The following is a 56,148-nucleotide window of genomic DNA, read 5'->3' as shown; positions in this document are numbered from 1 at the left end:
CAGGCCGTCACACGTGACAGGTGAATCCACCCCGGATGCGGCCTTCGGCCTTGTCCGGGCGACGCTCCTGCTCCCCTCTCCCACCGGGAGAGGGGCAGGGGGTGAGGGTCGGGAGCCTCGTGGCGTCGGCATACCTGCCCTCTCCCCAACCCCTCTCCCGGGGGGAGAGGGGCTGAACAGCGCTGGCCCACGCCGGAGGGAGGAGCGAATGAACCGCGCTCAGTGCACCACGGCGCGGGTGCCGGCGGCCTCGACCAGGCGCTCGCGGATCTGCTCGGCGTCGGGCGCTTCCGGGGCGAGGCCGAGGTAGCGCGAGAGGTCCTGGCGGGCGCCGGGCAGGTAGTCCAGCTGCAGGTAGGCCAGGCCGCGGTCGCGGATGGCTTCGGGCTGGTCCGGGATGAGCCTGAGGATGCGGTCGACGCTGCGCGCGGCGCGGTCCCACTGGCCCTGCTCGGCATAGACACCGTGCAGGTTGCGCAGGATCCGCACGAGGATGGCGCGGTTCGGCGCGGGGCTGAGGATCTGCAGCAGGACGGTGTCGTCCGGCGGCTCGCCCAGGTGCGGACGGGCGCGTTCGCGCAGTTCCTCCACCGCCAGCGGACGGCCGCCGTTGAACGGGTCCATCACCAGCAGGCCGCCGTCGACCGGCAGGCGCACGAGGAAGTGGCCGGGGAAGGAGACGCCGTCCAGGGCGATGCCCAGGCGGCGCGCGACTTCCATCTGCACCATCGCCAGCGAGATCGGGTTGCCGAGGCGGCGGTCCAGCACCTGGTTGAGGTAGCTGTTGCGCGGGTCGTAGTACTCGTCGTGGTTGCCGCTGTAGCCGACTTCCTCGAACAGGTGGTGGTTGATCACCGCCATCTTCAGCGGCGCCGGTTCGATCGCGGCGACCTGGCCGCGCAGGTGGTCGGCATGGGCCTGGACCACGGCGTCGTAGGGGCGCGGGTCCAGGTCCGGGTACTCGTCGCGGGCGATCAGCAGCGCGGCCGGCAGCAGCGGCAGCGCGTCGTCGTCCAGCGTGGCGAGCGTGTTCCAGTCCGGCAGTGGCGTGCGATCGTTCCCCATGCCGCAGAGACTGGGGCCGCCCGCGGCGACAATCAAGCCCGTCGGGCATGCCCCGGCAGCCGGATACGCGGGGTTTTCAGTGGGTTGGCGCGGGGATGCCGGGGCCGAATACCAGCTCGGCACCGTCCTCCAGGCCCAGCTTCGCGGCCTGGCCGGCATTGAGCTCGAGCACGTAGCGCGCCGGGCGGCGGCTCGGGTAGGGCGGGCAGCGGTCGCCGGCCGAGCACGGCGGCACGTTGCGCTGCTGCGAGACCAGGCGGCGCTGTTCGTCGAAGTAGAGGATGTCCAGCGGGATGCGGGTGTTCTTCATCCAGTACGCCTGCGGTTCCTGGCGGTCGTGGATGAAGAGCATGCCCTGGCCGTCCGGCAGCACGTCGCGGAACATCAGCCCGCGCGCGCGCTCGGCGTCGTCGTCGGCGATCTCCACCTGGAAGCGCTGGCCGGCCAGCTCCACCCAGGGCGTGCTCGCGGCGGCGCAGCTGCTGAGCAGGAGCATCAGGGGCAGGACGATCAGGCGGAAGCGCATGGCGGTACCGGGTGGCTGGGACGACGGACGTGCACGTTCGGGCAAGGGCGGGCGGCGGTCAAGCCGCCAGCGCCTCAGAGCACCTTCGGCGGTTCGCCGCCGACGATGACTATGTCGGCCGGGCGGCGCGCGAACAGGCCGACGCTGACCACGCCGGGGATCTGGTTGAGCTCGGTCTCCATCGCCACCGGGTCGGTGATCGACAGGTTGTGCACGTCCAGGATCCAGTTGCCGTTGTCGGTGACCGTGCCGTCGCGCCACACCGGCTGGCCGCCGGTCAGGGCGAGGATGCGGCGGGCGACCAGGCTGCGCGCCATCGGGATCACTTCCACCGGCAGCGGGAATTTCCCGAGCACCGGCACCTGCTTGGCCGGGTCGATGATGCAGACGAAGGTCTCGCTGGCCTCGGCGATGATCTTCTCGCGGGTCAGCGCGGCGCCGCCGCCCTTGATCAGGCGCTTGTGCGGGTCGCATTCGTCGGCGCCGTCGACGTACAGCTTCAGCGGGCCGGCGGCGTTGGCGTCCAGCACCTCGATGCCCAGCGCCTTCAACCGCGCGGTGCTCTGCTCGGAGCTGGACACCGCCCCGGCGATGCGGTCCCTGATCCGGCCCAGCGCCTCGATGAAGTAGGCCACGGTGGAACCGGTGCCGACGCCGACGACCATGCCGTCCTCGACGTAATCGATGGCCTTTTCGCCGGCCAGGCGTTTGGCTTCTGACATGGGATTCGGAATTCGGGATTGGGGATTAGTGGCTGGTCATTCGTGACTGTGACTCTGGGGGGCAGCTTGTTGCTCTTGCCAATCCCGAATCACGAATCCCGAATCACGGCTTTTCCAGCGAAAGCAACAGCTTCCACTGCGCCGCCGTGACCGGGAATACCGACAGGCGGCTGCCGCGGGCCACCAGCGGGAAGGCTTCGCCCAGTTCGTCGGCGTGGCGCTTGATTTCCTCCAGCGGGATCGTGCGGTCGAGCTTGCGCTCGAACTTCACGTCGACCAGGAACCAGCGCGGCTGCTCGCGGGTGGCCTTGGGGTCGTAGTAGTCCGACTTCGGGTCGAACTGGGTCTCGTCCGGGTAGGCGGGGCTGGCCACGCTGGCGATGCCGACGATGCCCGGGACCTGGGTGTTGGAGTGGTAGAACAGCACGCCGTCGCCGACCTTCATCCCGTCGCGCATGAAGTTGCGCGCCTGGTAGTTGCGCACCCCGTTCCAGGGTTCCACGCCCACTCGTTGCAGGTCGTCGATGGAAAAGGCGTCCGGTTCGGACTTCATCAGCCAGTAGCGTTTGCGTGCGGTCATGCGGGGTCGGTGGTGCGGGCGGGGGCGCGGAGCAGGGTGGCCTGTTCGGTGCAGATCGCGTCGGGGACGACGTCCCAGTCGGCCGCCGCCAGCGCGGGGACCTGCTGGGCGGCGAAGCCGACGCCGACCAGCCACGGCGGCGCGGCGCGGTCGCGGCGGAACGCGAAGCTGCGATCGTACCAGCCGCCTCCCATGCCCAGCCGCTGGCCGGCCGCGTCGAAGCCCACCAGGGGCATCACCGCCAGCGCCAGTTCCTGCGGCGGCAGGGCGGAAGACGGCTCGACGTCGGGCTCGGGAATGCCGAAGCGGTTGGTCACCAGCGGGTCGCCGGAGCGCCACGGCGCGAAGCGCAGCAGGTCGCCGTCCAGCACCGGCAGGCACCAGACCAGCCCCGGCGGCAGGCGCAGCTGCAGGACGTGGAGGCCGATCTCGCCGTCCATCGCCCAGTAGCCGGACACGTAGCCTTCGCGCGGCAGGAACGGCAGGGCGAGGATGCGCTGGGCCAGGGCCTCGGCCGCGGCGATGCGCACGGCAGCGGGCAGGGCGCGGCGGCGTTCGCGCAGTTCGCGGCGCAGCGGGGCGCGGTCCTGGGTCATCGGGTCGCGGCGTGCTCGGGGGGAAGGGGCGGCGCGAAGTGTCGCATACCCGCCACCTGCCGCGCCCCGGAAAAGACAACGCCTCCCGTCATGGAGGCGTTGGAAGAATGGTTCTCCACCATGCCGATGCGGCGAAACGACCTTGAACCCGAGGTTCAAGTGGGAACGGTCGGAAACCTTCGGGCTTCCCGCTCATGGCGGACATGCACACCCGGCGTCGTCGCATCCCCGGTGTCGTTTTTAAGGGACAAGGCGAATGTTTTGCCAGCTGTCGAACACGGCAGAGAACGCAGGTGGATTATAGCCGCCATCCATCCGCTGCCTAGTCTTCGCGGCGTGCACGGCGAAGGAATCGGCAATGTCCGGTTCAGCGGCGCAAGACGCCGCCTATGGGGTGGCGCATTCAGGCGGAGGTGGCGCCGAGCAGGCCGTCGAGGCGGCGGTTCAGCGTTTCCAGCGTGACGGCCAGTTCACGCTGCTGCGCGTCGCGCTCCTGGCGCAGCTGCTGCAGCTCGTGGGCCAGGTTCAGCGCCGCCAGCACGGCGACGCGGTCCAGCGCGACCATGCGATTGTTGCCGCGCACCTCGCGCATGCGCGCGTCGAGCAGGCGCGCCGCGCCGAGCAGGCTGTCGCGTTCGTCGGCGTGGACGCCGACCGTGTACTCGCGGTCGAGGATGCGGACGCTGACCGGCTCGCTGGGGTTGCTCACGTGTGCTGCTCCAGCGATTTCAGTCGCGCGATCATCGCCTCCACCCGCGAACGCGCCTGCTCGTTCTTGTTGAGCAGCTGCGCGCGCTCGGCGAACAGCTGTTCCTGCTGCTGGCGCAGGCTGCGGTTCTCGTCGGCCAGCCGCTGGCAACGCTCGGCCAGCGCCTCGACCCGCGCGGCGAGGGCGCGGAGCTGGGCGATGGCGTCAGGAGAGGCATCCATGGCGGCCACGATAGGCAGCGCCCGCCGCACCGGTCAAGCGGGCGCGCCGGCGTCCAGCGCCGGCACCGGCGTGGCTCCGGAGAGGAAGGCCTGGCACTGGTCGCGGTCCATCGCCATGGCGATGTAGTGGCCCTGGACCTCGTCACAGCCGTGCTCGCGCAGGAACTGCAGCTGGCCGGCGGTTTCGACGCCCTCGGCGACCACGGTCAGGTCCAGCGAGTGGCCCATGGCGATCACCGTGCTGGTGATGGCCTCGTCGTCCGGGTCGTGGGTCAGGTCGCCGACGAATTCCTGGTCGATCTTCAGCGTGGTCAGCGGCAGGCGCTTGAGGTAGGCCAGCGAGGAGTAGCCGGTGCCGAAGTCGTCCACCGCCACGCCGACGCCGAGGTTGCGGCAGGCGTGCAGGACGCTGGCGCTGCGGCCGACGTTGGCCATGATCGCGCTCTCGGTCAGCTCCAGTTCCAGCTGGCCGGAGGCGACCCCGGTCTCGGCCAGGATCCGCGCCAGGGTGCCGGGCAGGTCGCCGCGCAGCAGCTGGATCGCCGAGACATTGACCGACATGGTCAGCGCCGGGAGCCCGGACTCGCGCCAGTGGCGCAGGGTGGTGCAGGCCTCGCGCAGCACCCATTCGCCGATCTCCAGGATCAGCCCGGTGTCCTCGGCCAGCGGGATGAACTGCTCCGGCGGGATCACCCCGAACTCCGGGTTGTGCCAGCGCAGCAGGGCCTCGGCGCCGACCGCGCGTTCCCCGTGCAGCGACCAGCGCGGCTGGTAGACCAGGCGCAGCTCGCCGCGCTCGACCACCCGGCGCAGCAGGCCGGCGAGGGTGGCGCGCCGGCGGGTGGTCTCGTCCATCCGCGCCGAGTACAGCTGCCAGGTGCGGCGGCCGGCGGCCTTGGCCTGGTACATGGCGGTGTCGGCGTGCTTGAGCAGCTCGGTCGGCACCTGGGCGTGGTCGGGGAACAGGCTGATGCCGATCGAGGGCGAGACGGTGATCTCGTGCTGCTCGTCCAGGGCCAGCGGCAGGGCGAAGGATTCGATCACCCGCTGCGCGACCTCGCCGGCCGCGTCGGGCGAGGCCAGGCCCTCCAGCACCACGGTGAACTCGTCGCCGCCGAGCCGGGCCACGGTGTGCTGCGGGCCGACCACGTGCTGCACCCGCTCGGCCGCCGCGCGCAGGACGCGGTCGCCGACGGCGTGGCCGAGCGAGTCGTTGACGTCCTTGAAGCGGTCCAGGTCCAGGAACAGCACCGCCACGTGCCCGCCCTCGCGGCGCGCCCGCACGATCGCCCGGGCCAGGCGCTCGGACAGCAGCGAACGGTTGGGCAGGCTGGTCAGCGCGTCGTAGTTGGCCAGGTAGCGCAGCTCCTGCTCGGCGCGCTTCTGCTCGGTGATGTCGCTGAGCACGACCACGTGGAAGCCGACCTCGCCGCCGGCGTCGGCGATCACGTTGTGCTTGACGTGGCAGAGGATCTCCTCGCCGTCGCGGCGGGTCATCCACACGTTGCCCTGCCAGTGGCGGCGCTCCAGGTCCTGCTGCAGGCTGCCGTAGCGGCCCTGGCCGTGGTCGCTGTCGAGCATCGAGAACGGGCGGCCGAGCGCCTCGACGTCGCTGTAGCCGGTGATCTGGCTGAAGGCCGGGTTCACCGCGACGAAGTGCTGCTCGCGGTCGAGCACCGCCACCGCCTCGCTCATGCTGCGCAGCACCTCGCTGGCGATGCGCCGCTCGGCCTCGGCGTGGCGGCTGGAGGTGATGTCCAGGGCGGTGCCGGCGAGGCGGCGCGGGCGCCCGCGCGCGTCGCGCTCGACCGTGCGGCCGTGGACCCGCATCCACACCCAGTTGCCGTTGCCTTCCGGATCGACCCGGTGCTCGGAGGTGAACAGCGGTTCGCGGCCGCGCAGGTGCGCGCGCAGGCGCCGGCGCAGGAACAGGCGGTCGTGGGCGTGGATCCGCGGCAGCGGGACCATGCGGCTGGCCAGCACCAGGTCCTCGCCGGGCGCGTCGCCGCCTTCCTCGGCTTGCAGCAGGTGCAGTTCGCGGCGCTCCAGGTCGAAGTCCCAGAACTGTTCGCCGGACCCCCACAGCGCCACGGTCAGGTGGCCGGCGCGCGCGTGCAGCGCTTCGTAACGGGCCAGGTGGTCGCTACGCCAGCGGAAAAGGAGGAGCAGCACGGCAATCATGAGCGCCGCGGCCAGCGACATCAGCGCGGCGGTCACGGATGGCCACTCCGGCGGGGTCCTGCCTTGCGGGTGCGCGCAACGACGTCGGACGGCATGGGCAGCGGCTGGATGGGCTGTCCGGTCGAGTGTACATGCACCGGGAACGCCTACAAGCGACGGGGCGGTACACTTGGGGGCCCGCCCCCCGCCCGCGACCCCGCCCATGCCCGATCTGCCCGCACCCGCCGAGGTCGCCCGAGCCAGCCAGGCCCTGGGCCTGGCCGCCACCGCCCCGGAACTGCACGGCGCCCTGTGCGGCTGGCTGGCCGGTGGCGGCGAGGACAGTCCCGCATGGGTGGGCAAGGTGATGGCCGACGCGGCGGTTCCGCCGCCGGCCGCAGGCAGCGCCCTCGAGCAGCTGCGTCAGGCCACCGTGGCCCAGATCGACGACGGCGAGTTCTCCTTCCAGCTGCTGCTGGGCGAGGACGAGCTGCCGCTGCGCGAGCGCGCGCAGGCCCTGTTCGACTGGTGCCGCAGCTTCCTCGGCGGCTTCGGCCTGGCCGCCGGCGCGCAGCCGCCGCTGTCGGAGGAGGGCAACGAGGCGCTGAACGACCTCGGCCGCCTGGCCGCCGCCAGCGTGCTGGAGATCGACGAGGACGAGGAAGAGGACGAGTCGGCCCTGTCCGAGCTGGAGGAGTTCGTCCGCGTCGCCGTACTGCTGCTGCATGGCGACTGCGTGCTGGGACCCCGCCACCGCCGTACCCTCAACTGACCGCATGCTCCGCTCGATCACCGGCATCACCAGCGCCGAGTTCGCCCGCCGCCGCCGCCAGCTGATGCGCATGGCAGGCGAGGACGCCATCCTGGTCCTGCCCGCCGCGCCGGTGCGCGTGCGCAGCCACGACACCCATTACCCGTACCGCCAGGACTCCGACTTCTGGTACCTGTGCGGCTTCCCGGAGCCGGAAGCGGTGCTGGTGCTGGTGCCCGGGCGCAAGCACGGCGAGGCGCTGCTGTTCTGCCGCGAGCGCGACCCGGAACGCGAGGGCTGGGATGGCCCGCGCTTCGGCCAGGAGGGCGCGGTGTCGGTGTTCGGCATGGACGACGCCTATCCGATCGACGACCTCGACGAGATCCTGCCGGGCCTGCTCGAGGGCCGCAGCCGCGTCTACTACCACTTCGGCCGCGACGCCGAGTTCGACCTCAAGCTGATCGGCTGGGTCAACCGCGTGCGCGCGCAGGTGCGGCACGGCGCGCAGCCGCCGCACGAGTTCCTCGAGCTGGGCCACCTGCTGCACGAGCAGCGCCTGTTCAAGTCGCGCGACGAGGTGCGGCTGATGGAGAAGGCCGCGGCGATCAGCGTGCGCGCCCACCAGGCGGCGATGCGCGCGGTCCGGCCGGGGATCCACGAATACGAACTGCAGGCCGAGCTGGAGCGCGTGTTCCGCGCCGCCGACGGCTGGCCGGCCTACGGCAGCATCGTCGGCGCCGGCGCCAACGGCTGCGTGCTCCACTACGTGGCCAACACGGGCAAGGTCCGCGACGGCGACCTGGTGCTGATCGACGCCGGCGCCGAGTACCGCAACTACGCCGCCGACATCACCCGCACCTTCCCGGCCAACGGCCGCTTCACGAAGGAGCAGCGCGCGCTGCACGACCTGGTCGGCGCGGCGCAGGCCGCGGCGCTGGAGCAGACCCGCCCGGGCGTGCCCTACGAGGCGATCCACGAGGCCGCGGTGCGGACGCTGACCGAAGGCCTGCTGCACCTGGGCCTGCTCAAGGGCGGCCTGGAGAAGAACATCGCCGAGGGCCACTACCGGCGCTACTACCGGCACAAGAGCGGCCACTGGCTGGGCCTGGACGTGCACGACGTCGGCGACTACCGCATCGACGGCCAGTCGCGCCTGCTCGAGCCGGGCATGGTCCTGACCATCGAGCCGGGCCTGTACATCCCGCCGGACGACACCACCGTGGCGGCGAAATGGCGCGGCATCGGCATCCGCACCGAGGACGACGTGCTGGTCACCGGCGACGGCCATCGCGTGCTGACCGAGGGCCTGGCCCGCTCGGCCGACGAGATCGAAGCGTTCATGGCCGAGGCCTGAGCCGCGCGCTGCGCGGCGGCCGGGAGCCAGGGCACCGGATTGCCGGGTGGGCGCTGCGGCTGGTGTCGCCGTGCCCCGCGGGGCGGGGCGGACCGGCCATGGACGGGCGGGATCGCCGGCGGCCCGCCTCCGGCGCCAACGGCGGCCGTGGCCGAAGTGGCGCATATCTTTCGCTGCAGTGCAATACGCCGAAGATCGAAGGTCCAGGCGCGCGCGCGCTCACGGCCGCGGTCCCCCGGACCGCTAAAATGCGCTGTTTCCCCCGACTGCAGTAGCAATGAACGACAGGATCGCCCACGCGGGGCTCGCCGCGAAGCTCATGCCCGCCGAACAGGCCGCCACGCTGATCGAACCGGGCATGTCGGTGGGGATGAGCGGGTTCACCGGCGCCGGCTACCCGAAGGCGGTCCCGCTGGCCCTGGCCCACCGCATCGCCGCCGCCCAGGACCGTGGCGAGTCCTTCGCCCTGCGCATCCTCACCGGCGCCTCCACCGCGCCGGAGCTCGACGGCGCCCTGGCCCGCGCCGGCGGCATCGACTTCCGCCTGCCGTACCAGTCCGACCCGGAACTGCGCGCGCGCATCAACGGCGGCCAGATCGAATACATGGACATCCACCTCGGCCACGTCGCCCAGTACACCTGGTTCGGCTTCCTCGGGAAGATCGACGTGGCGGTGATCGAGGTCACCGCGATCCTGCCCGACGGCCGCCTGGTCCCGTCAACCTCGGTCGGCAACAACAAGACCTGGCTGGACCTGGCCGACAAGGTGATCATCGAGGTCAACCACCGCCAGCCGATGGGCCTGGACGGGATGCACGACATCTACTACGGCACCGCACTGCCGCCGGAACGCAAGCCGATCCCGCTGACCCGGCCGGGCGACCGCATCGGCGAACCCTACCTGAAGGTCGACCTGGACAAGGTCGTGGCCGTGGTCGAGAGCGACGCGCCGGACCGCATCGGCCGCTTCACCGCGCCGGACGAGACCTCCAGGCGCATCGCCGGCCACCTGGTCGAGTTCTTCCGCCACGAGATCAGGGCCGGGCGCCTGGGCGAGCACCTGCTGCCGCTGCAGTCGGGCGTGGGCAACATCGCCAACGCGGTGCTGGCCGGCCTGCACGAGGGCGGCTTCCGCGGCCTGACCGCGTTCACCGAGGTGATCCAGGACGGCATGCTGGAGCTGATCGGCAACGGCACGATCGACATGGCCTCGGCGACCTCGTTCTCGCTCAGCCCCGAGGGCGTGGAAGAGTTCGTCCGCAACATCGACCTGTACCGCGAGAAGATCGTGCTGCGCCCGCAGGAGATCTCCAACCACGCCGAACTGGTGCGCCGCCTCGGCTGCATCGCCATGAACGGCATGGTCGAGGCCGACCTCTACGGCAACGTCAATTCCACCCACGTGGCCGGCACCAGCATCATCAACGGCATCGGCGGTTCCGGCGACTTCGCCCGCAACGGCTTCATGTCCTGCTTCGTCACCCCGAGCACCGCCAAGAACGGCGCGATCTCGGCCTTCGTGCCGATGGTCAGCCACGTCGACCACACCGAGCACGACGTGGCGGTACTGGTCAGCGAGCAGGGCCTGGCCGACCTGCGCGGCCTGTCGCCGAAGCAGCGCGCGCAGCAGATCATCGACAACTGCGCGCACCCGGACTACAGGCCGCTGCTGCAGGACTATTTCGACCGCGCCATGCGCGACAGCAGGGGCCGCCACACCCCGCACCTGCTGGGCGAGGCGCTGTCCTGGCACCAGCGCTACCTCGAGACCGGCTCGATGAAGCCCTGAGCAGGCTTCGCCGGGGGCATGACGGAGAAGGGCGGCCATTGGCCGCCCTTCCGCTTTTCGGCCTGGCGCGTCGCGCTCAGCCCAGCGAATCCAGCCACTCGTCGTCCGAACCCTCGTTGACGCCTTCGAACAGCGGGGTCGAGAAGTAGCGCTCGCCGGTATCCGGCAGCACTGCCAGCAGCACCGAGCCTTCCGGCGCATCGGCGGCGACCTTCAGCGCCGCGGCCACGGTGGCGCCGGAGGAGATGCCGACGAAGATGCCTTCCTCGGCGGCCAGGCGGCGCGCGGTGGCGATGGCCTCGTCGTCGGTGACGCCGAGGATCCGGTCGGCGACCTCGCGGTTGAGCACGGCCGGGACGAAGTCCGGGGTCCAGCCCTGGACCTTGTGCGGCTTCCACTCGCCGCCGGCCAGCAGCGAGGCGTTGGCCGGCTCGGCCGCGGTGATCTTCACTTCCGGACGGGCCACGCGCAGCACCTCGCCGACGCCGGTCAGGGTGCCGCCGGTGCCCCAGCCGCTGACGAAATGGTCGAGGCGGCGGCCGGCGAAGTCGCGCAGGATCTCGGCGGCGGTGGTCTGGCGGTGGTAGGCCGGGTTGGCCGGGTTCTCGAACTGGCGGGCGAGGAACCAGCCGTGCTTCTTCGCCAGTTCCTCGGCCTTGCGCACCATGCCGGTGCCGCGCTCGGCCGCCGGGGTCAGGATCACCTTGCCGCCGTAGGCGCGGATCAGCTTGCGGCGCTCGATCGAGAAGGTCTCGACCATGGTCGCCACGAACTTGTAGCCGCGCGCGGCCGCCACCGCGGCCAGGGCTACGCCGGTGTTGCCGGAGGTGGCCTCGACGATGGTGTCGCCGGGCTTGAGCAGGCCCTTGGCCTCGGCATCGAGCACGATCGCCAGGGCCAGGCGGTCCTTGACCGAACCGGCGGGGTTGAAGGCCTCGACCTTGGCGTAGAGCTCCACGTGCGAAGGCGCGACGCGGTGCAGCTTGACGACCGGGGTGCGGCCGATGGTGTCGAGGATGCTGTCGTAGATAGCCATGGGTGGGTTCCGTGTTTCGTGGAAGTCGGGGACGTGGAAGGCAGTACGGGAGATTCAGGCGGCCCGGGCCAACGCCGGTTCAGCATGCAGCGGGCCCAGTGGAAGCGCGCCGAACCAGTGCAGCTGCGCCGCCAGCGCCGCCACTTCGCCGAGGATCAGCAGCGCCGGCGAGGCGACCGCGTGGGCGCGGGCGGTATCGGGCAGGTCGACGAGGGTGCCGGTGACCACGCGCTGCTCCGGGCGCGAGCCGTTCTCGACCAGCGCGAACGGCGTGGCCGGGTCGCGGCCGGCGCCGAGCAGGCGCTCGCGCAGGCGCTCCAGCCCGGCGACGCCCATGTAGATGGCCAGGGTCTGGCGTTCGCGGGCCAGCTCCTCCCAGTCGAGGGTGTCGACCGAGTCGCGGCAGTGCGCCGTGAGCAGCCGCACCGACTGGGCATGGTCGCGGTGGGTCAGCGGGATCCCGGCGTAGGCGGCGCAGGCCAGCGCGGCGGTGATGCCGGGGACCACGCGGAAGGGGATGCCATGGGCGCGCAGGAACTCCAGTTCCTCGCCGCCGCGCCCGAACACGAACGGGTCGCCGCCCTTGAGCCGGACCACGCGGCGGCCGGCGCGGGCGTGCTCCAGCATCAGCGCATGGATGCCGTCCTGGGCCATGCCGTGGGCGCCGGCGGACTTGCCGGTCTCGATCCGCAGCGTCCGTGCCGGGACCAGGGCCAGCACGCCGGCGCCGACCAGGCGGTCATGCAGGACGACGTCGGCCTGTTCCAGGGCGCGGACCGCGTGCAGGGTCAGCAGGCCCGGGTCGCCCGGCCCGGCGCCGACCAGGGCGACGCCGCCCGGGGGCAGGTCGAAACCGGAGGGGGAGGCGGCAGGCAGGCTCACGGGAGGCGACCGGCAAGGGGATGCAGGGACCGTACGACGGCCTCATAACCGGCGGAAATAACTTGCCGCACATAGTTCATGCCTTCCGGTTATAAGATCGTGAGGGCATTCCCTCTTACAGTCCGCTTCTGTCGCCCGCGCGTTGCACCGGACCCCACCCGATGACGCTGACCCAGCTGCGCTACCTCGTCGCGATCGCCGATGCCGGGCTCAACATCACCCTGGCCGCGGCGCGCGTGCACGCGACCCAGCCCGGCCTGTCCAAGCAGCTCAAGCAGCTGGAGGACGAGCTGGGCTTCCTGCTGTTCGTGCGCAAGGGCCGCAGCCTGGAGGCGATCACCCCGGCCGGCGCCGAAGTGCTGGAGCGGGCGCGGATCATCCTCGCCGAAACCGCCAACATCCGCGCCTACGCCGCCAACCAGCGCCGCGAGAGCCACGGCCAGCTGACCATCACCACCACCCATACCCAGGCGCGCTTCGTGCTGCCGCCGGCGATCGCGCGGATCAAGCGCGACTTCCCGCAGGTCAGCGTGCACCTGCAGCAGTCGGCCGAAGGCGCGGCGCTGGACCTGCTCAGCAGCGGCGAGGCCGACATGGCCGTGGTCAGTACCGCCGGCGGCGAACCGCAGGGCGGGGTGGCGGTACCGCTGTACCGCTGGCGACGGCTGGCGCTGGTGCCTCGCGGCCACGCGCTCGACCGCGCCGGACGCGCGCCGGACATCCAGGAGCTCTCGCAGTACCCGCTGATCAGCTACGAATCCTCGGTGCGCCCGGAGTCCTCGCTGCAGCGCGCCTTCACCGGGGTCGGCCTGGTGCCGAACCTGGCCCTGACTGCGCTGGACGCGGACCTGATCAAGACCTACGTCCGCGCCGGGCTGGGCGTGGGCGTGCTGGCGGAGATGGCGGTCAGCACCGGCGACACCGACCTGCGCGGCTGGCCGGCGCCGAAGGAGATCAGCGAGTGCATCTGCTGGGCGGTGCTGCCGCGCGAGCGCGTGCTGCGCGACTACGCGCTGGAACTGGTCAACGTGCTCGCCCCGCAGATCGACAAGCGCGACCTGCGCCGCGTGATCGACGGCAACCAGGAGCCCGACTGGCCCGAACCACCGAGCTGGGAATCGCTGACCCAGACCATCACCAGCTGAGCGGCACGCGCGCGGCGCGGCGGCCGCTCAGGTTCCGTCCTGGTCCTCGCCGGTTCCGCCGGAAGCCTCGTCGCCGTCCTTGCCCGGCGACAGCGCGATCCCCGGGCCGATGCCGAGGGCCAGGTTGTCCAGGGCAATGCCGAACACCGCGCCCAGCGCGACGCCTGCGGCGATGCCGGGCGCCAGCGCGCTGCCCCTGCCTGCTGCCCGGTGCTGCTTCATCGCGCACCTCCGGTACCCGCCGCGTGCGGTGCGCGTGTGCCGGCGCGACGGGTGGAGAAGGCGTCGCACTGGCGTGACGGAAGCGTGCGCCGGCGCGCGCGGTTGCACTCTCCGCGTCCTATCGCGCCTTCGGACAGGTCAGCGGCGCGCGCGCATCGCCATTGAACACCAGGTCGATCTGCGGCTTGCCGCCGGACTTGATCGAGAACCGGCCGGTGGCGTTGGCCATCGGCCCGGTGAAGCGCATCCGTCCCTGCGCGTCGAAGCTGTAGGTGCCTGCGCTCCTGCCCACCGTGTAGCGGTTGCCCGGTTGCACCACCACGTCGGTGTAGGTGTAGTCGAGCTGGCCGCTGTCGAAGGTGTAGCAGGTGTACTTGCCGGCCGGGACGGTCGCCGGAGTCTTCGCGGCGCTGCCCGCGGCGGCCGGCGTGGCGCTTGCCGGCGACGGTTTGCCGGTGGTGGCGACAGGCTTCGACGAGGTGGCCGGCGCGGCATTCGTGGCCGGTGCCTGCGCGGTGGCGGCGGCGTTCGCCGCCGGGCGCATGCGCTGCGCGCCGACCCATTCGTCCCAGTTGGAGCCATAGCCGTCGTACGACACCAGGCAGGTGCCCATCCGGTCGGGACCGTCGAGGACCTTCGCCGGATACCAGGTGCCGGCGTAGAGCACGCTCACCGCCTTGCCCTTGCTGCACAGGCCGGCGCCGGCCTGGTCGTTGCCGGCGGCGCTGGCGTGGAAGGCGGACAGCAGCAGGCACGCCGCTGCCGGAAGCAGGAACTGACGCATCGTGTTTTCCCCCTGTAGGCGCCGCCGCCCGTCGATGGCGGGCGCGGCCGTCGCCGATTATGCCGGTCGGCCGGGCCGGCGGCAGGGGGGAAGCCCCGATGGGGCGGGCGGCATCGACGCGCCGCAGGTTGCGGCGCCGCCGCGACCTCAGATGTCCTCGTGGATCCCGCACTCGCGCTTGAGGCCGAAGAAGCGCGTGTCCTCGTCCTTCATCCCCGGCTCCCAGCGCGTGGTGGTGTGGAAGTCGCCGATGGAGACGTAACCCTCGTGCCACAGCGGGTGGTAGGGCAGGTCGTGCTTCTTCAGGTACTGCCACACGTCGCGGTCGTTCCAGTCGGCGATCGGGCTGACCTTCAGGCGGTTGCCGCGCCACTGCAGGATCGGCGTGTCGGCGCGGCTGGCCGACTGGCTGCGGCGCAGGCCGGTGAACCAGGTGCCGGCGCCCAGTTCCTCCAGGGCGCGGCGCATCGGTTCGACCTTGCGCAGCTGGTTGTAGTTGTCCAGGCCGACCACGCCCTGTTCCCACAGCCGGCCGTGGCGCGCTTCCATCCAGGCGCGGCTCACCAGTGGCCGGTAGACCTTGAGGTTGAGCCTGAGGCGGTCGGTGAGTTCGTCGGCGAAACGGTAGGTCTCCGGGAACAGGTAGCCGGTGTCGATCAGCACCACCGGGATGTCCGGCTTCTGCGCGGTGAGCATGTGCAGCGCCACCGCCGCCTGCGCGCCGAAGCTGGAGGACAGCACGTGGGTGGCAGGCCCGTGCTGCAGCGCCCAGGCCACGCGGGCCTCGGCGTCCATCGCTTCGAGCTGCCTGTTGAGGACTTCCAGGTCGAGGCCCGGCGTGGATGCGGCCTCGCTGTTGGCGGCTTCCTGGGGGGCGGCGGCGGTCAGGCTCATGGAAGGCTCCGGACGCAATGCGACGGCGGTCAGGCGGCGACGGGCGCGGCGGCTTCGGCCGGCCCGACCTGGACGTGGGTGGGGTACGGGGGCAGGGCGACGAGCCCGGCGCGGTGCAGGAAGTCGCCGAAGCGCTCGTCCGCGCCGCGCTCGGCGGCGTAGCGCGCGAACAGCGGTTCCAGCGCCTCGAGGATCCCGGCCTCGGTGATGTTCTCGCGGTACAGCGTGTTGAGCCGCTGGCCGCGGTGGTCGGCGCCGAGCATCAGGTTGTAGCGGCCCGGGGCCTTGCCGACCAGGGCGATCTCGCCCAGGTAGGGGCGGGAGCAGCCGTTGGGGCAGCCGGAGATGCGCAGCAGGATCGGCGCCTCGGCCAGGCCGTGCTTCTCCAGCAGCGGCTGCAGCTTCGCGCCGAAGTCCGGCAGGTAGCGCTCGGCCTCGGCCATCGCCAGCGCGCAGGTGGGCAGGGCGACGCAGGCCATCGCCGTGCGCTGCAGCGCAGTGGGCGCGCGGTTCTCCAGGTCCAGGCCGTGGTCGCGGACCAGCGCGTCGATGCGCTTGCGCTCGCCGGCCGGCACGTCGGCGATGACCAGGTTCTGGTTGGCGGTCACCCGGAAGTGGCCGCGGTGCACGTTGGCGATCTCGCGCAGGCCGGTGAGGTGCGGCGCGCCGGGGCGGTCGGCGATGCGGCCGGAGGGAACCGACAGGGTCAGGTGCCAGCGCCCGTCCTCGCCCTCGACCCAGCCGAAGCGGTCGCCGTTGTGTTCGAAGTGGAACGGACGCGCCGGTTCCAGCTGGACGCCGGCCAGTTCCTCCATGCGCGCGACGATGGCGTCCACGCCGTGGTCGTCGATGGTGTACTTGAAGCGCGCGTGCTTGCGCTCGACCCGGTCGCCGAGGTCGCGCTGCACCAGCAGCGCGGCGCGGGCGATGTCGATCGCGTGGTCCGGGGTGACGAAGCCGACCACGTTGCCCAGCCGCGGGTAGGTCTTCGGGTCGCCGTGGCTGGCGCCCATGCCGCCGCCGATGCTGACGTTGAAGCCGGCCAGGCCGCCGGCACCGTCGTCGATCGCGATCAGGCCGAAGTCGTTGGCGAACACGTCGACGTCGTTCAGCGGCGGCACCGCCACCGCCATCTTGAACTTGCGCGGCAGGTAGGCGGTGCCGTAGACCGGATCCTCCTCGGCGCCGCTGTCGGCCAGCTTCTCCTCGTCCAGCCAGATCTCGAAGTAGGCGCGGGTCTTCGGCAGGAATTCCAGCGACAGCCGGCGCGCCCAGTCGTGCACCTGCGCGTGCAGGATGGACAGCAGCGGGTTGCTGCAGCCGAGCACGTTGCGATTGACGTCGCCGCAGGCGGAGATGGTGTCCAGCGCGGCGGCGTGGATGGCCTGCATGGTCGCCTTCAGTTCGCGCTTGATCACGCCGTGGAACTGGAAGGTCTGGCGGGTGGTGATGCGCAGCGAGTGGTTGGCGAAGGTGGTGGCGATCGCGTCCAGCTTCAGCCACTGTTCCGGGCTGAACACGCCGCCGGGCGCGCGGATCCGGATCATGAACTGGTGCGCCGGCTCCAGCTTCTGCCGGCGGCGCTCGTCGCGGATGTCGCGGTCGTCCTGCTGGTAGGTGCCGTGGAACTTGACCAGGCGCTGGTCCTCGAATGACAGCGACCCGGTCACCGGGTCGGCCAGCCCTTCCAGCAGCGTGCCCCGCAGGCCGCGGCTGCCGGTCTTGATGTCTTCTACGGAAGGATGGCTCATTGGTCGGGATTCGGGATTCGGGATTGGGGACGTGCTTCCGTTGAACCGGATCGGGTCAGTAGACGTCGCGGGCGTAGCGGCCCTCGGTCTGCAGCGTGGTGAGGTATTCGGCGGCCGCGTCGCGGTCGCCGCCGTTGTGCGCGGCCACGATCTCGAGCAGCGCGGCGTGCACGTCCTTGCCCATGGCGATGGCGCCGCATACGTACAGGTGGGCGCCGCCCTGCAGCCAGTCGTAGACCTCGGCGCCGCGCTCGCGCAGGCGGTGCTGGACGTAGACCTTGTCGGCCTGGTCGCGGGAGAAGGCCAGGTCGAGGCGATGCAGTTCCTTCCGCTGCAGGGCCTCCTGCCACTCGACCTGGTAGAGGAAGCCGGTGTTGAAGTGCTGGGCGCCGAAGAACAGCCAGTTGCGGCCGCCGGCGCCGGTCTCGGCGCGCTCCTGGACGAAGCCGCGGAACGGCGCCACCCCGGTGCCGGGACCGACCATGATGATGTCGCGGCTGGCATCGGCGGGGACGCGGAAGCGCTCGTTCGGCTCGATGTAGACCGGCAGCTGCGCGCCTTCGTCCAGTGCCGCCAGGAACGCGCTGGCCGCGCCGGCGTGGTCGTGGCCGTGCGCCTGGTAGCGCAGCACGTCCACGGTCAGGTGCGCTTCCTCGCCTACGCGCTTGCGGCTGGAGGCGATCGAGTACAGGCGCTGGGCCTGCGGGCGCAGCGCCGCGACCAGCGCCTGGTGGTCCCAATCCGCCGGCCAGCGGCGCAGCACGTCGACCAGCTGGTGGTCCGCGAGCAGCGCCGCCAGGCCGGCAGGCTGGGTGGGGTCGAGCAGCCGTGCCAGCGACGCGGCGCCGGAACGCTCCGCGTGCGCGGCCAGGAACGGACGCGACAGCCGGGTCAGTTCGCGGCGGGTGGCCAGCCACTCGTGCAGGGACAGAGTTTCCTCGCCCAGCGTGACAGGGGCGTTACCGTCCAGGCGCGTCGCCTGCAGCACCGCCTCGACCAGCGCCGGCGGATTGCGGTGGCGGATGCCCAGCGCGTCGCCGGGTTCGTAGGCCAGGCCGGAACCTTCCAGCGACAGCTCCAGGTGGCGCACGTCCTTGCCGTCGTCGCGGTACTGGCGGAAGCCGGTGCCGCGGAACTCGCGGCCGCTGATGCGCTGGTTGGCCAGCACCTCGGCCGGGAACGGGCGCTCGTGCGACCAGGCCGCGCTGGCCGGGCGCAGCGGGGTGACCGTGGCCAGGTGGGTGGCCGGCGCCGCCGGGGCCGCCTTCAGCAGCTCCCGGGCCTGGGCCAGGACCTGTTCGCGCCAGGGGGCGGCGACGGTGTCGATGTCCAGGTCGGCGAAGGCCGGGTCGGCCAGGCGCTGCGCGCCCAGTTCGGCCAGGCGCGTGTCCAGCTTGCGGGCGATGCCGCAGAAGTCGGCGTAGCTGGTATCGCCCAGGCCGAGCACGGCGAACTTCAGCTCCGGCAGCTTCGGTGCGCGCTTGCCCAGCAGGAACTCGGTGAAGCCGATCGCATCGTCCGGCGGATCGCCCTCGCCCTGGGTGCTGATCACCAGGTAGAGCAGGCGTTCGCCGGCCAGTTCGCGGGTCGGGTAGGCGTCGGTGCGGACCAGGCGCACGGCCAGGCCGGCGGCCTCGGCGGCCTGGGCCAGCTTCTCGGCCTCGCGGCGGGCGTTGCCGGTCTGGCTGCCGTAGAGCACGGTCAGGCGCTGGCCGGGCGCGGCGGCCGGGGCACCCCCGGGAAGCACGGCCAGCTGCGGCGCGCCGTGGTCCTGCGCCAGCCCGGCGGTGTAGCCGGACAGCCACCACAGGGAGGGCGCGTCGAGGCCGTCGACCAGCCGCGCCAGCAGGACCTTGCGGTCCTCGTTGAGCGGGCTCGGCGGCAGTGCGGGAGACGCGGCGGACATGGCGGTGGCCTGGCACGACGTCGGAACGACGGATGACCGATGTTAGGAACCCGCAAAGCGCGGCTGAAACGGCTTGTGGTTATTGGCTTATGCTCTGCGCTTATTTCGCTGCCGCGGACCGCAGCCGAATACTCGCCATCCCGGATCCGGTGCGCGTCCACCCTGCGGGGGCGTACGGATCCGCCCCGGGGTAGCGGCCTGCACCGTCCGCCCCGACCGAAGCCACTGATGAGCCTCGCCCACCGCCTGTCCCACCTCGACCGCCTGGAAGCGGAAAGCATCCACATCCTCCGCGAGGTGGCGGCCGAGTTCCGCAATCCGGTGCTGCTGTATTCGGTGGGCAAGGACAGCTCGGTGCTGTTGCACCTGCTGCTGAAGGCCTTCGCCCCGGCGCCGTCGCCGATCCCGCTGCTGCACGTGGACACGCGCTGGAAGTTCCGCGAGATGATCGCCTTCCGCGACCGCCGCGCCGCCGAGACCGGCGTCGAGCTGCGCGTGCACATCAATCCCGACGGCATCGCCCAGGACATCGGCCCGTTCAGCCACGGCGCCACCGTGCACACCGACGTGATGAAGACCCAGGGCCTGAAGCAGGCGCTGGACAAGTGGCGGTTCGACGCGGCCATCGGCGGCGCCCGCCGCGACGAGGAGAAGTCGCGCGCGAAGGAGCGGGTGTTCTCGTTCCGCAACGAGCACCACCGCTGGGACCCCAAGCGCCAGCGCCCGGAGCTGTGGAGCCTGTACAACGCCCGCATCCGCAAGGGCGAGAGCGTGCGCGTGTTCCCGCTGTCCAACTGGACCGAGCTGGACGTGTGGCTCTACATCTACCGCGAGAAGATCCCGGTGGTGCCGCTGTACTTCGCCGCCGAACGGCCGGTGGTCGAGCGCGACGGCGCGCTGATCATGGTCGACGACGAGCGCATGCCGCTGGCGCCGGGCGAGGTGCCACGGCTGCGCAAGGTCCGCTTCCGCACCCTCGGCTGCTACCCGCTGACCGGAGCGATCGAGTCGGAGGCCGACTCGCTGGAGAAGATCATCGCCGAGATGCTGGTGACCACCAGCTCCGAGCGCCAGGGCCGGGTGATCGACCACGACCCGGCCGCATCGATGGAGAAGAAGAAGCTGGAAGGATATTTCTGATGAAGAGCGGTGATTCGGGATTCGTGATTGGTGATTCGAAAGGGCAGGCGCCGGCGTTGGCGACGGTGCCCACCGATGCCCGTCCGTCCGCTTCCGCTTCTTCCAATCACGAATCCGGAATCACGAATCCCGGCGAAGCTGGCGCCGTAGCGCGCTATCTTCGCCAGCACGAGGCCAAGCCGCTGCTGCGCTTCATCACCTGCGGCAGCGTCGACGACGGCAAGAGCACCCTGATCGGGCGCCTGCTGTACGAGAGCAAGCGCCTGTTCGACGACCAACTGGCCGCGCTGGAGAAGGACAGCCGCAAGCACGGCACCCAGGGCGAGCGCATCGACTACGCGCTGCTGCTCGACGGCCTGGCCGCCGAGCGCGAGCAGGGCATCACCATCGACGTGGCCTACCGCTACTTCGACACCGACCGGCGCAAGTTCATCGTCGCCGACTGCCCCGGCCACGAGCAGTACACCCGCAACATGGCCACCGGCGCCTCCACCGCCGACCTGGCGGTGGTGCTGGTCGACGCGCGCAAGGGCCTGCTGCCGCAGACCCGCCGGCACAGCTACATCGTCTCGCTGCTGGGCATCCGCCACGTGGTGCTGGCGGTGAACAAGATGGACTTGGTCGGCTACGACCAGGCGGTGTTCGACGGCATCGCCGAAGGCTACCGCGAACTGGCCGCGCAGCTGGGCATTCCCCACGTGCAGGCGATCCCGCTGTCGGCGCTGGAAGGCGACAACCTGCTCGAACGCTCGCCCAACACCGCGTGGTACGAGGGCCCGGCGCTGCTGCCGCACCTGGAGACGGTGGAGCTGGACGACGGCCAGGCCGCCAGCGGCCTGCGCCTGCCGGTGCAGTGGGTGAACCGCCCGCACCAGGATTTCCGCGGCTTCGCCGGCACCATCGCCGCCGGCGAGGCGCGCCCGGGCGATGCGATCGTGGTGCTGCCTTCGGCGCGACGCTCGACCATCGCCCGGGTGCTCGGACCGGACGGCCCGCTGGACGTGGCCGGTGCCGGCCAGGCGGTGACCCTGACCCTCGCCGACGAGATCGACGTCAGCCGCGGCGACGTGATCGCCGCCGCCGGCGATCCGCCGGCGGTGGCCGACCAGTTCGCCGCGCACCTGCTGTGGATGGGCGAGGCCCCGCTGCTGCCGGGCCGGCCCTACTGGCTGAAGACCGGCACCCGCACCGTCGCCGCCAGCGTCAGCGAGATCAAGCACCGGGTCGACGTGAACACCCAGGAACACCTGGCCGCCAAGCGCCTGGAGCTCAACGAGGTCGGCTACTGCAACCTCAGTTTGGAGGAGCCGATCGCCTTCGCCCCGTACGCGGAGAACCGCACCCTGGGCGGCTTCATCCTGATCGACCGGCAGAACAACGACACCGTCGCCGCCGGCACCCTCGACTTCGCCCTGCGCCGCGCCGAGAACGTGCACTGGCAGCACATCGACGTGGACAAGGCCGCGCGCGCCCGGATCAAGGGGCAGGCGCCCAAGGTGCTGTGGTTCACCGGCCTGTCCGGCGCCGGCAAGTCGACCATCGCCAACCTGGTCGACAAGCGCCTGCACGCGCTGGGCTACCACACCTTCGTGCTGGACGGCGACAACGTCCGCCACGGCCTCAACCGCGACCTGGGCTTCACCGACGAGGACCGGGTGGAGAACATCCGCCGCGTGGCCGAGGTGGCGAAGCTGATGACCGACGCCGGCCTGATCGTGCTGGTGAGCTTCATCTCCCCGTTCAAGGCCGAGCGGCGGATGGCGCGCGAGCGCTTCGAGCCGGGCGAGTTCGTCGAGGTGTTCGTCGACGTGCCGCTGGAGGTGGCCGAGGCGCGCGACGTGAAGGGCCTGTACCGCAAGGCCCGCGCCGGGCTGATCCCGAACTTCACCGGCATCGACTCGCCGTACGAGGCCCCGGAGCAGCCGGAAGTCCACCTGGACGCCACCGCGCCCACCGACGCGCTGGTCGCGCAGGTGCTCGACGCGCTGGACCTGGACTGGAGCGCCGGCGGCACCTCCTGGATCTAGCCTGGCGACTGGCGGCGTGCCCGCATAGGCCATTGGTCATGTACGCCGGAAGGTGTACACGAACGTTGACGGCAAGCCGCTAAACTCGGCCTGTTCCGCCACGGATCCACGCATGCCAATCGCCGTCCTGCTTCGCGCCCTGCTGCTCGGCGCGCTCGTCCTCGTGTTGTCCGCCTGCGGGCGTGGAGATGGCGGAGGCGGCCGTGGTCCGGCGCCGGTGCCGGTGACCACCCTGGAACTGCAGCCGGTGCGCTGGACCGACGAGCTCAAGGCGCTGGGCACGGCGCAGGCGCGCGAGTCGGTGACCATCACCGCCAGCGTCACCCAGGCCATCGCCTCGGTGGAGTTCGAGAGCGGCCAGTACGTCGGCAAGGGCCAGCCGCTGGTCACCCTGGTGCAGGGCCAGCAGGCCGCCGGCGTGGCCGAGGCCGAGGCGCAGCTGCGCAACGAGGAGCAGCTGTACGAGCGCAGCCGCCAGCTCGCCGAGCGCCAGTTGGTCTCGCGCGCCGACCTGGAGACGCGCCGCGCCGCGCTGGAAGCGGCCCGCGCCCGCGTCGCCACCCAGCGCGCCACCGTCGCCGACCGGGTGATCCGCACGCCGTTCGCCGGGGTCCTGGGCCTGCGCCTGGTCAGCGCCGGTTCGCTGGTCACGCCCGGCACGCCGATCACCACCCTCGACGACGTCTCGCTGATCAAGCTCGACTTCACCGTGCCCGAGGCGCAGCTGCCGCAGCTGCAGGTCGGGCAGCGGGTCAACGCGCGCAGCAACGCCTGGCCGGGCGAGACCTTCAGCGGGACGATCGCCTCGATCGACTCGCGGGTCGACGCGGTCTCGCGCGCGGTCACCGTGCGCGCCGAGATCCCCAATCCGGACGGCCGCCTGCGCCCGGGCATGCTCCTGGAAGTGGGCGTGGAACGCGCCGCGCGCCAGGCCCTGGCGATCCCGGAGCTGGCGGTGCAGCAGAACGGCAGCCGCTCCAGCGTGTTCGTCGTATCGGAGGACGGCGCCAGCGTGCGCGAGGTGCCGGTGCAGCTGGGCTCGCGCCGCTTCGGCGAGGTCGAGGTCGTCTCCGGCCTGGAGGCGGGCGACCGCATCGTGGTCGAAGGCACGGTGCGGCTGCGCGACGGCGCCCGCATCCGCGAGGTCAAGCCGGGTGCGGACGGCGACGGAGCCGAGCCCGTGGGCAAGGCGCCCGGCAAGACGGAAGGCTGAGCCATGCTGCTGTCCGATGTCTCGATCAAGCGGCCCGTCTTCGCGACGGTGATGTCGCTGATCCTGATCGTGCTGGGCGTGGTCTCCTTCACCCGCCTGCCGCTGCGCGAGCTTCCCGACGTCGATCCGCCGGTGGTCTCGGTCGACACCACCTACACCGGCGCCTCGGCGGCGGTGGTCGAAAGCCGCATCACCCAGGTGCTGGAGGACGCGATCAGCGGCATCGAGGGCGTCGACCTGATCACCGCCAGCAGCCGCAACGGCCGCTCGGACATCAACATCGAGTTCACCCTGGCCCGCGACATCGAGGGCGCGGCCAACGACGTGCGCGACGCGATCAGCCGCGTCGCCAACCGCCTGCCGGAGGACGTCGACCCGCCGCGCGTGTCCAAGCAGGACAGCGACTCGTCGCCGATCATGTTCCTCAACCTCAGCGACGCGCGGCTCAACGCGCAGCAGCTGACCGACTACGCCGACCGCAACCTGGTCGACCAGTTCTCCTCGATCGACGGCGTGTCCTCGGTGTTCATCGGCGGCGGCCAGCGCTACGCGATCCGGGTGTGGCTGGACGCCACCGCGCTGGCCGCGCGCGGCCTCACCGCCGAGGACGTGCGCACCGCGTTGCGCCGCGAGAACCTGGAACTGCCCGGCGGCAGCATCGAATCGCGCGACCGCGAGTTCGCCCTGCGGGTGATGCGTGGCTACCGCACGCCGGAAAGCTTCGAGTCGCTGGTCGTCGGCAAGGGCGGGGACGGCCACGTCATCACCCTCGGCGAGGTCGCGCGGGTGGAGCTGGCCTCGGAGGAGCGCCGCGCCTTCTACCACGGCAACGGCGTGCCGCAGGTCGGCCTGGCCATCGTCGCCACCTCCACCGCCAACTCGCTGGAAGTCGGGCGCAACGTGCGCGCGCTGGCCGAGCGGGTGTCGCAGACCCTGCCTCAGGGCATGCAGCTGACCGTGGCCTACGACTCCACCGTGTTCACCGACGCGGCGGTGGAGGAGGTCTACAAGACCCTGGTCGAGGCCATCGTGCTGGTGCTGCTGGTGGTGTTCGTGTTCCTCGGCAGCGTGCGCGCGGCGCTGATCCCGGCGGTGACCGTGCCGGTGTGCGTGACCGCGGCCTTCCTGGCGCTGTACGTGGCCGGCTTCTCGATCAACCAGCTGACCCTGCTGTCGCTGGTGCTGTCGATCGGCCTGGTGGTGGACGATGCGATCGTGGTGCTGGAGAACTGCCAGCGCCGCGTCGACCTGGGCGAACCGCCGCTGCTGGCGGCGCGGCGCGGCACCACCCAGGTGGCGTTCGCGGTGATCGCCACCACCCTGGTGCTGATCGCGGTGTTCCTGCCGATCGCCTTCATGGAGGGCAACACCGGCCGCCTGTTCCGCGAACTGGCGGTGGCGGTGGCCGGCGCCGTGGCCATCTCCGGCTTCGTCGCGCTGACCCTGACGCCGATGATGTGCTCGATCCTGCTGCGCCCGCACACCCGTCGCGCCGGCTTCAACAACTGGGTCAACGACCGCCTCGACGGCCTGACCCGCCGTTACCGCGGCCTGGTGGCGAAGGTTGTCGGACGCGGCTGGCTGCTGGCGGCGGTGATGCTGGCGACCTTCGCCGCCAGCGGCGTGCTGTTCAAGCTGGTGCCGTCGGAACTGGCGCCGGCCGAGGACCGCGGCGACTTCAACGTCACCGTCACCGGTCCGGAAGGCGCGGGCTTCGACTACCTGGTCACGCAGATGACCGAGATCGAAAAGCGCCTGCTGGCGTACTCCGGCGAGGGCGGCCCGGTCGCGCGCGTGATCATCCGCGTGCCCGGCGGCTTCGGCGGGCAGGGCGCGAACATGAACACCGGCCGCGCCACCGTGTTCCTGCGGCCGTGGGACCAGCGCGACGTGAGTACCCAGCAGGTGATGCAGGACGTGCTCGGCCGCCTGTCCGACATCCCCGGCGTGCGGGTGACCGCGGAGATGCGCCAGGGCCTGGTGCGCGGCTTCGGCCGCCCGGTGCAGTTCGTCCTGCGCGGGCCGACCTACGAGACCCTGGCGCAGTGGCGCGACCGCATGCTGCTGCGCATGGAGGAGAACCGCAACCTGGTCAACATCGACTCCGACTACAAGGAGACGGTGCCGCAGATCCGGGTGGACATCGACAAGGCGCGCGCCGCCGACCTGGGCGTGCCGGTGGAGGCGATCGGTACCGCCCTGCAGACCATGCTCGGTTCGCTGCGCGCCGGCACCTGGGAGATGGACGGCGAGGAGTACTACGTGATCATGCAGGCGCCGCTGGAGAACCGGCGCAGCCTGGACGACATCGCCGGCCTGTACGTGCGCTCGACCACCAGCGGCGCACTGGTGCCGCTGTCCAACCTGGTGACGATGACCGAGCACGCCGAGGCCAGCACCCTGTCGCGCTTCAACCGCATGCGCGCGGTCACCCTCAGCGCCGGCCTGGCGCCGGGCTACACGGTCGGCGAGGCGCTGGAATACCTGCGTGGCATCGCCGCCGAGGAGCTGCCGCCGGAGGCCCAGTTCGACTACCGTGGCGAATCGCGCGAGTTCATGCGCTCCAGCGGCGCGGTGTTCTTCACCTTCGGCATGGCCCTGCTGGTGGTGTTCCTGGTGCTGGCGGCGCAGTTCGAGAGCTTCCTGCATCCGCTGGTGATCATGCTGACCGTGCCGCTGGCGATGCTCGGCGCGCTGCTGGGCCTGTCGATCTGGGGCGTGAGCCTCAACCTGTACAGCCAGATCGGCATCGTCATGCTGGTCGGCCTGGCGGCGAAGAACGGCATCCTGATCGTGGAATTCGCCAACCAGCTGCGCGACGAGGGCCGGGCGGTGGCCGAGGCCATCGTCGAGGCCGCGGCGGTGCGGTTGCGCCCGATCCTGATGACCTCGGTGGCGATGATCTGCGGCGCGATCCCGCTGATGCTGTCCAGCGGCGCCGGCGCGGCCAGCCGCGAGTCGATCGGCGTGGTGATCGTGTTCGGCGTGGCCTTCTCGACCCTGCTGTCGCTGTTCGTGGTGCCGGCGTTCTACGCGCTGCTGGCGCCGTACACGCGTTCGCCGGAGGCGGTGGCGCAGGCGCTGGAGAAGCTCGAAGCCGAGGTGCCGCCGGTCGGTGGCCATGGCTGAGCGGCCGGCCGCGACCGGTGCGGCCGGATACCGCGCCGGCGTGGGCTTCGAGCCGGGGTTCCGCCTGGCTGGCGACGGCTTCGTGCTGAGGCCGTGGCACATGGAAGACCTGGAAGCGCTGCTGCGCCATGCCGACGATCCGGCGGTGGCGCGCGGGCTCAGCGACCGTTTCCCGAGCCCGTACACGCGCGCCGACGGCGAGGCGTTCCTGGCCGGCAACGTGGTCGACTTCGCCGGGCCGCTGCTGGCGATCGAGGCCGGTGGCGAGGCCTGCGGCGGGATCGGCGCGCGGCCGGCTCGCGAGGCCCGTCCCGGCGTGGCCGAGCTGGGCTACTGGCTGGGCCGCGTGCATTGGGGGCGCGGGCTGATGACGCGGGTGGTGGCGTGCTACCTCGGCTGGCTGGTGCCGGCGCTGGGCCTGCGCCGGGTCGATGCGGTGGTGCTGGACTCCAACCCGGCCTCGGCGCGGGTGCTGGAGAAGAACGGCTTCGGCGAAGTGGGCGTGCGCCGCGCGGCCCTGCGCCGGGCCGAAGGCATGCACGACCTGCGGCTGTTCGCCCGCGACCAGGCGCGTTGAGCGGCGGCCGTCCGCACGCGTACGGCGCCGGCGACGGCCGGTCGTTCCACCGCGGGCCCGCTTCGGCCATGATGCGGCGGTCTACGCCTCGGGGGTCGCTCCATGGGGAAGGTGGAATACGCATCGCGCATGGAATCGCTGGACGCCCTGCGCGGGTTCGCCCTGTTCGGGCTGTTCATCGTGCACATGCCCGAGCTGTTCGAGCTGTACTGGGCGAAGCAGGCCACCGAGCCGCTGCAGCTGGCGGTGCACGACACCGTCTGGCTGCTGTTCGCGGGCAAGGCCTTCGCCCTGCTGGCGCTGTGCTTTGGCGTCAGCTTCTTCATCATCATGGACCGCGCCGCGCGCCGCGGCATCGACTTCACCGGCCGCTTCGTCTGGCGCCTGGCGCTGCTGGCGCTGATGGGCCTGCTGCACGGCGCCTGGTACCGCGGCGACGTGCTCGAGGTGCTGGCGGTGATGGGCCTGTTCCTGCTGCCATTCCACCGCGTCCGCTCCAACCGGGTGCTGCTCGCGGTGGCGGCGTTCTTCCTGCTGCAGCCGCTGATGCTGGTGCGCATCGTCGCCGGCCTGCGCGGCGCGGACTGGGCCAACCAGCCGCTGCAGTACTGGAGCGCGACCATCCCCGAGGTCTACCTGCACGGCGGCTTCATCGACACCGTGCGCACGAACCTGGCCGACGGCCATGGCTTCAAGTGGCTCTTCATGTACGAGTCCGGGCGGCTGAGCCAGATCCTCGGGTTGTCGCTGGTGGGCATGGTGCTGGGGCGGATCGGCTTCTTCGAACGGCCGGCGCGGTTCGCGACCGCGCGCCGGGTGGGCCTGGCGGTGGCGCTGGCCGTGGCAGTGGCGCTGTACTTCGGACGCGAAGCGCTGGTCGCGCGCGTGCCCGGCAGCGAGGCGATGCCGATGCCGCGGGCCATGGCCGATGCGCTGCTGGGCAGCCTCTTCGACCTGGCGGTGATGGCGGCCTCGATGCTCGCCTTCCTGGTCGCCTACCACGGGATGTTCGAGCGCGCCCTGCGCACGCTGGCCCCGGCCGGGCGCATGACCCTGACCCTGTACGTGGCGCAGTCGCTGGTGTTCGTGCCGGTGTTCTATGGCTACGGGCTGGGCCTGTGGGCCAGCATGACCCAGGTCCAGGCGGTGCTGCTGGGGCTGCTCGGCTTCGCCGCGCAGTTGCTGTTCGCCCACCTGTGGTTCCGGCGCTTCTACTACGGCCCGCTGGAATGGCTGTGGCGGGCCGGGACCTGGCTGACCTGGAAAGTGCCGATGGTCAGGCCCGCCGCGCCGCGGGGCGCCGCCGAAGCGGGCTGAAGTCAGCGGGACGCGCCGGGGGTGGCTGCGTTCGGGCGCCACTTGCGGTTATCTTGCGTGGCTACGCGCGCAGGACTCCTGCGCGCTTCCCGTTCCTGACCCGCCTTCCGGCGACCGGAGATCCTTCACCGTGGAAGCCTTTCTCAACTGGCTCAACAGCATCATCTGGAGCAACGCGCTGATCGCGCTGTGCCTGGGCGCCGGCCTGTGGTTCACCTTCCGTACCCGCGCCATGCAGCTGCGCGGGTTCGCGGAAATGTGCCGGCTCACCGTGACCGGGCAGAAGTCCGAGGCCGGCGTGTCCTCGTTCCAGGCGCTGGCCATCTCGATGGCTGGGCGCATGGGCATCGGCAACATCGCCGGCGTGGCCACGGCGATCGCCTATGGCGGCCCGGGCGCGGTGTTCTGGATGTGGGTGATGGGCTTCCTCGGCGCCTCGACCTCGTACATCGAGTGCACCCTGGCGCAGATCTACAAGGAGAAGGACGCCGAGGGGCGCTACCGCGGCGGCCCGGCGTACTACATCGAGAAGGCGATGGGCCTGAAGTGGTACGCGGTGGTCTTCGCCGTCGCCACCGTGGTTGCCACCGGCCTGCTGCTGCCCGGCGTGCAGGCCAACGCCATCGCCGACAGCGCCAGCGGCGTGCTGTGCAGCGGCGACGCCGCGCTGTGCGCCGGCCTCGGCGGCGCCGGCATGCTCAAGCTGTGGATCGGCCTGGCCGTGGCCGTGCTGCTGGGCCTGATCATCTTCGGCGGAATCAAGCGCATCGCCGCCTTCGCCGAGCTGGTGGTGCCGTTCATGGCGCTGGCCTTCATCCTGATGGCGATCGTGGTGATGGCGCTGAACATCGAGAAGGTCCCGGCGATGTTCGCCGACATCTTCTCCAGCGCCTTCGGCGCGCACGCGGCGTTCGGCGCGATCATCGGCCAGGCCATCGCCTGGGGCGTCAAGCGCGGCGTCTACGCCAACGAGGCCGGCCAGGGCACCGGCCCGCACGCGGCGGCCGCGGCCGAGGTCTCGCACCCGGCCAAGCAGGGCTACGTGCAGGCCTTCGCGATCTACTTCGACACCATGCTGGTCTGCACATCGACCGCGTTCCTGCTGCTGTCCACGGGCATGTACAACACCTTCCGCGTGGTCGTGGAGAACGGCATCGAGAAGCTGGAGGCGGTGGTCACCGGCGTGCCCGGCGTGCTGCCTTCGGAAGGCGCGCAGTTCACCCAGGCCGCGGTGGAATCGGTGCTGCCGGGCTGGGGCGCGGGCTTCGTGGCGCTGGCGCTGTTCTTCTTCGCCTTCACCACGATCATGGCCTACTACTACATGGCCGAGACCAACCTCACCTACCTGGCCGGCGTGCGCAAGACCCACCCGCTGGCCACGTTCCTGCTGCGCATCGGCATCATCGGCATGGTCGTGTTCGGCGCGTACCACAACGCCGCCACCGCCTGGACCCTGGGCGACATCGGCGTCGGCGTGATGGCCTGGCTGAACATCGTCGCCATCCTGATCCTGCAGAAGCCGGCGCTGCTGGCGCTGCGCGACTACGAGCGGCAGAAGAAGCTGGGCCTGGACCCGGTGTTCGATCCGGACGCGCTGGGCCTGCGCAACGCCGACTTCTGGAAGAGCCGCACCTGACATGAGCGGACCCTGGGACCGTGGCCCGCGCCCGCCGCGCCCGCCGGGCGGCGCGCCGCGGTCGCGGCCGGCGCCTGCCGGCCCGCGCGCACCGCGCCGGGACACGACGGAACCGGCGGCGCCAGGCGGCACCGCCGCACAGGCGCGGCGCCCCGCACGTCGCGAGGAGCTGCGCCTGTACGGGCTCAACGCGGTGGACGCGGTGTTCCGCCGCCGCCCCGAAGCGATCCGCAAGGTCTACCTGGCCGAGGCGCGCATCCCGGTGCTGAAACCGCTGCTGGCCTGGTGCGTGAAGCACCGGGTCGGCTACCGCGTCGTCGCCGACGAGGACCTGGAGCGGCTGGCGGCCAGCGCCCACCACGAAGGCGTGGTCGCCGACGTGCAGCGCACCGCGCCGCTGCCGCTGCAGGACTGGCTGGCTTCGCTGGCGCCGGGCGCGCCGGCGCTGGCGTTGTGGCTGGACGGCGTCGGCAACCCGCACAACTTCGGCGCGATCCTGCGCTCGGCCGCGCATTTCGGCGCGGCGGTGCTGCTGCCGCCCGCTTCCGAACTGGCCCTGTCAGGCGCCGCCGCGCGCGTGGCCGAAGGCGGCGCCGAAGCGGTGCCGCTGGTGCGCCTGCCGCAGACCGGCGCTGCGCTCGACGCGCTGCGCGGCGCGGGCTTCCAGCTGGCGGCCACCGTCGTACGCGGTGGCGACAGCCTGTTCGACACCGCGCTGCCGCCGCGCCTGGTCTATGTCATGGGCGCCGAAGGCGAGGGCATGGACCCGGCGCTGGCTGCGGCCTGCGACCGGCGCCTGTCGATCCCAGGTACCGGCGCGGTCGAAAGCCTCAACGTCGCCGCCGCCACCGCGGTGTTCCTCGCCCGCTGGGCCGCGCGCGGCTGAGGCCGCCGGTCGCCTTCGCACTCCTCAGCGAACGCCCGCGGCTTCGGTCGCGGCGATCCGCGGCGACGGCGGCACCAGGTGCAGCACCGCGCCGCCGCCGGCAGCCAGTTCGAGGCCGAGCCGGCGCCGGTCGGCATCGAGGCGTTCCTGGACGCGGCGCACGTCGGTCGGCGCGTCGCCATCCAGCCACAGCGTGGCCTGCCAGTCCGCGGCGGGCAGGAAGTCCAGGTCCAGTTCCAGCGTGCGTGGCTGGTCGGTCATCGCGCCGATATACCAGTCGCGGCCGCTGCGCCGCGCCACCACGATGTAACGGCCGATCTCGCCGGCCAGCACCCGGGTCTCGTCCCAGCGCGCAGGCACCAGGCGCAGGAAGTCGGCGCCGGGGGCGAGGCCGCCGTCGCCGTCGAGGTAGGCGTCGGGGCTGTCGGCGACCATCTGCAGGCCGCTCTCGTAGACCACGTACATCGCCAGCTGGTGCACGCGGGTGCCCATCACCCGGGGCGCGTCGAACACGACCTGGAAGTGTTCCGGCGCCACGTTGCGGAACCCGCCGGGCGTGTAGTCCATCGGCCCCAGCAGCATGCGGGTGAACGGCAGGGTGAGGTTGTGTTCCGGGGTGATGCGCCGGCTCCACTTGTTGTACTCGGCGCCGAGCACGCCCTCGCTGGTGAGCAGGTTGGGCCAGGTGCGCTCCAGCCCGGTGGGCCGGTACATGCCGTGCAGGTCGAGCATCAGCCGGTGCTGCGCCGCGCTGCGCGCCATGCGGTGGATGAAGGCGACCATCTCCTGGTCGTCGCGTTCCATGAAGTCGACCTTGACTCCCTGCACGCCGAGGTCGCGGTAACGCGCGAACACCGCGTCCATGCGCGGCTCCAGCGACTTCCAGTGGTTCCACAGCCAGATGCCGATGCCGCGCTGGCGCGCATGCCCGATCACCGCCGGCAGGTCCAGCGCCGGGACCGCGCGGGTGATGTCGGCGTCGGGCTGGTAGCGGCCGTCGCCGCTGCTGCCCACGTACCAGCCATCGTCGATCAGCATGTAGTCCAGGCCCAGCGCGGCGGCGTGGTCGATGTAGCGGATGATCGTCGCGGTGTTCATGCCGGCCCCAGCCACGTCGGGCGCGCGGCTGGCCGACCACCAGTCCCAGGCGGCCTTGCCCGGGCGGATCCACGCGGTGTCCTGCAATGGCGTGGGCGGATTGAGGTTGCTGATGAGGCTGGATTCGACCAGCGCCCCGGGACTGTCGCCGATCAGCAGCACGCGCCAGGGCGTGAGGTGGCCGTCCGCCGCGACCTCCTCGCGCGGCAGGCGCACCGCGACCTGCGGCGAGTCCAGCCGCGGCGAGAGCCGCGCTTCCACGCCGAGGCGACCGTCGCCGCGACCGGCGAGGTAGAGCGCGGCGTAGCGGTCCAGGTCGGCTTCGGCGATGGCGAACGTGGTGGTGCCTGCGCCGGTGCTGCAGACCAGCGGCAGGTCGACGAGGTGGTGCGCACGCAGGCGCGAGGCGTCGATGGGGTCGTATTCGCCTTCGTGGCTGGTGCCGAAGCGGCCGAGGTTCAACGCGTGGCAGGCGTAGTCGCGCGGGAACAGGAAGCCGGTGAGGTCCTGCTGCACGACCAGGTCGCCTTCGGCGGGCCGTGGCAGGCGGTAGCGCAGGGCGATGCCATCGTCGTAGGCGCGGACCACCACGCCGAGGATGCGGCCCTGCGCGTCGGCCAGGTCCACGTCCAGCTGGCGGTAGTGGTCGCGGGCCTGGCGGGTCTTGCCGGCGACGGCCTCCCAGGTGGCGTCGGCTTCCGCGCGACGCACCGCGGCGACGTCGGTTCCGTAGCCCAGGCGCTCATTGACGCCCAGCTGCACGCCCAGCGGCGAAGGCGCGATCAGCAGCTGGCCGGCGCGCTCCACCGCCCAGGCGGGGAAGCCGTCGACCTGCGTCGCCAGGGTGACCACGGTGCGTCCGTCGGGCGATTCCAGCCGCAGCGGTGGCGGCGCGGACGCAAAGGCCGGCGCACAGGCCAGGCCGAGCAGCAGGGCGACGGCGGTACGCGGCAGGCGCGGCATCGGAGGCTCCCTTCCCGGAGGAGGGAAGGAGCGTACCCGCCATCGTGGGCGGTGTCTGGAATAGCTCGCCGGCGCATCCGGCATAGGCTCCACGCGAGCGCGGGTGCGTCGCCGCGTGGAGGGTGCGTTGCATGGAGCCGGCATGCCCGCCGGCTCCAAGCCGGTCGCGGCCTACTTCGCCGGCGCCGGCTCCTTCGCCTGGCTGCCGAAGTCGCCTTCGGCTTCCGCCGCCAGGAAGGCGAACACCGCGTACGCGGCCACGTTCTGCGCCAGCGCGGCCGGATCGATCTTGTCGAGGGTGTCGTCGGCGGTGTGGTGCAGGTCGAAGTAGTCGCTGCCATCCTGCGCCAGCCAGGCCCAGGTCACGCCCTTCGCGGCCAGCGGGATGATGTCCGGGCCGGGGCCGCCCTTGTCCGGCGCGTACTCGATGCCCAGCGGCGCCAAGGCCTGGGCGATCTGCGCGGTGGCCGCGCGCGCGTGTTCCGGCGCGCCGGTGTTGAAGGCGTAGATGCGGCCGGCGCCGAAGTCGCTCTCGGCGGCGAGCTGGTGGAGGTTGGCCTCGGCCGCATGCGCGGCGGCGTATGCCTTGCCGCCGTGCAGGCCCTGTTCCTCGTTGGCGTAGGCGACCACGCGGATGCTGCGTGCCGGGCGCTGCGGCAGGCCGGCGATCAGCTTCGCCGCGGCCATGCTGATGCCGATGCCGGCGGCATCGTCGATCGCGCCGGTGCCCAGGTCCCACGAGTCCAGGTGGCCGCTGATCAGCACCACTTCCTGCGGACGGCTGCTGCCGGTGATCTCGCCGATCACGTTCTGCGAGGTGTAGGTGCCGTTCCAGCCGGCGTCGATCGCCAGGCGCAGCTTCACCGGGCCGCGCGCGACCAGGCGCGCCAGCTGCTCGGCGTCGGGAATGCTCAGCGCGGCGGAGGGCACCGGGGTCAGGCCGTCGTCGAAACGGGTGATGCCGGTGTGCGGCACGCGGTGGCTGTCGGTCCCGGCCGAACGCATCAGGAAGCCGATGGCACCCTTGCGGATCGCCGCCGACGGGCCCTTCGAGCGCACCGCGCTGCCCGGGCCGTAGCCGCTGCCGTCGCGCGCGGCGGCCATGCGGTAGTCGACGAAGGCGATCCTGCCGGCGAGCGAGCCTTCCGGCGCGGCCTCGAGCGCGGCCAGGTCGGGAAAGCGCACGACCTCGCCCTCGACCGTGCCGCCCGGGCTGCCGCCCAGCGCGGTGATGGTGAGTGGCTGCGCGTGCCTGCCGAGCACGGCCAGGCTCTCGCTGCGGCGCTCCCACTTCGGGAAGGTCACCGGCTCGGTCCACACGCGGTCGAAGCCCAGCTCGCGGAACTTCGCTTCGGCCCAGGCCACGGCGCGCGCATCGGCCTCGCTGCCGGCCAGGCGCGGGCCGACCTCGGTGGTCAGCGATTCGGTGACCTTCCAGGCGGTGTCGTCGGCCAGTGCGCGCTCGCGCAGCTGCGCGGCCTGCTGCAGGGCGTGGTCCGGGATGCGGGTTTCGGCGGCGCTGGCCACGAGCGGGACCAGCAGGGCGGCGAGCAGTGCAAGGCGCATGCGAACAGGCTCCGGCGGGAAAGCCCTTGAGCCTAGCAGAGCCGCCCGGCGCGCTCCCGTGCGCATGGTCACGGGAGCGCGCCAGTCGATGTCACCGCGGCTGCTGCAGCGAGTCGCGGATCTGGCGCAGCAGCACCACTTCCTCGCTTGGCTCGGCCGGCGCGGCAGGCGCTTCCTCTTCCTTCTTCTTGCGGGCCAGGCGGTTGACGCCCTTGACCAGCAGGAAGATGGCGAAGGCCACGATCAGGAACTGGATGACGGTGTTGAGGAACACGCCGTAGCCGACCACCACCGCCGGGATCTCCGTGCCGTCGGCGGCCACGCTTGCCGGCGACAGGGTCCAGGCCAGGTCGGAGAAATCCACGTTCCCGATCAGCCAGCCCAGCGGCGGCATGATGATGTTGTCCACCAGCGAAGTGACGATCTTGCCGAACGCCGCGCCGATGACGACGCCGACGGCCAGGTCGATCACGTTGCCGCGCATCGCGAATTCCTTGAACTCGCTGATCATGCCCATCTTGTTCTCCTAGTGTTCCAGCGTGCAGGCGGCACGCGTGCAGAGCGTAACCCGTGCCGGTGCCCGGCGATCAGCCTTCGACGTGGCCGCGCAGGGTGGCGATGCCTTCCAGTCGTGCCTCGAAACGGTCGCCCGGCCGGAGGGCGGCTACGCCGGCCGGGGTGCCCATGAACACCAGGTCGCCGGCGCGCAGGGCGTACAGCTTCGACAGCTCGTGCAGGATCTCCGGGACGTCCCAGATCAGGTCCGACAGCGGCGCGCGCTGGCGCGGCTGGCCGTTGACCTGCAGCTCCAGCACCCGTGCGCCCAGCTCGCCGGCCGCGGCGGCCGGCACCAGTTCGGCGACGGGCGCCGAATGGTCGAAGCCCTTGGCCGTGTCCCAGGGCAGGCCCTTGGCCTTGGCCGCGGCCTGCAGGTCGCGGCGGGTGAGGTCGAGGCCGACGGTGTAGCCGTAGACCAGCGCCTGCGCGTCCTCCACCGGCAGTACGCCGGCCGGCGCGTCGCGGCCGATCGCCACGACCAGCTCGACCTCGTGGTGCAGGTCGGCGGTGGCAGGCGGGTAGGGCACGGCTTCGCCGGTGACGATGGCGTCGGCCGGCTTCATGAAGAACACCGGGGTGCCGCGTTCGGCCTTCGAGGCCGGCGCGGTGGCGCCCATCTCGCGCGCGTGGTCGGCGAAGTTGCGGCCCACGCAGTAGATGCGGTGCACCGGGAAATGCCCGCCGCCACGCACCGCGAGGCGCGGCACCGGCGGGGCGGGGATCACGTCGTTCATGGCAGCGCCCATGTGGAAAGAGGGCGCACAGTCTACGCGCCGGCGGCGCGGCTTTCGCCTCAGCGCGGGGTCGGCAGCTGCGGCTTCTGCACCACGCGGTACTCGGCCTCGAAGGTCTGGCGCGCGGCCGCAGGCGTGCGCGGCGTGCGCCGCGCCAGCAGGCGCCAGGCCATGCCCGCGGCGAGCATCGCCGCGCCGACGAACACGCCGAAGAACACCAGCACCGCCAGCAGGACCAGTCCCACCAGCCCGAACAGCAGGCGCAGCAGCGGCGTGCGCGGCTTGCGTGGCGCGAACAGGAAGTTCAGCTGGGACGCATCGAAGCGGAAGGAACGGGCGTGCATCAGTACATGTGCCAGAATTGCAACCAGTGCGCAGGGTAGCCGTGCCTGCCGGCAGGGTTGTGATGGGATCGTTAAACGCTGAACCACTCCTCAGTTTCGAAGGCCTGGCCGATGGCGCCCTGGTCGAGGTCGAAGCCGTGCTCGATGGCGATCCGGAGTCGCTGGTCGTGCACCGCCAGGGCGACGCCGTGCGCGCCTGGCTCAATGTCTGCCCGCACGCCGGGCGGCGCCTGGACTGGGCCCCGGGCCAGTTCCTGAAGTCACGCGAAGGCCTGCTGGTGTGCGCCGCGCACGGCGCCAGCTTCGAGCTGGAAGGCGGCCAGTGCGTGGCCGGTCCCTGCCGCGGCGACGCGCTGCGCGCGGTGGCGCTGGAAGTGCGCGACGGCCAGGTCTGGCTGGCGGCGACGCCGGGCGACGCGGGCTAGCGCCCGCCCCAGAACATCAGGTTCACCACCACCACCACGATCAGCGTGTACAGCGCCGACAGCGGCGCGCCGACGCGCCACAGGTCGCGCGAGGCGTAGTTCGCCGGGCCGGTGACCATCGACATCACCGGGTTGGACGCGGTCATGAAGTTGTTGGAGGCCGACAGCGCGGTGACCAGGGCGAACGCGGTCGGGTCGCCGCCTACCGCCAGCGCCAGGTTGATCGCGATGGGCACCATCACGATGGTCGCGCCGACGTGGCTGATCACCAGCGAGAACGCGGTGGTCAGCACCGCCACCACGATCTGCAGCAGCCATGGCGGCGTGCCTTCGGGCAGGCGGTCGAGGGTGTTGCCGGCGACCCACGCCGCCGCGCCGCTGCTGTCCATCGCCCAGCCCAGCGGGATCAGGCAGGCGGTGAGGAACACCGTCTTCCAGCTGATCGCCGCGTAGGCCTCGTCCATCTTCAGCACGCCGGTCAGCAGCATGCCGGCCACGCCGGTCATCAGGGTCAGCGACACCGGCAGCTTGCCGGTCAGCGCGATGAGGATGGTGAAGGCGAAGATCGCCATGGCGATCTTGAACTTGTGCGGGCGCTGCTCGCCCTTCGGGTAGTCGGTGACCACGGCGAAGTCGCGGCTCTCCGCGGCCTGCGCCAGGTCCTGCCAGATGCTGTGGAACACCAGCATGTCGCCGGCGCGCAGCGGCACCGAGCGCACGTCCTCGCGGATCACCTGCTTGTCGCGGTTGATCGCCAGCAGGCTGATGCCCAGCTGCTTGCGCAGGCGCAGCTCGCGCGCGCTCTTGCCGATGAAGCGCGAGGTCGGCGGCAGCACCGCCTCGGAGATGCCGGCGCGCGCCGGGTTGAACAGGTCGCCGAGGTTGCGCAGGCGCGAGGACATGCGCAGGAACTGGTTCTGGGCGAAGTCGGCCACCTGCTGGCGCGGGCCCATCACGCCGAGCACGCTGCCGACCCAGATGCGCATGTCCGCCGGCGGCGCCAGGCGGGTGTCGTTGCCGGACTTCAGCGCCAGCAGCAGCGGCGCGTTGTGCAGCGACTCGGCCTCGGCCACGGCCATGCCGACCAGCGGGCTCTCCGGGCTGACCACCAGTTCGAACACGTCGCCCTCGATGCCGTAGGTGCGGGCGAAATAGCTCTCGGTGCGCGCGGGGGTGACGTTCTCCTCGCCGCCTCCGCCCTCGAGTTCGGCCAGCTTGCGGTTGCCGTAGAAGTGGAAGTACAGCAGTGCCGCGGCCAGCAGGGTGATGCCCACCGGCGCCGGCGCGAACATCGGCAGCTGCTCAAGCGTGGCCGTGCCCGAGGGCAGGTTGTTGTTGGCCGAGACCAGCAGGTCGTTGAGCAGGATCAGCGGCGAGTTGCCGACCATGGTCAGCGCTGCGCCCATCACGATCGCCGCCGCCAGCGGCAGCAACAGGCGCGACATCGACAGCCCGCTGCGCGCCGACAGCCGTGCCGCCACCGGCAGGTACAGCGACATCACCGACGGGTTCTGCATGAACGAGGAGTTGAGGCCGGCGACCAGCGAGGTCATCGCCAGCAGCCGCTTCTCCTTGCCGTGGCCGCGGCGCAGCAGCCAGCCGGCGAGGCGGTTGAGCGCGCCGGTGCGGTCAAGCCCGGCGCCCAGCACCATGGTGGCCATGATGCTGATCACCGCGTTGCCGGAGAAGCCGCTGAAGATCTCCTCCGGCGCCACCAGGCCGGTGACGCCCAGCACCACCAGCACGACCAGCGCGACCAGGTCGGCGCGGATCCGGTCGAACAGGAACATGGCCATCGAGAACCCGACCAGCCCCAGCACCAGGCGCATGTCGTTGGTCAGGGTGAGGCCGGATTCCATTGGCGCGCCGGGTCCTTATGGCGATGCGGGAACGGAGGCGGGAGCGGGGCGCGCGCCTCCGGCAGGGCCGGAGCAGATGGGGCGGGATGCGGACGGCGCGACGCTCATGTGGGTTCGAGTTTAGCCGTCCGCGGCCGGGTTGGGTCCGGGATCGCCGTCACCGCCGCCACCGCCGCCGCTTTCGCCGACGCGGTCGTAGAGCAGGTCCCACACCCCGTGGCCCAGCTTGAGGCCGCGGCGCTCGAAGTGGGTCTCCGGCCGCCACTCCGGGCGCGGCACGTGGCCGCGCGGGCCGGCGCGGTTGGCCAGGCCGGGGGTGGCCTCGAGCACGTCCCACATGTGCTCGGCGTAGGGCTCCCAGTCGGTGGCCAGGTGCAGGCGGCCGCCGATGCGCAGCTTGCGCACCAGCAGCGCGGCGAACTCCGGCTGCACCAGGCGGCGCTTGTTGTGGCGCTTCTTGTGCCAGGGATCGGGGAAGTAGATGCGGATCTCGTCGAGGGCGCCATCGGCGACCTCGTTGCGCAGCACCTCGACCGCGTCGTGGTGGTAGACGCGCACGTGGTCGCTGCCGTCGGCGGCCAGGGCGTTGAGCAGGCGGCCGACGCCGGGGGCGTGGACTTCCAGGCCGATGTAGTCGCGCGAGGGATCCTGGCGGGCGGCGAAGCGCAGCGCCTCGCCGTTGCCGAAGCCGATTTCCAGCACCTTCGGCGCGTTGCGGCCGAACACCGCGTCGTAGTCGCGCAGCTGGCCGGTGTAGTCCAGGCCGAAGCGCGGCCAGGCCTCGTCGAACGCGCGCTGCTGGGCCGGGGTGAAGCGGCCCTGGCGCAGGACGAAGCTGCGGATCTCGCGCCGGCCTTCGCTGGCGGTGTAGGGCTTGGGCGGGGCCTTGGCGCCCTCGCTGCTGAACGGGTCGGTCATCGTCAGCCGATCAGTCCGTCCACCGGCGACGAGGCGCTGGCGTAGCGCTTGCGCGGGATGCGCCCGGCGAGGAAGGCCTCGCGCCCGGCCTCGACGGCCTTGCGCATGGCGCTGGCCATCAGCACCGGGTTCCTGGCCCCGGCGATGGCGGTGTTCATCAGCACGCCGTCGCAGCCCAGCTCCATGGCGATGGCCGCGTCGGAGGCGGTGCCCACGCCGGCGTCGACGATGATCGGCACCTTGGCGTTGTCGATGATCTCCAGCAGGGTGTAGCGGTTCTGGATGCCCAGGCCCGAACCAATGGGCGCGGCCAGCGGCATCACCGCGCAGCAGCCGATCTGCTCCAGCTGGCGGGCCAGGATCGGGTCGTCGGAGGTGTAGACCATCACGTCGAAGCCGTCGGCCACCAGCAGCTCGGCGGCCTTCAGGGTCTGCACCACGTCCGGGTACAGGGTGCGCTGGTCGCCCAGTACTTCGAGCTTGACCAGGTTGTGGCCGTCCAGCAGCTCGCGCGCCAGCTTGCAGGTGCGCACCGCCTCCTCGGCGGTGTAGCAGCCGGCGGTGTTGGGCAGGATGGTGTAGCGCTCCGGCGGCAGCACGTCGAGCAGGTTGGGCTCGCCCGGGTTCTGGCCGCCGGCGTTCATGAAGAGCGGGGTGCGGCGGATGGCGACGGTGACGATCTGCGCGCCGGCGGCTTCGGTGGCCAGGCGGGTCTCGTCGAGATCCTTGAACTTGCCGGTGCCGGTCAGCAGGCGCGATTGGAAGGTCCGCCCGGCGATGACCAGCGGATCGTGCGTGTGGGGGGTGTCCATGCGCCAATTATGGCCCGCCGGGGCGGCGGCCGATAGCGCGGGCACGCCGCGCCGGCTCAGCCGCCGCCGAGGGCGTGGACGATCTCGACCCGGTCGCCGGCGGCCAGCGCGTGTCCGGCGTGGCGGCCGCGCGGGACGATCTCGCCGTTGACCTCCACCGCCACGCGGCGGCCGGCCAGGCCTTCGGCTTCGAGCAGGGCTTGCAGGGTGGTTCCGGCCGCGACGCTGCGCGGCTCGCCGTTGATCACGATGTCCATGGCGCGATTGTCGCATCGCCGGCGCCTTGCCGCAGCGCAGCGTGAGTGCCGGCGGCCATCGGCGGACCATTGGGACCATGCGCTCGCGTACGTCTGATGCGCCTGCGTCCGCATTCCCAGCTCCACGAATCCAGGAGATTCCATGACCGTATTCCGTCCGCTCCGCACCCCGCTGGCCCTTGCCCTGGCCCTCGCCGCCGCCCCGGCCTTCGCCGGGCAGTTCGACGGCGGCACCGTGTTCTTCGGCGACAGCCTCACCGACTCGGGCCACTTCCAGAACCAGCTGCCGGAAGCGGTGCGCCCCGCGACGGGCCGCTTCACCACCAACCCGGGCTGGGTGTGGGCCGAATACGTGGCGAAGAACTTCGACGGCGACGGTCGCACCGACAACCAGGGCGGCGACAACTATGCCCAGGGCGGTTCGCGCGTGACCGTGCAGAACGGCGCCGCCGAATCGACGATGTCGCAGGTGACCCGTTACCTCGCGGCCAACGGCGGCCGCGCCAATCCGGATGCGCTGTACACGGTGTGGACCGGTGCCAACGACATCTTCGCCGTGGCCGCGGGCGCCCCGGCGCAGTCGACCCTCGCCACTGCCGTCGGCGGCGTGGTGCAGATCGTCGGCACCCTCGACGCGGCCGGCGCGCGCTACATCCTGGTCCCGAACCTGCCGGACATGGGCCTGACCCCGAACGCGATCGCCGCCGGCCCGGCCGGCCAGGCCGCGCTGACCCAGCTGGCCGCGACCTACAACACCGCCATGTACGGCGCGCTGGCGCAGCAGGGCTACCGGGTGATCCCGCTGGATACCTTCACCATGCTGCGCGAAGTGGTGGCCAGCCCATCGACCTACGGCCTGCGCAACGTCACCCAGACCGCGTGCCTGCCGCCGGACGGCAGTTCGCTGACCTGCAACCCGACCTCGCTGGTTTCGCCGGACGCGGCCTCCACCTACCTGTTCGCCGACGGTGTGCATCCGAGCAGCGCGGCGCACGCGATCCTCGGCGACTACGCGGTCTCGGTGCTGGAAGGCCCGCAGCTGATCGGCCTGCTGCCGCAGTCGGCGCGCGCCATCGGCCGCAGCCGCGCCGACCAGGTCGCCTGGCACCTGGGCGGCAAGCCGGAAGCGGCGGGCCTGCGCTGGTGGGGCGGCCTGCGCGGCGACTACCAGCGCCGCGACCACGCCGACCTCTACGACGGCCTGGCCCCGGCCGGCCTGTTCGGCCTCGACTGGTCCAACGGCCAGGGCCTGGTGGCCGGCGGCTTCGCCGGCTACGGCCGCCTCGACGCCGACTTCGGCAACGGCCGCGGCGAGTTCAAGCAGACCGACGCCAGCATCGGCGGCTTCATCGGCTGGTATGGCGCGCACGGCTGGATCAACGCCCAGGCCAGCTACACCGGCCTGGACTTCGACGTGAACCGCCGCGTGCAGATGGGCCCGGCGGTGCGCCGCCACGCCGGTTCGGCCGACGGCAGCAACACCGCCTTCGGCGTGAACGGCGGCTGGGAGTTCGGCCAGGGCGCGCTGCGCCACGGGCCGGTCGCCGGCCTGCTGTGGCAGAAGATCGAGCTGGACGGCTACACCGAGAGCAACCTGGCCTCGACCGCGCTGGCCTACCCCGACCAGGACCTGGATTCGCTGGTCGGCAGCCTGGGCTGGCAGGCCCGGATCGACGCCGGCGGCTGGTCGCCGTACGTGCGCGCCACCTGGGACCACGAGTTCGAGGACGCGCCGGCCGAGGCCTTCGCCAGCCTGCAGACCGTGCCGGGGATGGAGTACGCGGTCCCGGCGGCGCTGCTGGACGACAACTCCGGCACCGTGGTGCTGGGTGCGCGCATGCGCCTCGGCGGCCTGGAGGCCGACGTCGGCGCCCGCGCCACGGTCGGCCAGCGCGGCGGCAACGACTCCGGCCTGTTCCTGAGCATCGGCGGCAGCTTCTGAACCACCCTCCCGCCGGGCGCCGCGCGCGCCCGGCGGCGTTGCGCCGGCGCCCCGCTGGCGCATAGACTTCCGGTCCCGCGCGGGTGTAGTTCAATGGTAGAACTGCAGCTTCCCAAGCTGCTAACGTGGGTTCGATTCCCATCACCCGCTCCACTCAATCGAAATCCTGGCACATAAAGTGCTGAAATTAAAGGGATTTTGATCGAAAACGCGGCCTCAAACGAACCGACCTTCAGGTATCGTTTTAGTGCCCAAGCCCTATTTGATCCGCCGTCCCAGCGGGCTCTATGTCCGCTTTCTGGTGCCTGCCGATCTGCGTCCCGCGTTCGGGTCGCGCTTCCTCGTTCGCCGCCTTCCATCAACAAATGCCGATGGCATGCGCTTGGCTGCTGCCCGCATGGCTGTGGCACTCTCCCATGCATTCGCGCAGGTGCGGCAGGGGGATGGCGTGGCGGATTTGGACGATTTGCTGGGCAGTGCCCAGAGGGCGTTTGGCACGGGGAAGGCCAAGGAGTGGACCGCTGAATCGGTAACCGTGACGCCAGGCGGCGGAGTGGTGTTCAAGGGGGTCAAGACCGAGAACGCGCAGGACGCCAAGGCCTTCGCTGAAACCGCCCGCGAACTGTCCAAACAGAACGCGCCTGTGGTGTCTCCTGCGCCCGTCGCAGCTGCGGATAGCCCGATGGTGGGCGTGCTTATCGCCGAGCACTTGGCCGATCTGGAGCGTCGGAAATTGGCTACCGATACCGTCACCTAAAGCCGCCACACGCTTCGGATTTTTCTGGGCGTGGTGGGTGACAAGCCGGTGGGCCAAGTGGACCGCAACGACCTGCGGGCGTTCTGGGATGGGGTGCGCTGGTGGCCCGCCAATGCGACCGTCAAGCGCGAGTATCAGGGCCTGACGGTCCAGAACATCATCGCCAAGGGCAAGGCGGCCGATGTGCCCGCGCCTGCGCCCAACACCATGAAGAAGCACCGCCAGCGCCTGAGCGTGTTCTTCAATGACTTGGTGGAAGCGGGCACGCTGTCCAAATCCCCCATCACCAGCAAGATGCTGAAGGTGGAAAGCGGCGAGGCCGAAACGGGGCGGCCGTTCACCGAGGCCGAACTGCGGCGCATCTTCGACCCCGCTACCTTCCTACCGTGGGCCAAGAAATCCGCGCATCGCTTCTGGGGGCCGATCCTTGGCCTCTACAGTGGCGCGCGCGTCACCGAGGTGGCGCAACTGTATGTGGCCGATATCGAGCAGGTGGCAGGGTGCTTCGACCCTTGAATGACGCCCCTTCTCATCGCAACAGTCCATTGCTGGATCAAACGCCGGGCTGCAGCTCCACACGCACCTCGCGCGACTTGCCATCCCGCTCCACCAATAAGACCACCACATCGCCAACCTGCTTGTCATCGAGCCGGGCCAACAACTCGGCCACATCGTCTATGGCCGCGCCATCGATGTTGACGATACGATCACCCGGTACGATGCCTTGCGGTGAGACCTCGATCCCGACAAGCCCCGCCTTCTGTGCGGCCGAGCCTGGGGTGACCCGCAACACGAACACGCCTCGGCTACCGATCATGCCCTGCAGGCGCGCGTTGAGTTGCTCGTCCACCTCGATGCCCAGCGCCGGGCGGATGTACTTGCCGTTCTTGATGAGCTGCGGCACCACCCGCATGACGGTATCGACCGGCACGGAAAAGCCGATGCCGGCCGATGCGCCGGATGGGCTGTAAATGGCGGTGTTGATGCCGATGAGTCGTCCGGCGGAATCGAGCAGCGGACCACCGGAGTTGCCCGGGTTGATGGCGGCGTCAGTCTGGATCAGGTGCTCGATGGCTGGGCCTCCCGCTTCTCCCGCGAGGCTCCGGTCGAGCGCGGACACGATGCCGGTGGTCAGCGTCCAGTCGAGCCCGAACGGATTGCCGATGGCGAACACCTTCTGCCCCACCTTGAGGTCAGCGCTGGTGCCCACCGGCACCGCAGGTGGGCGTTTGAAGCCGACACCGATCTTGAGCACCGCAATGTCGTGCGCCGGGCTGGCGCCGACGAGTGCGGCCTGGTAGTCGCGTCCGTCGGCCAGTTTGACCGTAGCAGAAGATGCGCCCTGGATGACATGGAAATTGGTCACGACATGACCCGCTTCGTCCCAGATGAAGCCTGACCCTGTTCCGCGTGGAACGGAAAAAACATTGCGCGACCAGACATCACGCACCAACTGCGCCGTGGAGATGTAGACGACCGATGCACGCGACTTCTCGAACAGCTCGATCGTGGCTTTTTCGTCCTGCGCCAGGTCGTCGCGCGGCGTCACAGTGCGTTCGGCCGCCTGCGCAGGCGTGAACCACGCTTCGATGGCGGGGAGAAACTGCCACAACAGCATGAGCGCCGCGATGCAGGCAGTGATGACCAGCCAGCGTCGGACAAAATGGCCTGGTGCTGCGCGGTTATAGGGGTCGATGTAGGCCATAAATATCTCCGGTTGAAAATCAGCGCCACAGACCACCCGGCCGCCAACGCGGCGAGCGCGGCGAAACAGTGGAGTTTGGCAAGATGTAAGGCGAATGAAGTGGCGTCGGATGAACCGGCGCCGACAGCTCCCGCAATCGTTCGATACGTGCAGCGGTTGCAGGGTGTGTTCGCAGCCAAGAAGGCTCAGGATTGCCCCAGCCCGGCAGCAGCCAGGCACGCCAGGATCGGCTGACCCGCTCGATTTTCGCCAACGCAAGGGCGAGCCCCTGCGGATCGCCCGTCAGCTCGGCCGCCAGCCGATCGGCGTCGAACTCGCGCACCCGCGACAAGCCGAGCTGGGCCAGCAGCGCCAGTTGTGGCGCGACCGCCAGCAACAGTAACGCGGGCCAATTGACATCCACCGCGCCCAACAGCAACGCCGGAAAACTGAACAGGATGGCAACTTGTCCGAGCACAGCCATGAAATGCGTCAGCCGGCTGATGGAGTCCGCCAGCCCCATCACGCGCAGGTCCTCGTTGGCGATGTGAGCCACCTCATGGGCAACCACGCCGGTGAGCTCGCGCGGCGTGAGGCTACGCAGGAGTCCATCGGTGAGCACGATGGCGGAGCGATGGGCCGAACCGGTGGCGAACGCATTGACCATGGCGCTGGGGGCGTAGTGCGGCACCGGCACGGCAGGCAAACCGGCCCGTGCCGCCAGCTCGCGCACCAAGGCCCACAGATCGGGCGCTTCGCTCGGGTGCACGGCACGCGCACGATAGAATCGCAGGGTCAGACTCGACGCAGCGGCTGGCTCGACCAGCAGCGCAAGGCCTCCTGCTGCCAGTGCCAGCCATAGCCCCATATCGCCGAAAAGCAGACTGCCGGCCAGGGCGGCAATGCCGAGCAGGGTCACGATCAGCAGCACTGTTTGCAGGCGGTTGAGCCAGCGATGCCGCGACCAGGCTTCTGCCGCTACGCCAAAGTCACGACGGCTCACGCGGGGCTTCCTTGGTCACTCTGTCATCGCGCTCGCGCAGCAGCCAGTAAGCAGCCCCCAGGGCCAGGGTCGCCCCCGCCAAGGCGGCGATTTTTCCCGGGCTGACATCAGGGTCGAGAATCACGAATTTGCGCGCGAGCGCGATCAGCGCGATCAGGATCACCGTCTTGACCTGGATGATGCTGTCGCGGCGCAATGCCACGCGCACGATCGAGTGCTTGAACTCCATCGCGATCAACAGCGTCATGATCATGCCGAACACGCTCTGGAACACCTTGTGATCGAGCGGATTGAAGGCATCGATGATGAGCAGGGTGAAGACGATGGAGATCAGCTGAATCAGCGACACGACGATGATCACGGCAATCACCGCCGACAGGAGCAGCGCCACGACCTGCTCGAAGCGTTCATAGAAGCTCATGACGGCCCACTGGTCGCGAAAAAGCCGAAATGGGTTGAGACGTTCTGATTTCATAGGAAACTTGCACCCTTGTGGTTCATAAAGTAGTGGCATTGCGCATTGACGACAGTGCGCCATTGGCAGCGGTGACTGGAACACCGCCGAGCTGCATCACTTGTTCTGCCAGCCCCAGCGCCGGGGCAATGGCTGCCTTGTAGACGTGAACGTTCGGCAGTTCCTTCAAAACAAGGGCTTCGCTCTCACGCCAGCACACAACCACGACGGGCAAAGCCGGGTGGCGCTGGCGCACTGCTCGCGCAATACGGAACACCGATTGCGGATGAGGGAACGTCACCACAACCAGGCGGGCCTGCGACAGTCCTGTGGCGTGCAATGTATCGGGGCGGCTGGCATCGCCATAAACCACGGGGGCTCCCGCCGCTCGCGCCGTTGCCGCCTGCTCGGCATCCGACTCCAGCAGCAGGTGGGCGACGCCTGCCAGCTTGAGGGGCTGACCGAGCACGAGACCGAGCTCGTCGGCACCGCAGACGATGACATGGTCGCGTAGCGCCTGTGCTTGTATGGCTGCATCGCCCTCCTCAGCTTGCGGCAAGGGCGCGGCGGAACCCGAGCGACTCAAGCGGATCGCCAACCAGTCATGGTGGCGGATGAATACCGGTGCCAACGCCATGCTCAGAACCAAGGCTACCAGCATCGGCTGCACCACTGCCGCATCGATCAGCCGCTGCTGCAACACCATTCCCGACAGCAACAGCGCGAACTCACCGCCATGTCCCAGCATAATGCCTGTACGCCAAGCGTCCAGCGCAGAAAGGCGCGAAGCCCGCAATGCCAGGAGATTGAGTCCCATTTTCATGGGGACCCAGGCCAGCATCCAGGCCAACACCGCCAGCGGTGCCGCCACCAACTGCACCAGGTCCAACTGCAAGCCGATGGTGACGAAAAACAAGCCTGAAAGCACGTCACGAAACGGCTTGAGGTGTTCTTCCATGTGGTGCCGGAAGTCGCTCTTGCCCAGCACCATGCCGGCGAGAAATGCACCCAGGGCCGCAGATACGCCCAGCGCATGTGCAGCTCCCGCAGCAGCCACCACCACGGAGAGCGAAACCAGCACGAAGGCTTCTTCATGCCCCAGACGGGCTACCCAGCCCAACAACGTGTGCAGCAGGCGACGAGAGACCACGGCCGACACGCCAAACAGCAATAGCACACCGAGAACTTCCAGCACGACACCGCCGATACTGGTCGAATCGCCCCTGGCCCAAATCGCCACCAGGGCGAGCAGTGGCACGCTGGCTAGATCCTGAAGCACCAGCACAGCAATGGCGCTGCGGCCATGGCGTGTCGTCAACTCGCCTTGATCGGCCAGTTGCCTGCTGACGAGTGCCGTGGACGACATCGCAGCAGCCGCGCCCAGGAGCGCAGCTGCGTTGGGCTCAAGCCCCAGCGCCATCAGAATCAGCGCGAGCGGCGTCGCAATCACCGCCATCTGGAGCATGCCGGCCACCAGCACCGTCTTGCGGGTGAGCCAGAAATGGCTGAGAGAGAACTCCAGGCCGACCAAGAACAGCAGCAGCGCCACCCCCAGCTCGGACAGAAAGCCCAATGGCGCCCCTGGCACGATCCAAGCCGCCACCGATGGCCCCAGCACTGCACCGACGACGATATAGCCGAGCAGGGCCGGTGTCTTCAGCTTTGCTGTAACCACGGCCGCCAGACTGCACGCAGCCAGCAGCGTGAGGGTCGTACCGAGCAAGTCCTGCATCGTTCAGCGTCCGGACTGCGCAGCCGATGCCCAGCGCACGATGTCCTGCGCCCCAATGGCGCCGGCCTGGCGCGCGATCTCTCGCCCGTTGCGGAATAGCGCCAGGGTGGGAATGCTGCGGATGCCGAACTGCGCGGCCAGATGTGGCTCGGCTTCGGTGTTGACCTTGGCGAGCCGGACCTTGGGTTCCAGTAGGCGCGCGGCCTGCTGGAACTGCGGCGCCATCATCTTGCAGGGCCCGCACCAGGGTGCCCAGAAATCGACCAGCAAGGGAATGTCATTGCGCTCGGCATGACGGGCGAACGTGGCTGCGGTCAGCTCAATGGGCTCGCCGGTGAACAGCGGATGCTGGCACCGGCCGCAATTGGGGTGGTCGTCCATCTTCGCTGTCGGTACGCGGTTGATGGATTGGCAGTGCGGGCAAACAATGTGAACGCTGCCGGTCATGGTGCAACTCCATCAAGGATTGGTTGGTGACGATGACACCGCTTGGGCACCAGCATCGCGGGATTCGCGCCGTAGCCCTTGAGTCAACTGGCGGATATCGTTTTCATCGAGGGTTTCGCGCGCCAGCAGCTCGCGTGCGCAGCGCTCCAGCACCTCGCGATTACGGTCGAGAAGCCCGTAGGCGCGATCGAACGCGCCCATCATGATGTCGCGGATGGCCTGGTCGATGCGCGCCTGGGTGGACTCCGCCATCCGGCAGCCCCCTTGCGCCAGTTCGGGCACATCGAGAAAGCGCGGCCTTTGCGCCTCGAAGGCGATGTAGCCCAGCCCCTCGTCCATGCCGAAGCGCGTGATCATGTCGCGGGCAATGTCGGTGGCGCGCGCCAGATCGTCCGCCGCGCCTGTGGACAGTTCGCCGAACACCAGTTTCTCGGCGGCGCGCCCGCCCAACAGCACGGCGATCTTGTGCTCGAGATCGGCGCGTGTCATCAGGAAACGGTCTTCGGTGGGGCGTTGCATCGTGTAGCCAAGCGCGCCGATGCCACGCGGAACGATCGACACCTTGTGCACGGGATCGGTCCCTGGCAAGGCCAGTGCCACCAGCGCATGGCCCATCTCGTGGTAGGCCACGGTTTCCCGCTCCTTCGGGCTGAGCACGCGGTTCTTCTTCTCGAGCCCGGCCACGATGCGTTCAATGGCTGCGGTGAAGTCCTGTAACTCCACCGCCTGCGCGCGGCGCCGTGTCGCAGCCAACGCCGCTTCATTTACCAGGTTGGCCAGGTCGGCGCCGGAAAAGCCGGTGGTCAGCGCCGCGACCTGCTCCAGGTCCACGTCGCGGCCGAGGGTGACCTTCTTGACATGGACCTTCAGGATGTCGAGACGCCCCTTCTTGTCGGGCCGGTCCACCAGCACCTGGCGGTCGAAACGGCCGGCGCGCAGCAGCGCCTGGTCGAGAATTTCGGGGCGATTGGTGGCAGCCAGGATGATGAGTCCCACCGAACTGTCGAAGCCATCCATCTCGGTGAGCAGCTGGTTGAGCGTCTGCTCGCGCTCGTCGTGGCCGCCGATCGGCCCACCCGCACCGCGCGCGCGGCCGAGAGCGTCGAGTTCGTCGATGAAGATAATGGCGGGCGCCTGGGTGCGGGCCTGCTCGAACAAGTCGCGCACGCGCGCGGCCCCCACGCCGACGAACATCTCGACGAACTCCGAGCCGGAGATGGAAAAGAACGGCACCCCGGCTTCGCCGGCCACCGCCTTGGCCAGCAAGGTCTTGCCCGTGCCCGGCGGGCCCACCAACAGTACGCCTTTGGGGATGTGCGCACCGAGGCGGCCATAGTCCTGCGGGCTCTTCAGGAAATCGACGATCTCGACGAGTTCAGCCTTGGCCTCGTCCACGCCCGCCACATCCGCGAAGGTCACGCCCGTGTTTTTCTCCATGAACACTTTGGCGCGGCTCTTGCCAATGCTCAGGAAACCGCCCATGCCCTGCTTCTCGGCAAAGCGGCGGAAGAGGAAAAACCAGACGCCAAAGAATGCTACTGCCGGCAGAATCCATGACAGCAGATCGCGCAGCCAGGTGCTTTCCACCACCCGTGCATAAGGAACCTCGTATTTGGACAGGCGCTCCGCCAGATCAGGTTCGACGCGGGTCGCAACGATGGTGTTCTTGCCACGGGCGTCCGGCGATTTCAGACGCCCGGTCACGGTACGGTCCGACACCAGCACCTCGGCGACGCGGCCTTCGGCCAAAGCCTTCTCGAATTCGCTGTACGGCACCGGCTCGACGGTCTGCGCCGCTTGCCAGTAGTTCTGGAGCATCAACAGCATCAGGCCGGCAACGATCCAGTAGCCGACGTTCCATTGATCTTTCTTTTCCATCAGCGTTGTTCTCCGAAAGTCGTTTCTCTATAGAACCGGTGTGAACAGGCGGGCGACACCGTCGCGCACCTTTACGGCAAGCGGACGCGTGCGCACGGCCGTGGGTGTGACAAGGGCCGACGCGTCGCGTGTGGTATCGAAAAGTGCTTCGAGACGGTCACACAGCGCAGCGTCGTACACCTCGACATTGAACTCGAAGTTGAGCCTCAGGCTGCGCGCGTCCCAGTTGGCCGACCCCAGGCAGCACCAGGCGCCATCGACCAGCATCAGCTTGGTGTGGTCGAAGGGGCCGGGCCGCTCGAAGATCCGTACGCCATGCTCCATCACCTGCCAGTAATGGGCGCGGGCCGCCCATTGCACGGACGGGTGATCGCCGTTGGCAGGCGTGAGCACCTCGATCCGTACGCCGCGCAAGGCGGCCGTATTCAGCGCCGCGATCATCGGCTGATCGGGCACGAAGTAGGGCGTCCAGATGCGAACCGACTGCTGTGCCGCACTCAAGGCCCCCATGAATGTCCAACGCATCCGGTCCAGGGTTTCGTCCGGGCCGGCCTCAATGCCTCTGGCCCAACTTGTACCCAGCTCGGCAGCCGGCGCAGGCCGCCCACCCCAGAAGCGCTCGTCGAGCCGCTCGTCCGTGGTGTCGCACCAATCCTCGGTGAAGCAGCGCTTGAGATCGGCGACGACCGGGCCCTGCAGGCGGAAATGCAAGTCATGGCAGGCCTGCTCGGGCGCATCGGGCCGCCAGTACGGACTGAAGATGTTCATGCCGCCGGTGAAGCCTGTTTCGCCGTCGACCACCAGCAGCTTGCGGTGATTGCGCAGGTGCGCGGCATGCAGCCGTGCGGGGATCAGCGTCGGATTGAACGATGCCACCATTAATCCGCTGCGCTTCAGCCGCCGATGGGCGCTCTGGCGTACCCATCGTGCGGAGACATCGTCGATCAGCACCCGCACCTGCACGCCGCGCGCATGGGCACGCTGCAGGGCTTCGACAAACTGCGTACCGATGCCCTGGCCATCGAAGATGTAGGACGTCAGGGCAACGCTGTGACGGGCCGAGTCGATCGCGGCGAGCATGGCCGGGTAGGCCTGCTCGCCATCGACCAGTGGCTCGATGCGATTGCCACCGGTCAGCGGCTGACCGGTGGCGCGCCCCACCAGATGCGCTAGGCCGGCGAACGCCGACGGCAGCGTGGCGGGGACCTCCACACAGTCTGTCGTCGGCGATGCGCGACCACCGCCCGGGTACAGCCTCCGCGCCCGCCGCTGATAGCGGTTGATACCGAACAACAGGTACAGCAGCGAACCGCCAAGCGGTAGCAGCGCGATCAGCAGCACCCAAAGCGCGGCCGATCGCGGGTCACGCTTGTAGACGACCGCGTGCCCCGCAGCGGCGAGCGCCGCCCCGAGTGAGGCCAGGGTGGCTGCCGATGCCAGGCCATGGGAAGCAGACATGACAGCCCCCGATGCATCAGGATGGATCGCTCGCCGGTTTCTTCTTCCGGGAACCCTTGCCGTCGTCACTCCTGGGCGCATCGGTTGACTTGGCTTCGGCCGGCTTGGCTTCGTCAGGCTTGTCGGCCTCGACCTCGCTCCTGGGCGGCTCCGTGCGCTCGAAGCCGACCCGATCCGCCTTGTCGTCCCAGCGGGCGACGACGTGATCGCCCTTGCCGATGCTGCCGCCCAGCATCTCGCGCGCCAGCGCCGTTTCCAGCTCGCTGCGGATCAAGCGCTTGAGCGCACGCGCGCCGAATTCAGGCTTGTAGCCTTCCTCGGCAAAGTGGTCGATCAAGGTCTGGTCGAAGGTCAGGGTCACGCCCTGGCTGGCCGCGTTACGCGCCACGCGATCGAGTTGCAGCCCGACGATATGACGGATCTCCTCCTTGCCCAGGGCATGGAAGACGATGATCTCTTCGATCCGGTTGAGGAACTCGGGCCGGAAGTGCCCGCGCAGCACGTCCATGACCTCGTTTTTTGTCTTCTCGTACTCCTCGCCAGCCGCACCGCGCGCCTTCAGGCGCCGCTGGATGATGTCCGAGCCCAGGTTGGACGTGGCGATGATGATGGTGTTGGTGAAGTCCACCACGCGCCCTTTGCCGTCGGTCAGGCGGCCGTCGTCGAATACCTGCAGCAGGATGTTGTAGACGTCGGGGTGGGCCTTCTCGATCTCGTCGAGCAGCAGCACGCTGTAGGGCTTGCGACGCACTTTCTCGGTCAGCTGACCACCCTCGTCGTAGCCGACGTAGCCCGGGGGCGCGCCCACCAGTCTCGCCACGGTGTGGCGTTCGCCATACTCCGACATGTCGATGCGCAACAGTGCGCCCTCGTCGCCGTAGATGGCTTCGGCCAGGGCCTTGGCCAGCTCGGTCTTGCCGACGCCGGTGGGCCCGAGGAACAGGAACGTGGCTACCGGCTTGCTGCCCTCGCGCAGGCCGGCGCGCGACAGCCGCACCGCATCGGCGACGGCGCGCACCGCTTCGTCCTGCCCGACCAGGCGCTCGTGCAGACGCTGCTCCAGGTGCAGCAGCTTCTCGCGCTCCTCCACCGTCAGCTCGTTCACCGGAATGCCGGTCAGGCGCGAGACGATCTGGGCCACGTGCTCGGCCTTGACCTCGGCGCTGCCCGAGGCGCGCTCGCGCTCCCATTCCTCGACGCGCTTCTTGAGCTCGGATTCCTTGGCTTCGATCCGCTTGCCGATGTCCGCCGCCTTGTCGTATTGCTTGCGGGCTGCCACGTAGTCCTGCTCACGGCGCAGCTGGTGCAGTTCCGCCTCCAGCTCCTGCACGGCGATCGGGCGCGCCGTCGCAGACAGCTTCACACGTGCGGCGGCCTGATCAAGCAGGTCGATGGCCTTGTCCGGCAAGAAGCGCGCGGTGATGTAGCGGTCGGAGAGCTCGGCGGCGGCGATGATCGCCTCCTCCGAGATGCTCACCTTGTGGTGCGCCTCAAAGGTGTCGCGCAGGCCGCGCAGGATCATGATGGCCTGCGCCACGGTGGGCTCCGGCACCGTCACCGGCTGGAAGCGTCGCTCCAGCGCGGCGTCCTTCTCGATGTACTTCTGATATTCGTTGAGCGTGGTGGCGCCGATCAGGTTCAGTTCGCCACGCGCCATCATGGGCTTGAACACGTTGGCCACGTCCAGGCCGCCTTCGCCGCCGCCCTGGCCCGCACCGACGATGGTGTGCACCTCGTCGATGAACAAAATCATTTCGCCCTGGTGCTCGGAGATTTCCTTGAGCACCTTCTGCACGCGCTCCTCGAACTCGCCCCGGTACTTGGCACCTGCGACCATTGCATTGATGTTCAGCTCAACCAGGCGCTTGTCGCGCAGCGTCTCGGGCACATCGCCGGCCACCATGCGCTGCGCCAGACCCTCGACGATGGCGGTCTTGCCCACGCCGGGCTCGCCGATCAGCACTGGGTTATTCTTCTTGCGCCGTGCCAGCACCTCGATCGTGGTCTCGATCTCCTGGGCTCGACCGATGACCGGGTCCAGCTTGCCGTCACGCGCCATCTTCGTCAGGTCGCGGGAGTACTTGTCGAGCTCGGGGGTGTTGGTGGGCGTCTCGGCGCGGCCGTCCTCGGCGCCCTTGCCGACCACCTTGTTGACCTGCTGGCGCAGCGCCTGCGGCGTGAGGCCATAGCGGCGCAGCAGGTTGGCCGCCAGACCTTCGCCTTCTTCGGCCAGTCCCACCAGAAAATGCTCGGGGCCGACATAGGAATGACCGAGTTCGTTGGAGGCCACGAAGGCGCGGCTGAGTGCGTCCTTGACGCGCGGCGACACACCGATTTCGCCCTCGAAGGGCTTGTCGCCCCGCTTGGCCTCGGATTCGATCTGGCGTTTGAGGTCGTCCACCTTGATCTTGAACTGACCAAGGATGGTCTTGACCACGTCACTGTCAGTCAGCGACAGCAGCAGGTGTTCGGTATCCACCTCGGGACGGCCAAACTCGGCGGCGTGCTTGGCGGCCTCCTGCAGCAGGATCTCTGATTGTTCGCTGATGCGGCTGGCCAGCCCGCCACCGCGACGGCGCGGTGCTCCGGCCCCTGCGGACGCCGGTTCGCCGAACGAGGCATCGACCACTTCATCGTCGGCATCGGCTGTCACCGGCGCCGAGTCGTCACCGAGGCGGAAGAAGTCACTGCCCAGGAAATCCTCGAACAGCCCGCTGCGCGAGCCGAACAAGGCTTCCAGCGGGGAAACGGTACGCTTTTGCTGGCGTACCAGCTGGCGGTAGTGGTCGTCGCACAGCAGCATGGTGCTGTGGCGACCATTCAGATTGGCTTCTACCCGCACGGTGGCAGGTTGGCCGCAGACTTGGCATTGTTTTCTGGCCATGCTGGCACTCCTGGAGTGATTGGGGCGACGAGGTGCCGCGTGTCATGGCACCTCGTCTGCGAGTTGATTGATCAAGTACGCAAGCGGCAGTCGATTTCAGCTGTTGATGGGAATGGAGCGCCCCTGCTTCGGTGCACTGGCCTCACGCTTGTCCATCGTGATGGTGAGCACGCCATTCTTGAAATTGGCCTTGATGGAGTCCTGATTGGCGTCGCCGGGCAGGTTCAGCGCACGCTGAAAACTGCCGTAGGACCGCTCGATCCGATGGAAGCCACCCTCCTTCTTCTCCTGCTCCTGCCGCTTTTCACCGCGCACCACCAGCACGTCGTTGTCGAGCGTGATCTGAATGTCCTTCTCCTCGACACCTGGAACTTCCACAGCAATCCTGTACTGCGTATCAGTTTCCTGGATGTCCACGGCCGGCTTCAGCATGCCTGGCCACTCTGCCGGCCAACGCGGCATGGCCAAAGTCGGAAAACCAAACCCGCGGAATGCGTCATCAAAGAGGCGGTCGATCTCGCGATGCAATTGCAGGATCGGACTGACTGCACCGCCTGCCACAGGCTGGTCATTGCGCTGCACAGGCATCGAGGCAGCCGCCTGTTGCTCTTCCTGTTCGTTCTTGAACCAGTTCCAGGGGGCCAACTTTTTCAGATCGAAACTCATGTCACACCTCCAAAAAATAGTTAAGCAAATATCTCAATTCATTTGTCTGCTGATCCATGCCAAGGCACACAGGCCATACGGCGTACGTGTCGGAGTCAAGCTGTTCACCTTCGCGCATCACCTCCTTTTCTTGTCTCGGTTGGCGATCGATCTTCAATCCAGCGATCGATGTCGCTCGCCGAAACCGCCATGTCCCACCCACTTTGAACGCCGCCAGCTCGTCGAGCGTGAAGATTTCATCCGGACCAGTTTTCGTGGTTCCACCACGCATGAATCGCCCCGGCTTCTCCGGAGGCCATTTCGTTTGAGTCACGCCGCCATGGCGTGNCCCGGGTTGCTGGCGTAGAACGCTGCCTCGGCTTCCGCCGGGGGTATGTTGCCGATCGACCCCAGCAGTCGTCGGTGGTTATACCAGTCGACCCAGTCCAGGGTCTCCCATTCCACCTCTTCCCGGCTGCGCCAGGAGCGGCGGTTCGTGACCTCGGTGTTGAACAGGCCGATCACGGTCTCGGCCAGCGCGTTGTCGTAGCTATCGCCGACGCTGCCCACTGACGGCTCGATGCCGGCCTCGATCAGGCGGTCGGTGTAGCGAATGGAAAGGTATTGGCTGCCGCGGTCGGAATGGTGGATCAAGGCATTCTCGCCGGGCCGGCGCGCCCAGACCGCCTGCTCCAGCGCGTCGAGCACGAAC

General features: G+C 69.8%; 50 protein-coding genes, 1 tRNA gene, 1 other RNA gene and 1 pseudogene. 17 read left to right on the top strand and 36 right to left on the bottom strand.

The genetic code is table 11. The features are described from left to right. Positions 1–219: 219 nt before the first annotated feature. The 9 genes from M503_RS0108275 to M503_RS16015 form a co-directional block, all read right to left on the bottom strand. Positions 220–1,065, bottom strand: a complete 846-nt coding sequence (locus M503_RS0108275) for a SirB1 family protein (RefSeq protein ID WP_028920071.1) — start codon at positions 1,063–1,065, stop codon at positions 220–222. A 76-nt stretch (positions 1,066–1,141) separates the two neighbouring features. Next, positions 1,142–1,591, bottom strand: a complete 450-nt coding sequence (locus tag M503_RS0108270) for a DUF192 domain-containing protein (RefSeq protein WP_028920072.1) — start codon at positions 1,589–1,591, stop codon at positions 1,142–1,144. 74 nt (positions 1,592–1,665) lie between these two features. Beyond that, entirely contained in the window at positions 1,666–2,313 is a 648-nt protein-coding gene (gene rpiA / locus M503_RS0108265; protein WP_028920073.1) for a ribose-5-phosphate isomerase RpiA, read from the bottom strand. Between the two features lie 103 nt (positions 2,314–2,416). After that, on the bottom strand, positions 2,417–2,893 hold the full coding sequence (locus M503_RS0108260; RefSeq protein WP_028920074.1) for an EVE domain-containing protein: 477 nt from the start codon (positions 2,891–2,893) through the stop codon (positions 2,417–2,419). Continuing rightward, on the bottom strand, positions 2,890–3,489 hold the full coding sequence (locus tag M503_RS0108255) for a 5-formyltetrahydrofolate cyclo-ligase (protein WP_028920075.1): 600 nt from the start codon (positions 3,487–3,489) through the stop codon (positions 2,890–2,892). The genes M503_RS0108260 and M503_RS0108255 overlap by 4 nt, the downstream gene beginning before the upstream one ends. 108 nt (positions 3,490–3,597) lie before the next feature. Beyond that, a non-coding RNA gene (ssrS, locus tag M503_RS17090) (6S RNA) lies at positions 3,598–3,779 on the bottom strand. Positions 3,780–3,892: 113 nt separating this feature from the next. After that, positions 3,893–4,198, bottom strand: coding sequence for a cell division protein ZapA (locus tag M503_RS0108250; protein WP_024867681.1), 306 nt, complete (start codon positions 4,196–4,198; stop codon positions 3,893–3,895). Beyond that, positions 4,195–4,419, bottom strand: coding sequence for a TIGR02449 family protein (locus M503_RS0108245; RefSeq protein ID WP_024867682.1), 225 nt, complete (start codon positions 4,417–4,419; stop codon positions 4,195–4,197). Before M503_RS0108245 ends, M503_RS0108250 begins: the two co-directional genes overlap by 4 nt. Before the next feature lie 33 nt (positions 4,420–4,452). After that, the gene (locus M503_RS16015) at positions 4,453–6,636 is read right to left on the bottom strand and encodes a putative bifunctional diguanylate cyclase/phosphodiesterase (RefSeq protein WP_231472345.1); all 2,184 of its coding nucleotides are present in this window, start codon (positions 6,634–6,636) and stop codon (positions 4,453–4,455) included. 166 nt (positions 6,637–6,802) lie between these two features. On the opposite strand from M503_RS16015, the gene M503_RS0108235 reads away from it, so the two are divergent. The 3 genes from M503_RS0108235 (at position 6,803) to M503_RS0108225 (ending at position 10,473) form a co-directional block, all read left to right on the top strand. Further along, positions 6,803–7,351, top strand: coding sequence for a UPF0149 family protein (locus M503_RS0108235; RefSeq protein ID WP_024867684.1), 549 nt, complete (start codon positions 6,803–6,805; stop codon positions 7,349–7,351). A 4-nt stretch (positions 7,352–7,355) separates the two neighbouring features. Next, on the top strand, positions 7,356–8,684 hold the full coding sequence (locus M503_RS0108230; RefSeq protein ID WP_028920077.1) for an aminopeptidase P N-terminal domain-containing protein: 1,329 nt from the start codon (positions 7,356–7,358) through the stop codon (positions 8,682–8,684). A 277-nt stretch (positions 8,685–8,961) separates the two neighbouring features. Continuing rightward, the gene (locus M503_RS0108225; protein ID WP_028920078.1) at positions 8,962–10,473 is read left to right on the top strand and encodes an acetyl-CoA hydrolase/transferase family protein; all 1,512 of its coding nucleotides are present in this window, start codon (positions 8,962–8,964) and stop codon (positions 10,471–10,473) included. A gap of 76 nt (positions 10,474–10,549) precedes the next feature. Here M503_RS0108225 and cysK read toward each other — a convergent pair whose 3' ends face one another. Both cysK and cobA read right to left on the bottom strand, forming a co-directional pair. Next, positions 10,550–11,509: a cysteine synthase A gene (gene cysK, locus M503_RS0108220; RefSeq protein ID WP_028920079.1), complete on the bottom strand. Its 960-nt coding sequence runs from the start codon at positions 11,507–11,509 to the stop codon at positions 10,550–10,552. A gap of 54 nt (positions 11,510–11,563) precedes the next feature. Continuing rightward, positions 11,564–12,424 (bottom strand): annotated as a pseudogene (cobA, locus tag M503_RS16010) (uroporphyrinogen-III C-methyltransferase); the annotation flags it as partial. 128 nt (positions 12,425–12,552) lie between these two features. Here cobA and M503_RS0108210 point away from each other — a divergent pair. Further along, positions 12,553–13,536: a LysR family transcriptional regulator gene (locus M503_RS0108210; protein WP_028920081.1), complete on the top strand. Its 984-nt coding sequence runs from the start codon at positions 12,553–12,555 to the stop codon at positions 13,534–13,536. A 27-nt stretch (positions 13,537–13,563) separates the two neighbouring features. Here M503_RS0108210 and M503_RS16005 read toward each other — a convergent pair whose 3' ends face one another. From M503_RS16005 to M503_RS0108180, 5 genes are all read right to left on the bottom strand, one after another. After that, positions 13,564–13,758 (bottom strand): hypothetical protein, encoded by a 195-nt coding sequence (locus M503_RS16005; RefSeq protein ID WP_037060918.1) that lies wholly within the window; start codon positions 13,756–13,758, stop codon positions 13,564–13,566. 118 nt (positions 13,759–13,876) lie between these two features. After that, positions 13,877–14,542, bottom strand: a complete 666-nt coding sequence (locus M503_RS16000; RefSeq protein ID WP_037060916.1) for a hypothetical protein — start codon at positions 14,540–14,542, stop codon at positions 13,877–13,879. A 147-nt stretch (positions 14,543–14,689) separates the two neighbouring features. Next, entirely contained in the window at positions 14,690–15,436 is a 747-nt protein-coding gene (locus M503_RS0108190; RefSeq protein ID WP_051414405.1) for a phosphoadenylyl-sulfate reductase, read from the bottom strand. Positions 15,437–15,465: 29 nt separating this feature from the next. Beyond that, positions 15,466–17,187 (bottom strand): assimilatory sulfite reductase (NADPH) hemoprotein subunit, encoded by a 1,722-nt coding sequence (cysI, locus tag M503_RS0108185; protein WP_028920083.1) that lies wholly within the window; start codon positions 17,185–17,187, stop codon positions 15,466–15,468. A 55-nt stretch (positions 17,188–17,242) separates the two neighbouring features. After that, positions 17,243–19,093 carry an assimilatory sulfite reductase (NADPH) flavoprotein subunit gene (locus M503_RS0108180; protein WP_028920084.1) on the bottom strand — a complete coding sequence of 617 codons (1,851 nt, stop codon included), beginning with the start codon at positions 19,091–19,093 and terminating at the stop codon, positions 17,243–17,245. Positions 19,094–19,321: 228 nt separating this feature from the next. Between M503_RS0108180 and cysD the strand changes: the two genes are divergently transcribed. The 8 genes from cysD to M503_RS0108140 all read left to right on the top strand — a co-directional run bounded on the left by cysD (position 19,322) and on the right by M503_RS0108140 (position 31,018). Beyond that, the gene (gene cysD, locus M503_RS0108175) at positions 19,322–20,233 is read left to right on the top strand and encodes a sulfate adenylyltransferase subunit CysD (protein ID WP_028920085.1); all 912 of its coding nucleotides are present in this window, start codon (positions 19,322–19,324) and stop codon (positions 20,231–20,233) included. A gap of 65 nt (positions 20,234–20,298) precedes the next feature. Then, positions 20,299–22,260 carry a sulfate adenylyltransferase subunit CysN gene (gene cysN, locus M503_RS0108170; protein ID WP_028920086.1) on the top strand — a complete coding sequence of 654 codons (1,962 nt, stop codon included), beginning with the start codon at positions 20,299–20,301 and terminating at the stop codon, positions 22,258–22,260. 112 nt (positions 22,261–22,372) lie between these two features. Then, entirely contained in the window at positions 22,373–23,473 is a 1,101-nt protein-coding gene (locus M503_RS0108165; RefSeq protein WP_037060914.1) for an efflux RND transporter periplasmic adaptor subunit, read from the top strand. A gap of 3 nt (positions 23,474–23,476) precedes the next feature. Then, positions 23,477–26,602, top strand: a complete 3,126-nt coding sequence (locus M503_RS0108160; RefSeq protein ID WP_028920088.1) for an efflux RND transporter permease subunit — start codon at positions 23,477–23,479, stop codon at positions 26,600–26,602. Beyond that, entirely contained in the window at positions 26,595–27,179 is a 585-nt protein-coding gene (locus tag M503_RS0108155; RefSeq protein ID WP_028920089.1) for a GNAT family N-acetyltransferase, read from the top strand. The genes M503_RS0108160 and M503_RS0108155 overlap by 8 nt, the downstream gene beginning before the upstream one ends. Positions 27,180–27,308: 129 nt before the next feature. After that, on the top strand, positions 27,309–28,496 hold the full coding sequence (locus M503_RS0108150; RefSeq protein WP_051414409.1) for a DUF418 domain-containing protein: 1,188 nt from the start codon (positions 27,309–27,311) through the stop codon (positions 28,494–28,496). A gap of 130 nt (positions 28,497–28,626) precedes the next feature. Next, entirely contained in the window at positions 28,627–30,132 is a 1,506-nt protein-coding gene (locus tag M503_RS0108145; protein ID WP_028920090.1) for an alanine/glycine:cation symporter family protein, read from the top strand. Position 30,133: 1 nt separating this feature from the next. Next, the gene (locus tag M503_RS0108140) at positions 30,134–31,018 is read left to right on the top strand and encodes a TrmH family RNA methyltransferase (protein ID WP_028920091.1); all 885 of its coding nucleotides are present in this window, start codon (positions 30,134–30,136) and stop codon (positions 31,016–31,018) included. Between the two features lie 24 nt (positions 31,019–31,042). On the opposite strand, the gene M503_RS0108135 is transcribed toward M503_RS0108140, so the two are convergent. The 5 genes from M503_RS0108135 to M503_RS0108115 form a co-directional block, all read right to left on the bottom strand. Continuing rightward, entirely contained in the window at positions 31,043–33,079 is a 2,037-nt protein-coding gene (locus tag M503_RS0108135; protein ID WP_028920092.1) for a glycoside hydrolase family 97 protein, read from the bottom strand. Between the two features lie 171 nt (positions 33,080–33,250). Then, positions 33,251–34,645, bottom strand: a complete 1,395-nt coding sequence (locus tag M503_RS0108130) for a M28 family peptidase (RefSeq protein WP_028920093.1) — start codon at positions 34,643–34,645, stop codon at positions 33,251–33,253. A gap of 91 nt (positions 34,646–34,736) precedes the next feature. Beyond that, positions 34,737–35,162, bottom strand: a complete 426-nt coding sequence (gene mscL / locus M503_RS0108125; RefSeq protein ID WP_028920094.1) for a large-conductance mechanosensitive channel protein MscL — start codon at positions 35,160–35,162, stop codon at positions 34,737–34,739. A 70-nt stretch (positions 35,163–35,232) separates the two neighbouring features. Next, complete coding sequence (locus tag M503_RS0108120) at positions 35,233–35,937, bottom strand: fumarylacetoacetate hydrolase family protein (RefSeq protein WP_028920095.1); 705 nt, start codon at positions 35,935–35,937, stop codon at positions 35,233–35,235. A 59-nt stretch (positions 35,938–35,996) separates the two neighbouring features. After that, positions 35,997–36,281 carry a hypothetical protein gene (locus M503_RS0108115; RefSeq protein WP_028920096.1) on the bottom strand — a complete coding sequence of 95 codons (285 nt, stop codon included), beginning with the start codon at positions 36,279–36,281 and terminating at the stop codon, positions 35,997–35,999. Positions 36,282–36,343: 62 nt separating this feature from the next. Here M503_RS0108115 and M503_RS0108110 point away from each other — a divergent pair, with 62 nt between their 5' ends. After that, positions 36,344–36,706: a Rieske (2Fe-2S) protein gene (locus M503_RS0108110; RefSeq protein WP_028920097.1), complete on the top strand. Its 363-nt coding sequence runs from the start codon at positions 36,344–36,346 to the stop codon at positions 36,704–36,706. Here the strand turns inward: M503_RS0108110 and M503_RS0108105 are convergent. From M503_RS0108105 to thiS, 4 genes are all read right to left on the bottom strand, one after another. After that, positions 36,703–38,565 carry an SLC13 family permease gene (locus M503_RS0108105; RefSeq protein WP_028920098.1) on the bottom strand — a complete coding sequence of 621 codons (1,863 nt, stop codon included), beginning with the start codon at positions 38,563–38,565 and terminating at the stop codon, positions 36,703–36,705. The two genes, M503_RS0108110 and M503_RS0108105, sit on opposite strands and share 4 nt — an antisense overlap. 120 nt (positions 38,566–38,685) lie before the next feature. After that, positions 38,686–39,483: a tRNA (guanosine(46)-N7)-methyltransferase TrmB gene (trmB, locus tag M503_RS15995; protein ID WP_051414403.1), complete on the bottom strand. Its 798-nt coding sequence runs from the start codon at positions 39,481–39,483 to the stop codon at positions 38,686–38,688. Positions 39,484–39,485: 2 nt separating this feature from the next. After that, on the bottom strand, positions 39,486–40,295 hold the full coding sequence (locus tag M503_RS0108095) for a thiazole synthase (RefSeq protein ID WP_028920099.1): 810 nt from the start codon (positions 40,293–40,295) through the stop codon (positions 39,486–39,488). A gap of 56 nt (positions 40,296–40,351) precedes the next feature. Further along, positions 40,352–40,552: a sulfur carrier protein ThiS gene (thiS, locus tag M503_RS0108090; protein WP_024867711.1), complete on the bottom strand. Its 201-nt coding sequence runs from the start codon at positions 40,550–40,552 to the stop codon at positions 40,352–40,354. 172 nt (positions 40,553–40,724) lie between these two features. Between thiS and M503_RS0108085 the strand changes: the two genes are divergently transcribed. The 4 genes from M503_RS0108085 to M503_RS16835 all read left to right on the top strand — a co-directional run bounded on the left by M503_RS0108085 (position 40,725) and on the right by M503_RS16835 (position 43,767). After that, entirely contained in the window at positions 40,725–42,494 is a 1,770-nt protein-coding gene (locus M503_RS0108085) for an autotransporter domain-containing esterase (RefSeq protein ID WP_028920100.1), read from the top strand. A gap of 79 nt (positions 42,495–42,573) precedes the next feature. After that, a tRNA-Gly gene (locus tag M503_RS0108080) sits at positions 42,574–42,647 on the top strand. Positions 42,648–42,741: 94 nt separating this feature from the next. After that, a complete protein-coding gene (locus tag M503_RS16840; protein ID WP_155952003.1) occupies positions 42,742–43,251 on the top strand; it encodes a DUF6538 domain-containing protein in 510 nt (169 codons plus the stop codon). Positions 43,252–43,281: 30 nt separating this feature from the next. Continuing rightward, on the top strand, positions 43,282–43,767 hold the full coding sequence (locus M503_RS16835) for a hypothetical protein (protein WP_051414399.1): 486 nt from the start codon (positions 43,282–43,284) through the stop codon (positions 43,765–43,767). A gap of 37 nt (positions 43,768–43,804) precedes the next feature. On the opposite strand, the gene M503_RS0108070 is transcribed toward M503_RS16835, so the two are convergent. From M503_RS0108070 to M503_RS0108025, 11 genes are all read right to left on the bottom strand, one after another. After that, the gene (locus tag M503_RS0108070) at positions 43,805–44,956 is read right to left on the bottom strand and encodes a S1C family serine protease (RefSeq protein ID WP_028920101.1); all 1,152 of its coding nucleotides are present in this window, start codon (positions 44,954–44,956) and stop codon (positions 43,805–43,807) included. Between the two features lie 19 nt (positions 44,957–44,975). Then, entirely contained in the window at positions 44,976–45,938 is a 963-nt protein-coding gene (locus tag M503_RS0108065) for a zinc metalloprotease HtpX (RefSeq protein ID WP_028920102.1), read from the bottom strand. Then, a complete protein-coding gene (locus tag M503_RS0108060) occupies positions 45,925–46,359 on the bottom strand; it encodes a phosphate-starvation-inducible PsiE family protein (RefSeq protein WP_428992224.1) in 435 nt (144 codons plus the stop codon). The genes M503_RS0108065 and M503_RS0108060 overlap by 14 nt, the downstream gene beginning before the upstream one ends. A gap of 76 nt (positions 46,360–46,435) precedes the next feature. Then, positions 46,436–48,124 carry a cation:proton antiporter gene (locus M503_RS0108055; RefSeq protein WP_028920104.1) on the bottom strand — a complete coding sequence of 563 codons (1,689 nt, stop codon included), beginning with the start codon at positions 48,122–48,124 and terminating at the stop codon, positions 46,436–46,438. A gap of 3 nt (positions 48,125–48,127) precedes the next feature. Further along, a complete protein-coding gene (gene trxC / locus M503_RS0108050) occupies positions 48,128–48,571 on the bottom strand; it encodes a thioredoxin TrxC (RefSeq protein WP_028920105.1) in 444 nt (147 codons plus the stop codon). 12 nt (positions 48,572–48,583) lie between these two features. Continuing rightward, entirely contained in the window at positions 48,584–50,449 is a 1,866-nt protein-coding gene (gene ftsH / locus M503_RS0108045) for an ATP-dependent zinc metalloprotease FtsH (protein WP_028920106.1), read from the bottom strand. Positions 50,450–50,476: 27 nt separating this feature from the next. Next, positions 50,477–51,907 carry a cardiolipin synthase gene (gene cls, locus M503_RS0108040; RefSeq protein WP_028920107.1) on the bottom strand — a complete coding sequence of 477 codons (1,431 nt, stop codon included), beginning with the start codon at positions 51,905–51,907 and terminating at the stop codon, positions 50,477–50,479. 16 nt (positions 51,908–51,923) lie between these two features. Further along, the gene (gene clpK, locus M503_RS0108035) at positions 51,924–54,791 is read right to left on the bottom strand and encodes a heat shock survival AAA family ATPase ClpK (RefSeq protein ID WP_028920108.1); all 2,868 of its coding nucleotides are present in this window, start codon (positions 54,789–54,791) and stop codon (positions 51,924–51,926) included. Between the two features lie 96 nt (positions 54,792–54,887). Then, positions 54,888–55,457: an Hsp20/alpha crystallin family protein gene (locus tag M503_RS0108030; RefSeq protein ID WP_028920109.1), complete on the bottom strand. Its 570-nt coding sequence runs from the start codon at positions 55,455–55,457 to the stop codon at positions 54,888–54,890. 1 nt (position 55,458) lies between these two features. Then, complete coding sequence (locus M503_RS17390) at positions 55,459–55,728, bottom strand: hypothetical protein (protein ID WP_155952002.1); 270 nt, start codon at positions 55,726–55,728, stop codon at positions 55,459–55,461. Between the two features lie 38 nt (positions 55,729–55,766). Beyond that, positions 55,767–56,148: integrase core domain-containing protein (locus tag M503_RS0108025; RefSeq protein ID WP_028928193.1), on the bottom strand; the 382-nt coding region annotated here is incomplete at its 5' end.

Source organism: Pseudoxanthomonas suwonensis J47 (assembly GCF_000513955.1).
Lineage (GTDB): Bacteria > Pseudomonadota > Gammaproteobacteria > Xanthomonadales > Xanthomonadaceae > Pseudoxanthomonas > Pseudoxanthomonas suwonensis_C.
This window is presented reverse-complemented; position numbering and strand designations above follow the sequence as displayed.

Bases quoted from the DNA above. Each gene is read 5' to 3' on its own strand.
- M503_RS0108275 (WP_028920071.1), bottom strand. From the start codon at position 1,065: ATGGGGAACGATCGCACGCCACTGCCGGACTGGAACACGCTCGCCACG.
- M503_RS0108270 (WP_028920072.1), bottom strand. From the start codon at position 1,591: ATGCGCTTCCGCCTGATCGTCCTGCCCCTGATGCTCCTGCTCAGCAGC.
- rpiA (WP_028920073.1), bottom strand. From the start codon at position 2,313: ATGTCAGAAGCCAAACGCCTGGCCGGCGAAAAGGCCATCGATTACGTC.
- M503_RS0108260 (WP_028920074.1), bottom strand. From the start codon at position 2,893: ATGACCGCACGCAAACGCTACTGGCTGATGAAGTCCGAACCGGACGCC.
- M503_RS0108255 (WP_028920075.1), bottom strand. From the start codon at position 3,489: ATGACCCAGGACCGCGCCCCGCTGCGCCGCGAACTGCGCGAACGCCGC.
- M503_RS0108245 (WP_024867682.1), bottom strand. From the start codon at position 4,419: ATGGATGCCTCTCCTGACGCCATCGCCCAGCTCCGCGCCCTCGCCGCG.
- M503_RS0108235 (WP_024867684.1), top strand. From the start codon at position 6,803: ATGCCCGATCTGCCCGCACCCGCCGAGGTCGCCCGAGCCAGCCAGGCC.
- M503_RS0108230 (WP_028920077.1), top strand. From the start codon at position 7,356: ATGCTCCGCTCGATCACCGGCATCACCAGCGCCGAGTTCGCCCGCCGC.
- M503_RS0108225 (WP_028920078.1), top strand. From the start codon at position 8,962: ATGAACGACAGGATCGCCCACGCGGGGCTCGCCGCGAAGCTCATGCCC.
- cysK (WP_028920079.1), bottom strand. From the start codon at position 11,509: ATGGCTATCTACGACAGCATCCTCGACACCATCGGCCGCACCCCGGTC.
- M503_RS0108210 (WP_028920081.1), top strand. From the start codon at position 12,553: ATGACGCTGACCCAGCTGCGCTACCTCGTCGCGATCGCCGATGCCGGG.
- M503_RS16005 (WP_037060918.1), bottom strand. From the start codon at position 13,758: ATGAAGCAGCACCGGGCAGCAGGCAGGGGCAGCGCGCTGGCGCCCGGC.
- M503_RS16000 (WP_037060916.1), bottom strand. From the start codon at position 14,542: ATGCGTCAGTTCCTGCTTCCGGCAGCGGCGTGCCTGCTGCTGTCCGCC.
- M503_RS0108190 (WP_051414405.1), bottom strand. From the start codon at position 15,436: ATGAGCCTGACCGCCGCCGCCCCCCAGGAAGCCGCCAACAGCGAGGCC.
- cysI (WP_028920083.1), bottom strand. From the start codon at position 17,187: ATGAGCCATCCTTCCGTAGAAGACATCAAGACCGGCAGCCGCGGCCTG.
- M503_RS0108180 (WP_028920084.1), bottom strand. From the start codon at position 19,093: ATGTCCGCCGCGTCTCCCGCACTGCCGCCGAGCCCGCTCAACGAGGAC.
- cysD (WP_028920085.1), top strand. From the start codon at position 19,322: ATGAGCCTCGCCCACCGCCTGTCCCACCTCGACCGCCTGGAAGCGGAA.
- M503_RS0108165 (WP_037060914.1), top strand. From the start codon at position 22,373: ATGCCAATCGCCGTCCTGCTTCGCGCCCTGCTGCTCGGCGCGCTCGTC.
- M503_RS0108160 (WP_028920088.1), top strand. From the start codon at position 23,477: ATGCTGCTGTCCGATGTCTCGATCAAGCGGCCCGTCTTCGCGACGGTG.
- M503_RS0108155 (WP_028920089.1), top strand. From the start codon at position 26,595: ATGGCTGAGCGGCCGGCCGCGACCGGTGCGGCCGGATACCGCGCCGGC.
- M503_RS0108150 (WP_051414409.1), top strand. From the start codon at position 27,309: ATGGAATCGCTGGACGCCCTGCGCGGGTTCGCCCTGTTCGGGCTGTTC.
- M503_RS0108140 (WP_028920091.1), top strand. From the start codon at position 30,134: ATGAGCGGACCCTGGGACCGTGGCCCGCGCCCGCCGCGCCCGCCGGGC.
- M503_RS0108135 (WP_028920092.1), bottom strand. From the start codon at position 33,079: ATGCCGCGCCTGCCGCGTACCGCCGTCGCCCTGCTGCTCGGCCTGGCC.
- M503_RS0108130 (WP_028920093.1), bottom strand. From the start codon at position 34,645: ATGCGCCTTGCACTGCTCGCCGCCCTGCTGGTCCCGCTCGTGGCCAGC.
- mscL (WP_028920094.1), bottom strand. From the start codon at position 35,162: ATGGGCATGATCAGCGAGTTCAAGGAATTCGCGATGCGCGGCAACGTG.
- M503_RS0108120 (WP_028920095.1), bottom strand. From the start codon at position 35,937: ATGAACGACGTGATCCCCGCCCCGCCGGTGCCGCGCCTCGCGGTGCGT.
- M503_RS0108115 (WP_028920096.1), bottom strand. From the start codon at position 36,281: ATGCACGCCCGTTCCTTCCGCTTCGATGCGTCCCAGCTGAACTTCCTG.
- M503_RS0108110 (WP_028920097.1), top strand. From the start codon at position 36,344: ATGGGATCGTTAAACGCTGAACCACTCCTCAGTTTCGAAGGCCTGGCC.
- M503_RS0108105 (WP_028920098.1), bottom strand. From the start codon at position 38,565: ATGGAATCCGGCCTCACCCTGACCAACGACATGCGCCTGGTGCTGGGG.
- trmB (WP_051414403.1), bottom strand. From the start codon at position 39,483: ATGACCGACCCGTTCAGCAGCGAGGGCGCCAAGGCCCCGCCCAAGCCC.
- M503_RS0108095 (WP_028920099.1), bottom strand. From the start codon at position 40,295: ATGGACACCCCCCACACGCACGATCCGCTGGTCATCGCCGGGCGGACC.
- thiS (WP_024867711.1), bottom strand. From the start codon at position 40,552: ATGGACATCGTGATCAACGGCGAGCCGCGCAGCGTCGCGGCCGGAACC.
- M503_RS0108070 (WP_028920101.1), bottom strand. From the start codon at position 44,956: ATGGCCTACATCGACCCCTATAACCGCGCAGCACCAGGCCATTTTGTC.
- M503_RS0108060 (WP_428992224.1), bottom strand. From the start codon at position 46,359: ATGAGCTTCTATGAACGCTTCGAGCAGGTCGTGGCGCTGCTCCTGTCG.
- M503_RS0108055 (WP_028920104.1), bottom strand. From the start codon at position 48,124: ATGCAGGACTTGCTCGGTACGACCCTCACGCTGCTGGCTGCGTGCAGT.
- trxC (WP_028920105.1), bottom strand. From the start codon at position 48,571: ATGACCGGCAGCGTTCACATTGTTTGCCCGCACTGCCAATCCATCAAC.
- ftsH (WP_028920106.1), bottom strand. From the start codon at position 50,449: ATGGAAAAGAAAGATCAATGGAACGTCGGCTACTGGATCGTTGCCGGC.
- cls (WP_028920107.1), bottom strand. From the start codon at position 51,907: ATGTCTGCTTCCCATGGCCTGGCATCGGCAGCCACCCTGGCCTCACTC.
- clpK (WP_028920108.1), bottom strand. From the start codon at position 54,791: ATGGCCAGAAAACAATGCCAAGTCTGCGGCCAACCTGCCACCGTGCGG.
- M503_RS0108030 (WP_028920109.1), bottom strand. From the start codon at position 55,457: ATGAGTTTCGATCTGAAAAAGTTGGCCCCCTGGAACTGGTTCAAGAAC.
- M503_RS17390 (WP_155952002.1), bottom strand. From the start codon at position 55,728: ATGCGTGGTGGAACCACGAAAACTGGTCCGGATGAAATCTTCACGCTC.